This window comes from Streptococcus pseudopneumoniae, assembly GCF_001074565.1.
In the GTDB taxonomy this organism is placed as follows: domain Bacteria; phylum Bacillota; class Bacilli; order Lactobacillales; family Streptococcaceae; genus Streptococcus; species Streptococcus pseudopneumoniae_J.
The window spans coordinates 1-57671 of the sequence record NZ_JUQX01000037.1 but is presented as its reverse complement, the minus strand read 5'-3'; the positions used below and the strand labels follow the sequence as shown (position 1 = coordinate 57671).

Here is a 57671-nt window from a genome sequence, read left to right as displayed (position 1 = left end):
CAGCAGATATCATCAACCAAGGGAATTCAAAATTAGAAGGCATTCGCCTAATTGGGAAAGAATATGGTTTCGACCTCAACCAAGTCATGGCCTTCGGAGATTCAGACAATGACCTGGAAATGTTGGCGGGTGTCGGCATGTCTGTGGCTATGGGAAATGGCAGTAACAGCGTTAAAGAGGTTGCCAAACATATCACTACAAGTAACCAACAAGATGGCATCCACAAGGCGCTCGAACATTTTGGTGTTTTGGCAGCAGAAAAGGTATTTGTCAGCCGGGACTATCACTTCAATAAGGTCAAAACCTTCCACCACATGATGGATGAACGAACCCAAGAAGAACCACGGGCCTGGGATGTTGAAGGAGCAACCCACCGTGCAGACTTTAAAATTGAAGAATTAGTAGAGTTTGTTCGCGCAGCAAGTTCTTCGGAGGAAGAATTCCAGCAGTCGCTTGCAAGTATGCACGAGGCGATTGATAAGGCTGCAGAGAAAGTGGTGAAAAAGACACCGGCCCAAAAAGATTTGATTGGACAAGTTGATGCCTTAATCGATACCCTCTACTTTACCTATGGTAGCTTTGTCTTGATGGGAGTAGATCCGGAACGTATCTTTGATATTGTTCACGAGGCAAATATGGGGAAAGTGTTCCCTGATGGAAAAGCACATTTTGATCCAGTTACACATAAAATTTTAAAACCAGATGACTGGGAAGAGCATTATGCCCCAGAAGCTACGATTCGAAAAGAGATCCAACGCCAGATGAAGGCCTATGAGCGCCACAAAGAAAAACAGAAATAAGTCATGAAGCCTTTCTTGGGATAAAAACCAGGAAAGGTTTTTCTTGAATCTATAGTAACAGAAAACGAACATTTGTAAATATATCACTAATTATTATAAGCATTTTTATACTAGAAAATGAAATGAAAATATTTGTATTGTTTTCGGAAGAATAATGATAGTATACTGAAATTACACAAAATAGCTAAAAGCAATATATTTTAGTATAATATATCGCTTTTTGTAGATTTTTATCAAAAATATGTAAGTCAAATTATTTGATATTTAAAACTTAGTGTGTTAGAATGAATTCAGAAAGCGAATAAATATAAAATCCTCGTACTGCTATAATATGCTCTTTTTAAAGACAGTAGTCAACTTGTTTATTTCAAGCCTGTTAATAAGTTGATGTGAGGAATTCACTCTAGCTTTGAGGTTTAGTTATAAAATTGTGCACAATTGCTTTCCAAATTTTTATTATTTTAATTTTCAAGTTTAGAAATTCAAAAATTAAGAGGTTGAAATGAAGAAAAAATATACCTATTTGACAGCTTCTGTTTTAACAGCTGTAACAATGCTTCCAACTTTTGCACCAAGTGAAGCTCACGCTGCTTACAATTGGAATGGGAATAATAGCTACTATACAAGAACTAGCCGTCGTTCAAGCAATCGTACTTCTAACCGTACTACTGCAAATCGTGGCCGCACATCAAACTATACTGTAAGAAGTTATGGCTACAACAGTTATTACCCAAGCTATAACTATGGCTACAATAGCTACTACCCAAGTTATAACTATGGATATGGTAGCTATTACCCAAGTTACAACTACGGTTACAATAATTGGAATAACTACTATGGCTATGACAACAGTAGCAACTACTATGGTTATAACTATTGGAATGATTACAACAATCTTGCTAGCGATGAAAACTATATTTACTGGAATGGCAATCACTACTACCGTATTTATCGTGACGGTCAGTGGAAACCTTTGACAAACAATAGTAACAACAACTCATCTACTAACAACTTGGAAAACGATCCGCACTATCGTTACGAAAATGGGTACCATTACTATGTATTGGACAATGGTGATTATTACTACTACCAAAATGGTAAGTGGGTATTGGTGAAAGATTCTGCTGATACAACAACACCAGCACAACCGGCAACACCTGCTGAACCAAAACCAGAACAACCAACAACTCCGGTTGAGCCAGCACACCCAAGTCAACCTGAAGTTCCTGCTCCAACACCAGCAGAACCAGAGACTCCAACACCAGCTCCTAGTGATAAACCTGAAGAGCCAACAACACCAGCTGAGTCAAAACCAGAACAACCAGCAACTCCAGCTACCCCAACAACACCAGGTTTGGTAACGACTGATGAACCAAGTGAAAACCAAATCCCTGATTATGTTGAAAAACCAGCTGAAGGATTGGAACACTTGGCTTGGGCACCAAATGGACAAACTCCAAAATTGGTTTACCCACCAGGTAAACTAGGTGATGCAGTCCTCAAGAATGATAACAACTACTACTTCGATGGTAGTGCACATTACTACTATGTATCATCTAACTCAGAGCGTACAGGTTACTCAGCATACTGGAAGTGGCTTGGAGGAAAATGGAAACTTCAAGGGATGACTGATCCAAACGATCCAGCTCGTGATCCAAAACTTCACGAAAACACTGCTGATGACGAGTACATGTACAGTGACAAGAACTCAAGCGTGAAACTTTACTCAACTAACTTGGTAACGACTGCTAAAGCAGGTCAAGCATTGCCATTCAAGAATGTTGAAGAGTTCAAAAACTATGTCATCGAAAAAATGAATCCTAAGTTCCTTGATAACTCTGGTTGGGATGCTAAAGTTGAGTGGGAAATAGAAGATCCAGAAATCTTTGAGAAGACTAAAGAAAACCCATACGCTAAGGACTATGTTTTGATTGCAAATCTCAAGAGTGGTGTCGAAGACAAGAAATACAGTGATGTAGAATTTGGTTATGTGAAGTTTGTTTACCGTGTTGAAGCAACAAACGATACAAACTATGACTATGTTTCAAAAGCGAAAGAAGCTTTTGCTAAAATCAATGAGACTCGTAAGGCTCAAGGATTGAAAGAATTGACTTGGTCTGAAGACATTTATCAAAATCAAGCACTTCCGAAAGCAAATGAAATTTCACGTCAGTACGATAGCACAGGCTTTGTAGGACGTCGTGATGAAGATGCTGCTGTTGTCATTAAAAAATGGGCAAACAGTGGTTTGAGAGACTTGCTTCTCGATCCGAATGTCACTGAAGGAGCTGTAGCAGCAGTAGTTGATGGAAACGGTGTATACTACTGGGCATACAGTTACAAATAATTCAATCTTTTGGGATTAACTACTTTCTAAATAAGATTGAGGCTTTAAACAATTGTTTAAAGCCTTTTTGTGACCCAATCAGGACAAATGAAAAGGAGTCCAAGACTCCCTTTTTTAATGATTACAATGTTTTCTCACTTTCTCTCACAACCAGCAAGTCGACTTTGGCATGGCGGAGAATGTACTCAGATGAAGAGCCAACCAAGAGGCGTTCAAAAGCATTGAGACCTGTTGCACCAACGAGAATCAGATCGACATTTTCTGCGTCTGGAATAGTACGAGCAAGGAGGGTTTTTGGATTTCCCATTTCGATGACGATGTGGATATCAGTCACACCAGCGTCTCTTGCACGTTTTTCGTACTCCTTCATCAGACTTTCAGCATCGACTTGGAGTTCTTCGTAAACTTCAGCATCAAAGGTAGACACGCTTTGAAGAGCGCGTGTGTCAATAACATGGGCAATGGTGAGCTTGGATTCGTTGCGTAGAGCAGTGTAAACACCTTTGACGAAAGCCAAGTCCGCTTCTTTAGAACCATCAATTGCGACCATAACATTTTGGTAACGTTGTGCCATAATGAAACCTCCTGAAATTTTCTTACTGTTATTGTAACCCTTTTCATTAAAGAAGTAAAGCAAAAATCATATTTAAATAAATATTATTGGAGATTCATTTTGGTGGAGATATGTTAAAATAAAAGAAAACGGGATAGTAGAAAACACAGCGAGGGGATGAGAAAGTATGAAAGATTTTGTTCAAGCTTCTAAAAAAATAAGTTTTCTTTATCATGGAGTTATCCTTGCGTCACTTGTAGGAGAAGTAGTGATGGTTTGGCAGCTAGAGAAGATTATTCCGATTCTTTATCCAGGATTTGTGGGATTTTTGCTTTTTCATTTGGTTTATCATCTAATCTTATTTTTAGTAGCCAAAAGAAGTGGCCACATGGACTATTTGGTCACGTGGGGGCTCTTTCTTATGTTTAATCTTTTGTATGATTCTTTTTTAGCTTTGGTCTTTCTTGGTCTGTCTTTTGGTATGTGATAGGACTTAGCTAAAGGATCAATCTTCTATGTCCGAAGGGTTTCGCATTTAGTGAGACTTTTCTTTTGCTTACTCATTTCTGAAAACTTGTCGCATGGCCTGTCTAGTGGTATAATGTTACTATCCTGATGAATTGAGGAAAAAAGATGAAAGAATTTAACAAGTCTAGTAAGTTAGAGCATGTGGCTTATGATATTCGTGGTCCGGTTTTGGAAGAAGCCATGCGGATGCGCGCAAATGGTGAAAAGATTTTGCGTCTAAATACAGGGAATCCTGCTGAATTTGGTTTTACAGCACCTGATGAGGTCATTCATGATTTGATTATGAATGCGCGTGATAGTGAAGGTTACTCTGATTCCAAGGGTATTTTTTCGGCGCGTAAGGCTATTATGCAGTATTGTCAACTGAAAAAATTTCCAAACGTAGGCATCGACGACATCTATCTAGGTAACGGTGTCAGTGAGTTGATTGTTATGTCTATGCAAGGGCTTTTGGATAACGGTGATGAAGTCTTGGTACCTATGCCAGACTATCCTCTCTGGACGGCTGCTGTCAGCTTGGCTGGAGGAAATGCTGTTCACTATATCTGTGATGAAGAAGCAGAATGGTACCCTGATTTGGACGATATTAAATCTAAGATTAGCTCTAATACCAAGGCTATTGTCCTTATCAATCCAAATAACCCAACTGGAGCTCTTTATCCTAAGGAACTCTTGTTGGATATTATTGAGATTGCTCGTCAAAACGATTTGATCATCTTTGCGGACGAAATCTATGATCGCATGGTGATGGACGGACATGTGCATACACCGGTAGCAAGTTTGGCTCCAGATGTCTTCTGCGTCAGCATGAATGGTCTGTCAAAATCTCACCGTATCGCAGGTTTTCGTGTAGGCTGGATGGTCTTATCTGGACCTAAGACTCATGTTAAGGGCTATATCGAAGGGCTCAATATGCTGTCAAATATGCGCCTTTGCTCCAACGTTTTGGCCCAGCAAGTTGTACAAACCTCGCTAGGAGGTCACCAGTCAGTGGATGAATTGCTCCTTCCTGGTGGACGGATTTACGAGCAAAGAAACTTCATTTACAATGCTATCCAAGATATCCCAGGTTTGTCTGCGGTCAAGCCTAAGGCGGGTCTTTATATCTTCCCTAAAATTGACCGTAATATGTACCGCATCGATGATGATGAGCAGTTTGTTCTCAATTTCTTGAAACAAGAAAAGGTTCTCTTGGTTCATGGTCGCGGTTTTAACTGGAAGGAACCAGATCATTTCCGTATCGTTTACCTTCCTCGTGTAGATGAATTGGCACAAATCCAAGAAAAGATGACACGTTTCTTGAGTCAGTATCGTAGATAGGGCTTTCATAGGAAAAGCTAGAAAACATTTGCTTGGAGCTATTGACAAAAGTGGCAGAATCAGATAGAATAGTAAAGTATGTTTAGTAACTGATCACTTTATAGCCGGCTAAACGAATACAAAATCTATGAGGAGGTATTCATCGTGAAACGTACTTATCAACCAAGTAAACTTCGTCGTGCGCGCAAACACGGATTCCGTAACCGTATGTCAACTAAAAACGGTCGTCGCGTATTGGCAGCTCGTCGTCGTAAAGGACGCAAAGTTTTGGCTGCTTAATCCAAACGAATTCAACAAAGAAGTCAGTAGGAACTCGAGTCTACTGGCTTTTCTTTTTTCCTATAATATCAGTCTGAAAATACTTTATATTTTTGCTGAAATAGTGTATAATATTTCATATACTATAAAAATGGAGAACAGATATGAAGAAATCACAAGCCCTTCTACTAGGGGCTGGAATTTTGAGTGCAAGCTTTTTGATGGCAGCTTGTGGCTCAACGCAGTCAAATGCTGCAGATAAAACCTACTCATATGTATTTGCAAGTAACCCAGATACATTAGACTATATCACTTCAACACGTGGATCGACCTCTAGTATTACGACAAACTTGATCGATGGTTTGTTGGAAAATGATAAGTACGGGAACCTCGTTCCTTCTATGGCAGAGTCATGGACAGTATCAAAAGATGGTTTGACCTATACCTACAAAATCCGCCAAGGAGCTAAGTGGTATACCTCTGAGGGAGAAGAATATGCTGAAGTGACAGCTCATGACTTTGTGACCGGTCTGAAGTATGCAGCTGATAAAAAGGCTGAAAACTTGTACTTGGTCCAAGACTCAATCAAAGGTTTGGCAGACTATGTTGAGGGGAAAACATCTGACTTTGAGACTGTTGGAGTCAAGGCTGTGGATGATTATACTCTTCAATACACCTTGAACAAGCCGGAGTCTTATTGGAATTCGAAGACAACCGGGGGGATTTTGAGCCCTGTGAGTGAAGCCTTTTTGAAATCCAAGGGAGATGACTTTGGAAGTGTAACGCCTTCTAGCATCCTGTCCAATGGACCATACTTGTTCAAGTCTTTCACATCAAAATCTTTAATTGAGTTTGAAAAGAACCCTAATTACTGGGATAAGGACAATGTGAAGATTGAGAAGATAAAACTTTCCTTCTATGATGGTTCAGACCAAGATAGTTTGGCTCGAGGATTCTTAGAAGGTAACTACACAGACGGACGTATCTTCCCGACAAGTTCTGTCTTTGACCAGCTGAAAAAAGGGAATGAGGATAAGATTACTTATACTCCTCAAAACGCTGTGACCTTCTATTATCTTTTCAATGTCAACCGTCAAAGTTACAATCAAACCATGAAACAGACGGATAAAGAAAAGACGGATTCACGTCTAGCTATGCAAAATAAAGATTTCCGTCAGGCGATTAACTTTGCCTTTGACCGTCATGCCTACGCTGCGCAGACAAATGGAGAAGATGGAGCTGACCGTATTCTTCGAAACACAGTCACACCGAGCAACTTTGTTCAAATCGGAGGCAAAAACTTCGGGGATGCTGTCAATGAAAAGATAGTCAACTATGGTACAGAGTGGTCAAATATCAATCTGAACGACGCGCAACCTGCCTTCTTGAATGCTGATAAAGCCAAGGCAGAATTCGCTAAAGCCAAAGAAAGTTTGCAGGCAGAAGGTGTTGCCTTCCCTATCCATTTAGATATGTTGGTTGACCAGACTGCTAAGTTAGACGTACAGCAAGCAAGTTCTTTCAAGCAGACAGTTGAAGAAACACTTGGATCAGACAATATTGTTATCGATGTGATTCAATTGTCTCCAGACGAGAAAGACAATGCAACCTTCTTTGCTGATACAGCTGAACAAAAGGACTATGACATCGACATTTCAGGCTGGAGCGGAGATTACTCTGATCCTAAGACCTATCTTGACCTCTTGGATCCAGAATCTGGTTCTCAGTTAAAAAATCTTGGTTTAACCCCAGGAAAAGACAATGATGTCAAGGAAAAAATTGATCTATCTACCTATAAGAAGTTGTTGGATGCGGCAGAGAATGAGGTTGAAAATACTCAGGCTCGCTATGAAAAATTTGCTGAAGTTCAAGCTTGGCTAACAGATAGTGCTCTTTTCCTACCCGTTCAAAGTGGTGGAGCCAATCCAATCTTCCGTAAGACTGTGCCGTTCACAGGAGCCTTCTCATTTGTCGGACACAAAGGGGATGCGGACAACTACAAGTATGTTGAGTTGCAAAAGGATCCTGTAACTGCGAAACAGTATCAAGAGCTTTATGAAAAATGGCAAAAAGAAAAAGCCGAATCCAACAAAAAAGCCCAAGAAGATCTAGCGAAACATGTAGAATAAAGAAAAAATGGAGAAAGAAGGCTTAACCTCTCTTTCTCTTTTTTGGTATAATAGAGGGAAGAAAACGAGGTTAGAAGAGATGATATTTGATACGCATACACATTTAAATATAGAAGAATTTGCAGGAAGGGAAGATGAAGAACTTGCCTTGGCTGCTGAGATGGGTGTGACTCGGATGAATATTGTTGGCTTTGACAAGCCGACTATAGAGCGCGCCTTGGAGTTAGTAGATGAGTATGAGCAACTCTACGCAACTATTGGCTGGCATCCGACTGAAGCAGGGACATACACAGACGAGGTCGAAGCTTACTTGCTTGAAAAGTTAAAACATCCCAAAGTTGTTGCCTTGGGTGAGATTGGATTGGACTATCACTGGATGACAGCATCTAAGGAGGTGCAGGAGCAGGTTTTTCGCCGTCAGATTCAGTTATCCAAGGATTTGAATTTACCTTTTGTGGTTCATACCCGTGATGCGTTAGAAGATACTTATGAGATTATCAAGAGCGAGGGAGTTGGTCCTCGTGGTGGGATTATGCATTCATTTTCAGGTTCTCTTGAGTGGGCTGAGAAGTTTGTCGAGCTTGGTATGACTATTTCTTTCTCAGGAGTGGTGACTTTTAAGAAAGCAACGGATATCCAAGAGGCTGCTAGGGAACTTCCTTTGGACAAGATTTTGGTAGAAACGGATGCGCCTTACTTGGCACCAGTTCCTAAACGTGGTCGCGAAAACAAGACAGCTTATACTCGCTATGTGGTGGACTTTATCGCTGACTTGCGTGGCATGACGACAGAAGAATTAGCTGCTGTGACAAGTGCCAATGCAGAGCGTATCTTTGGATTGGACAGCAAGTGATGAAAGAAAAAATTTCCCAAGTCATCGTAGTCGAAGGACGGGATGATACAGCCAATCTCAAACGTTACTTTGATGTAGAGACCTATGAAACACGAGGTTCTGCCATCAATGACCAGGATATAGAACGCATTCAGCGCCTGCATGAATTGCATGGAGTCATTGTCTTTACAGATCCAGATTTTAATGGGGAGCGGATTCGTCGCATGATTATGACGGCCCTTCCGACAGTTCAGCATGCCTTTCTCAAACGAGATGAAGCGGTTCCTAAGTCCAAGACCAAGGGGCGTTCACTGGGAATCGAACACGCTAGCTATGAGGACCTGAAAACAGCGCTGGCTCAGGTGACAGAACAATTTGAAAATGAGAACGAGTTTGACATTAGTCGGAGTGATTTGATTCGCCTTGGTTTCCTAGCAGGAGCGGATAGCCGAAAACGCAGAGAATATCTAGGCGAACAGCTTCGCATCGGCTATTCCAACGGCAAGCAACTCCTCAAGCGCTTAGAGTTATTTGGGATAACCTTGGCAGAGGTAGAAGAAGTGATGGCTAAGTATTCAGTCCAAGGGAGTCAGAAATGAAAAGAGTGATTATTACGGGTGGCAATAGTGGTATTGGTTATCAGGTTGCTAAACAATTAGCTGAAAAGGGATGGTTGGTAACTCTCTTTTGTAGACGGGAAGAAGCTGTGGAGAAAGCTTGTGAGGAAATTCGTCAACAGACAGGAAATCGACATGTAGATTATATCTTGGTTGATCTATCTGATATGAAGAGTGTCAGGGAAGCAGCGGAACAGTATATTCAAAAAGAAGACTTTCTAGACGTTCTAATTAACAATGCAGCTGACTTTGATTTGTCAGTCAAAAAGCCCATCCTGACTAAGGATGGTTTAGAAAAGCAATTTGCGACCAATGTTGCCGCCCCTTTCTTGCTGTCTATCTTGTTGAAAGGTTTGTTGGAAAAGTCTGAGAGTGGTCGGATTATTAATATTTCTTCTCAAGGGCTGATACTCTATCCTTTCATGAAACTTGATTTTGAAAATTTATCTGGTCAAAAACATTACAGTCCTGCTAAGACCTATTATCAAAATAAACTGGCCTTGTTGATGCTGTCGCTTTATATGCGGAAACATTGGAAAGGTATCAAGGTTCAGGCAATCCGTGTGACCAATGTCAAAGTTGATATGCGTCGCTATGATCACCTCAGCACTTTTATGAAAAATCTGTATAAAATCAAGTCAAAATTTTCGATTAGTCCTGAAGAAATGACCAAAGTTTATACAGCTTTATCTACAGAAGATCGCTATGAAGGATTTTTATATGACGAGAAATGCAAGGAAGTAAAAGCAAATGCACCTGCTTTCAAAGAAGAGGAGCAAGAAAAACTCTATTCTTTGCTTGAGCACCTGACTTTCTCAAGAGACAATCCATAAAGGATGAGAAAAATAAATTCCATGGACTGCTTCAATAGTGAAAAGAAATTCAGATATCTAACTCTGTTTGGAGTGACCTTGGCAGAAGTGGAAGAGGTGATGAAATCTTATGATAATAGTTGAGCAGACCTCAAAATGCATGGAGAATGTGTTACAATAGAGGTACTTAGATTTATTTTGATAGCGTTCAAATAGAAACTTATAAGGAGAGAGCAAAATGAAAATCCGAGTTGATAGAGATTCTGTCTGTATGGGGGATGATGTGTTACCTCACAAGGTAGAATTTGAAGTTCCGGAAGACATGACGGTGAAAGATTTTTTTGATTTTCTAGAATTGGAACGTTACCTACCTTCTGTCCAAGGGAATAATGTTGTCTGGGAACTTCGTAATAGAAACGGGGAACACGGAGTTTATTTCACCAAAACACGAGAAATCATTCATCCAGATGCACTCCTAAAAGAGATGGTGGAAGGATTTGATGGAACACCCTTATTAGTTTTGCTTTATCATTATACTCCAGAAGCTTACTATATTAGAAAAGAGAATAGATGAGAATTGCAGATTATAGCGTGACCAAGGCAGTGCTGGAACGTCACGGTTTTACCTTTAAAAAGTCCTTCGGGCAAAATTTCCTGACGGATACCAATATTCTTCAAAAGATCGTGGATACAGCTGAAATTGACGATCAGGTCAATGTTATTGAAATTGGTCCAGGGATTGGTGCTTTGACTGAATTTTTGGCTGAGCGTGCAGCTCAAGTCATGGCCTTTGAGATTGACCACCGTTTGGTGCCAATTCTAGCGGATACCCTACGTGATTTTGACAATGTTACTGTAGTCAACGAGGACATTCTCAAGGTCGATTTGACGCAGCATATCCAGAATTTCAAAAATCCAGACCTGCCAATCAAAGTGGTAGCCAACTTGCCCTACTATATCACAACGCCTATTCTCATGCACTTGATCGAGAGTGGCATTCCTTTTAGTGAGTTTGTCGTCATGATGCAAAAAGAAGTGGCGGATCGCATCTCAGCACAGCCCAATACCAAAGCTTACGGTAGTTTGTCGATTGCTGTTCAATATTACATGACAGCCAAGGTTGCCTTCATCGTGCCTCGTACGGTCTTTGTGCCAGCCCCAAATGTGGACTCAACCATTTTAAAAATGGTGCGCCGTCCAGAGCCTGCTGTAGCAGTAAAAGATGAGAACTTTTTCTTTAAGGTTTCCAAGGCTAGCTTCACTCATCGTCGCAAGACCTTATGGAACAACTTAACAGGCTACTTTGGGAAAACTGATGAAGTCAAGGATAAGCTGACCAAGGCTTTGGACCAGGCAGGCTTATCTCCATCTGTGCGTGGTGAAGCTCTTAGCTTAGCAGAATTTGCTAGCCTTTCAGATGCACTTAAAGGACAAGGACTCTAAGATGCAGGGACAAATTATTAAAGCCTTGGCAGGATTCTACTATGTAGAGAGTGATGGCCAAGTCTATCAGACACGTGCGCGTGGGAATTTCCGTAAAAAAGGCCACACGCCTTATGTTGGGGATTGGGTAGATTTTTCTGCCGAGGAAAATTCCGAAGGTTATATTCTCAAGATTCATGAACGGAAAAACAGTCTGGTCCGTCCACCTATTGTCAATATTGACCAAGCTGTGGTGATCATGTCTGTCAAGGAACCGGACTTCAACAGCAACTTGTTGGATCGTTTCTTGGTTCTTTTGGAACACAAGGGCATCCATCCCATCGTCTATATTTCTAAAATGGACTTGCTGGAAGATAGAGGAGAACTGGATTTTTATCAGCAGACTTACGGTGCCATTGGTTACGACTTTGTGACTAGTAAAGAAGAACTTTTGCCTTTGTTGACAGGAAAAGTGACGGTCTTTATGGGACAGACAGGTGTTGGAAAATCAACCCTCCTCAATAAAATCGCACCGGACCTCAATCTTGAAACAGGAGAGATCTCAGACAGTCTAGGTCGTGGTCGCCATACCACTCGAGCTGTTAGTTTTTACAATCTCAATGGTGGTAAAATCGCGGACACGCCAGGATTTTCATCACTGGATTATGAAGTGTCAACAGCAGAAGACCTCAATCAGGCTTTTCCAGAGATTGCCACTGTCAGTCGAGACTGTAAATTCCGTACCTGTACCCATACCCATGAGCCGTCTTGTGCAGTCAAGCCAGCAGTAGAGGAGGGTATCATTGCCAGCTTCCGTTTTGACAATTACCTCCAATTCCTCAGTGAGATTGAAAATCGCAGAGAAACCTACAAAAAAGTCAGCAAAAAAATTCCATAATAAGGAGAAACCTATGTCTCAATACAAGATTGCTCCGTCAATTCTGGCAGCAGATTATGCCAACTTTGAACGTGAAATCAAACGCCTAGAAGCAACTGGTGCAGAATATGCCCATATCGATATCATGGATGGTCACTTTGTACCACAAATCAGCTTTGGCGCAGGTGTGGTCGAAAGTCTTCGTCCTCATAGCAAGATGGTCTTTGACTGCCACTTGATGGTAGCTAATCCAGAGCATCATTTAGAGGACTTTGCGCGTGCAGGTGCAGATATCATCAGCATTCATGTCGAAGCAACGCCTCATATCCATGGTGCTCTTCAAAAGATTCGTTCTCTAGGTGTCAAACCTTCTGTTGTCATTAACCCTGGAACACCTGTTGAGGCGATTAAACATGTGCTTCACTTAGTTGACCAAGTATTGGTCATGACCGTTAACCCAGGTTTCGGCGGACAAGCCTTTCTACCTGAGACCATGGATAAGATACGCGAGTTGGTTGCCCTTCGTGAGGAAAAAGGCTTGAACTTTGAGATTGAAGTCGATGGTGGGATTGATGATCAAACCATTGCTCAAGCCAAAGAAGCTGGTGCTACAGTTTTTGTAGCAGGATCTTATGTCTTTAAGGGAGATGTCAATGAACGAGTGCAAACGCTCAGAAAACAACTGGACTAAAGTTGCAGTTTTTGCTGGTGGAGACCGCGGTCATTATCGGACGGATTTTGATTGCTTTGTCGGTGTGGATCGCGGTTCGCTCTGGATCTTGGAAGAAGACCTGCCTCTGGCTCTAGCAGTTGGAGATTTTGATTCTGTCACTGCAGAAGAGCGACAGGTGATTCAAAAACGTGCCCAGCACTTTGTTCAAGCCCGACCAGAAAAGGATGATACGGATCTGGAATTGGCTCTCTTGACCATCTTTGAGCAAAATTCTCAGGCTCAGGTGACTATTTTCGGTGCTTTGGGTGGTCGTATTGACCATATGCTGGCCAATGTCTTTCTGCCTAGCAATCCCAAGTTGGCACCCTATATGCGCCAGATAGCGATTGAGGATGGGCAAAATTTGATTGCCTATTGTCCAGAAGGGACCAGTCAGCTAGAACCCCGCTCGGACTACGACTATCTTGCTTTTATGCCAGTTCGGGATAGTCAGTTGACCATTATCGGAGCTAAGTACGAATTGACTGAGGAAAATTTTTTCTTTAAAAAAGTGTACGCTTCTAACGAATATATAGATAGGGAAGTTTCGGTGACTTGCCCAGATGGCTATGTCGTCGTGCTGCATAGCAAGGACAGGAGGTAGGATGGAGACTGTATTACTACTATTATTAATTGCCAATCTAGCTGGTCTCTTTCTCATTTGGCAAAGGCAGGATAAGCAAGACAAGTACCTAGCCAAGAGCTTGGAGGATCAAGCAGACAATCTTTCAGATCAACTGGATTACCGCTTTGAACAAGCCAGACAAGCTAGCCAACTAGACCAAAAAGACTTGGAAGTGGCTGTCAGTGACCGCTTGCAGGAAGTGCGAATGGAATTGCATCAAGGCTTGACTCAAGTCCGTCAAGAAATGACAGATAATCTCCTCCAAACCAGAGACAAGATCGACCAACGTCTTCAAGCCTTGCAGGAATCAAATGAGCAACGCCTAGAACAAATGCGCCAAACAGTCGAGGAAAAACTAGAAAAGACCTTGCAGACGCGCTTGCAGGCTTCCTTCGAGACAGTTTCCAAGCAACTAGAGTCTGTCAATCGTGGCCTTGGAGAGATGCAGACAGTTGCCCGCGATGTTGGTGCTCTCAACAAGGTTCTCTCTGGGACCAAGACGCGAGGGATTCTGGGAGAATTGCAACTGGGGCAAATCATCGAAGACATCATGACACCAGCCCAGTACGAACGAGAATATGCAACGGATGAAAACTCCAGTGAACGTGTGGAATACGCCATCAAGTTGCCTGGGCAAGGCGACCAGGAATACGTCTATCTACCAATTGACTCTAAGTTTCCACTGGCAGATTATTACCGCTTAGAAGAAGCCTATGAAGCGGGTGACAAGGACGAAATTGAACGCTGTCGCAAGTCACTCTTGGCAAGTGTTAAGCGTTTCGCCAAGGATATCAAGAGCAAGTATATAGCGCCGCCTCGGACGACCAATTTTGGAGTCTTGTTTGTTCCGACAGAAGGTCTTTATTCAGAAATCGTCCGCAATCCGATCTTCTTTGATGATTTGAGACGGGAGGAGCAGATTATCGTTGCAGGACCAAGTACCCTATCGGCCCTGCTCAACTCCCTATCGGTTGGCTTCAAAACTCTCAATATCCAAAAGAGTGCCGACCATATCAGTAAGACCCTTGCTAGCGTTAAGACTGAGTTTGGCAAGTTCGGGGGGATTTTGGTTAAGGCACAAAAACATCTTCAACATGCCTCTGGCAATATTGATGAATTATTAAACCGTCGCACTACAGCTATTGAGCGGACGCTCCGTCACATTGAGTTATCAGAAGGTGAGCCTGCGCTTGATCTACTCCATTTCCAAGAAAATGAGGAAGAATATGAAGATTAGTCACATGAAAAAAGATGAGCTATTTGAAGGCTTTTACCTGATTAAATCAGCTGACCTGAGACAGACACGAGCTGGGAAAAACTACCTAGCCTTTACCTTCCAAGACGATAGTGGCGAGATTGAAGGAAAACTCTGGGATGCCCAGCCTCATAACGTTGAGGCCTTTACCGCAGGGAAAGTGGTCCACATGCAAGGGCGCAGAGAAGTTTACAACAATACTCCTCAAGTCAATCAAATCACCCTTCGCTTACCTCAGCCTGGCGAACCCAACGATCCAGCTAATTTCAAGGTCAAGTCACCAGTCGATATCAAGGAAATCCGTGACTATATGTCACAAATGATTTTCAAGATTGAAAATCCTGTCTGGCAACGTATCGTTCGTAGTCTCTACACCAAATATGATAAGGAATTCTACTCCTATCCAGCTGCAAAAACCAACCACCATGCCTTTGAAACGGGTTTGGCTTTTCACACGGCAACCATGGTGCGCTTGGCAGATGCCATTAGCGATATCTATCCTCAGCTTAATAAAAGCTTGCTCTATGCCGGGATTATGTTGCACGACTTGGCCAAGGTTCTAGAACTCAGCGGTCCTGATCAGACGGAGTACACAGTGCGAGGCAATCTCATCGGTCATATCGCCCTAATCGATAGTGAAATCACTAAGGCAGTCATGGAGCTTGGCATCGATGATACCAGAGAAGAAGTGGTGCTACTGCGCCATGTCATTCTCAGTCATCATGGTCTTCTAGAATATGGTAGTCCTGTCCGTCCACGCATTATGGAGGCAGAGATTATTCATATGATCGATAATCTCGATGCTAGTATGATGATGATGACAACAGCTCTTGCTTTGGTGGAAAAAGGAGAAATGACCAACAAAATCTTCGCCATGGACAATCGTTCCTTCTATAAACCAGATTTAGATTAATAAATTAAGAAAAACGAGCATTTTTTACACAATAATGTTCGTTTTTTTATGTGAATGTGGTATAATGGATAAAATATCAAAATTAAATGGAATGGTAAATAAAAATGAAATTAAGAAGAAGTGATCGAATGGTTGTCATTTCCAACTATTTGATTAATAATCCATACAAACTAACCAGTCTCAACACCTTTGCAGAAAAGTACGAATCAGCTAAATCATCCATCTCAGAGGACATCGTGATTATCAAGCGTGCCTTTGAGGAAATCGAAATCGGCCATATCCAGACAGTGACTGGGGCAGGTGGTGGCGTTATCTTTACACCATCCATCTCTAGCCATGAAGCTAAAGAAATGATCGCAGACTTGCGTGACAAACTTTCAGAAAGCGATCGTATCTTGCCAGGTGGCTATATCTACCTGTCTGATTTGCTCAGTACACCTACCATTTTGAAAAATATTGGTCGTATCATTGCCAAGAGCTTTATGGACCAAAAAATCGATGCCGTTATGACAGTAGCAACAAAAGGTGTTCCGCTTGCAAATGCAGTTGCCAATGTCCTCAATGTTCCATTTGTCATTGTGCGTCGTGACTTAAAAATTACCGAAGGTTCAACGGTCAGTGTCAACTATGTATCAGGTTCAAGTGGTGACCGTATTGAGAAAATGTTCCTTTCAAAACGCAGCCTCAAGGCAGGCAGTCGTGTCTTGATCGTGGATGACTTCTTGAAAGGTGGCGGAACTGTCAACGGGATGATTAGTCTCTTGCGTGAGTTTGATTCAGAGTTGGCTGGTGTTGCAGTCTTTGCAGACAATGCCCAAGAAGAACGTGAAAAGCAGTTTGATTACAAGTCACTCTTGAAAGTAACCAATATTGATGTCAAGAACCAATCCATCGATGTCGAGATTGGCAATATCTTTGACGAAGACAAATAAGAGATAGAACTAAAGGTTGGAACGATTGTCCCAGCCTTTCTTTGCAAACAGAATAGAAGGACGCTTATGAAAACACCATTTATCAGCCGTGAAGATTTGGAAACGATTGTTGCAGAGTTCCCGACTCCCTTTCACTTATATGACGAGAAGGGAATTCGCGAAAAAGCAAGAGCGGTCAACCAAGCTTTTTCCTGGAACGAGGGCTTTAAGGAATATTTTGCAGTCAAGGCCACCCCAACCCCAGCCATCTTGAAAATCCTCCAAGAGGAAGGTTGTGGTGTGGACTGTTCTAGTTATGTAGAGCTCCTGATGAGTCATAAACTTGGATTTGCAGGTCCTGAGATCATGTTCTCATCAAACAATACGCCAGACCAAGACTACGCTTATGCCCATGAATTAGGTGCGACCATTAACTTGGATGCCTTTGAAGACATTGAACATCTGGAGCGAGTGGCAGGCATTCCAGAAATCATCTCTTGCCGTTACAATCCTGGAGGCGTTTTTGAGCTAGGAACAGATATCATGGACAATCCTGGGGAGGCCAAGTTTGGGATGACCAAGGACCAGCTTTTTGAAGCCTTTACAGTTTTAAAGGAAAAAGGAGCCAAGACTTTTGGGATTCATTCCTTCCTAGCATCCAATACCGTGACCCATCTCTACTACCCAGAGTTGGCTCGTCAGCTCTTTGAATTAGCTGTGGAAATCAAAGAAAAATTGGGCATTTCACTGGACTTTATTAACCTTTCTGGCGGAATTGGTGTCAACTATCGCCCAGACCAGGAGCCAAATGATATTGCGATGATTGGTGAGGGTGTGCGTAAGGTTTATGAAGAAGTCCTTACGCCAGCAGGTCTTGGTCAGGTCAAAATTTTCACTGAATTGGGGCGCTTTATGTTGGCACCTCACGGAGTTCTGGTTACAAGAGTCACTCATAAGAAAAAAACTTACCGTACCTATCTGGGCGTGGACGCCTCAGCAGTCAACCTCATGCGTCCAGCCATGTATGGGGCCTACCACCATATCACTAATCTGACTCATCCAGACGGAGCTGTTGAGGTGGTAGACGTGGTCGGTTCACTCTGTGAAAACAATGATAAATTTGCGGTGAAGCGCGAACTGCCTCATACAGAAATCGGTGATTTGCTAGTGATTCATGATACAGGTGCACATGGATTCTCCATGGGTTACCAGTACAATGCCAAACTACGCTCGGCAGAAATCCTCTATACCGAAGAAGGCAAAGCCCGCCAAATCCGCCGTGCAGAGCGCCCTGAGGACTATTTTGCAACCTTATATGGTTTTGATTTTGAATCGGATCATTAAAAGAAATTGAAAATGAAAGTGAAAAACAGATTGCTTTCTAAAAAATAGACAAAAAAACCTTGTTTTTCCCCTTACTCGTGATATAATAAAACTATAAAACGGTTTCAAGGAAGGTGACGATATGTCTGAAGAAACAATTGACTATGGACAAGTGACAGGAATGGTGCATTCGACAGAGAGTTTTGGGGCGGTAGATGGCCCTGGGATTCGTTTTATTGTCTTTTTGCAGGGCTGTCAGATGCGTTGCCAATACTGCCATAACCCCGATACATGGGCTATGGAGACCAATAAATCCCGAAAACGGACTGTGGACGATGTCTTGACAGAAGCTCTTCGCTACCGTGGTTTCTGGGGGGACAAGGGAGGAATCACTGTTAGTGGAGGAGAAGCCCTCTTACAGATTGATTTCTTGATTGCCCTCTTTACCAAGGCCAAGGAAAAAGGAATCCACTGTACCTTGGATACCTGTGCCCTTCCATTCCGTAACAAGCCACGTTATCTCGAAAAGTTTAATAAACTCATGGCGGTGACAGACTTGGTTCTTCTGGATATTAAGGAAATCAACGAAGAACAGCACAAGATTGTCACAAGCCAAACCAATAAAAACATCTTGGCCTGTGCCCAGTACCTATCAGATATTGGAAAACCTGTTTGGATTCGCCACGTGCTAGTTCCAGGTTTGACGGATAGAGATGACGACTTGATCGAACTTGGTAAGTTTGTCAAGACCCTTAAAAATGTTGACAAGTTTGAAATCCTACCTTATCATACGATGGGTGAGTTCAAGTGGCGTGAACTTGGAATTCCTTATTCGCTCGAAGGGGTCAAACCTCCAACAGCAGACCGTGTCAAGAATGCCAAGGAATTGATGGATACAGAAAGTTACCAAGACTACATGAAACGTGTTCATGGATAAAAAGAAGTCTGATGGAGACATCGGGCTTTTGTGATGCAAAAAGACTTAGCCTCTCAGCTAAGCCTTTTTCTTATTTTCTAGAATGTTGTTTTCCAGAATTGCGTTTTTTATGTTTCTTATTGCTTATGATAGCAGTTGCTTGGTCAGGAGTGACATCTTTGCGTCCACCTCCAGTCGCAAACGAACTTGCTTTTGGTGGGTTTTTGGCAAATTCTTCACGAACTTTTTGACGGAGTTTTGGACGGACAACATAGTTAACGATGAACTGTTGAAGAATCATCATGAAACCACCGACAACCCAGTAAAGCGTCACACTAGCTGGTGAGAAGAAGGAGAAGACGACAATCATGAGTGGGCTCATGTAGATCATTTTCTTGAGCTGTTCTCTTTGCATCTCATCTTCTACGCCATGAAGCGAGAGGAGTGATTGGAGATAGTAGAGGACACCAGCAAAGGCTACGAGGATCATACTTGGTGAACCAAGATCAATACCCAAGAAGGTAGAGCTAGCTACCCCTTCAGTGAGCTGGGCTGCAAAGTAGATAGCAGAGAAGAAAGGCATTTGAATGAGGATAGGGAAACATCCTACACCACCTAACATGCTAATACCGTGTTCTTTCTGAGCAGCAAAGAGAGCTTGTTGAGCCTCAAGTTTTTCTTCCTGAGTTGTTGCTTCTTTGAGACGTGTTTGATGTGGTTCAAGCACGTGTTTGAGGGCATTCATCTTTTCAGAGTGAAGTGTCGCTTTCCATGATTGGTAGATACCGAGTGGCAAGATAATCAAACGTACAATAATGGTTACGATGATAATAGCGACACCAAAACCAAGACCCTGGTCGTTGGCAAAGTACTTGATGGCTTCAGCCATAGGTGCTCCGATGGTATCCCAAATCAATCCTGTAGGTTGTCCTGTTGCTTTGTCTACTTGGACACAGCCTGTCAAGACGAGTAGCATAGCCACTCCCATAGCAGAGAGGGCAAAACGTTTAATAGATTTCAATGTTTTCATTCCTTCTTTAAAAATTATACCTTTCTATTCTACTGTTTTTTTGTAAAATATACAATAGTTCTGGAGACCTAATTTGCGACTTTGAAGTCTGAATAGGATGAAAAGTTGCTCATTTGCACATCTAGATAGGTAACTTTTGAAAAAGGCGTTGGTCCTTTACGGATTTCTTGGATAAATTTTGCCATAGTGGCGGAGGACTCTGCCTGAGCGAGAATTTCTACTGTACCATCGTCGTTATTCCAGACACGACCAGTGATGCCACCGATTTCAAGCGCTAGAGTAACAACACCCCAACGGAAACCAACACCCTGCACCCTGCCTTGGGCAATCATTCTAACCTTTTGCATACTAACCCCCTTTGATTGTGTTATAATGTTTCTATGACTATTATAACCTCAAAAGCCAATTCAGTGGTAAAAAATGCCAAGAAATTGCATCAAAAAAAATATCGAAAGTCTGCCTATTTGATTGAAGGTTGGCATTTATTCGAAGAAGCTGTTCAAGCTGGGGTGACGATTGAAAAGATCTTTGCCCTAGAAAGTTACCGAGTTCAGCTAGCTGCCTTTCCTCAAACTGTCTGGGTTTCAGAGGAGATTTTGCGGGACTTAGCAGATACGCAAACTCCTCAAGGCATTGTCGCAGTTCTTCTAAAAGAAGAAGTGGGACCGCCTGATTTTAGTCAGGGTAAGTTTCTATTCTTAGAAGACGTCCAAGATCCTGGTAATGTGGGTACCATGATTCGGACTGCGGATGCTGCAGGTTTTACAGGGGTCATTGTTTCAGACAAGTCAGCAGATATCTACAGTCTTAAGACCCTGCGTTCCATGCAAGGAAGTCATTTTCACTTGCCCATCTATCGTATGTCTCTTGCTTCCTTTATAGAAGAGACTAAGAAGACTGCTATGCCCATTCTAGCAACGACCTTATCCAAAGAATCCAAGGACTATCGTGAGCTTTCTCCCTTAGAAAACTTTGCTTTAGTCATGGGAAATGAAGGACAGGGGATTAGTTCTGTTATGGCTGAGAGTGCTGATCAGCTGGTTCACATTGGCATGAAAGGTAAGGCAGAGAGTCTCAATGTTGCCATTGCCGCAGGCATATTGATGTTTTATTTCAGCTAATTTATAAAATCTTTGTTATAATCAAGACATATTTATAGAAAAAGGAGAATCGGAATGAATCAAACAATTATTCAAGAACGTTCAGGTCTCAATCAATTTTACGCTAAGGTTTATGCCTTTGTAGGACTTGGAATTGGTCTATCAGCTCTAGTGTCAGCTTTGATGTTGACAGTCTTCCAAGCTCAATTGACTTACTTTTTAATGCATGGGCGTCTCTGGCTGATGATTGCAACTTTTGCAGAACTTGGTTTAGTCTTTGTTGCAAGTAGCATGGCTGCAAAAAATAGCCCAGCAGCTCTGCCAGTATTTCTAGTATACTCCCTACTGAATGGCTTCACCCTTAGCTTTGTCGTAGCCTTCTATACGCCGGGAACAGTTTTATCAGCCTTTGTATCTAGTGCTCTTCTTTTCTTTGTCATGGCGGCAATCGGGATTTTCACTAAGAAAGATTTGAGTGGGATGGGTCGAGCTTTGATGGCGGCGCTTGTCGGGTTAATTATTGCCATGGTTGTGAATCTATTTCTAGCCAATAGCTTCTTTGACTACATGATTAGTGTAGCCATGGTCTTGGTCTTCTCAGGATTGATTGCTTGGGATAACCAAAGAATTCGTCTTGCTTATGAAAGATCACGAGGAAAAGTAGCGACAGGCTGGGTTATTTCAATGGCACTCAGCATTTACCTAGACTTTATCAACCTCTTCCTTAGCATCTTACGAATTTTTGGTCGAAACGATTAAAAATCTATAGAGTCAGTGTTCCAAAGAGCACTGACTTTTTCTTATTTACCCTTTTCTTTTCTGAAAAATAGGAGTATAATGCTAGTAATTATGTTTTTAGGAGTATTTATGAAGAAAAGTTTTATTCATCAGCAAGAAGAAATTTCTTTTGTTAAAAATACCTTTACCCAGTATTTGAAAGATAAACTAGAAGTCGTTGAAGTTCAGGGACCTATCTTGAGTAAGGTCGGCGATGGGATGCAGGATAACCTTTCAGGTGTTGAAAATCCAGTATCTGTGAAGGTCTTGCAAATCCCGAATGAAACCTATGAGGTCGTTCATTCACTTGCTAAATGGAAACGCCACACCTTGGCTCGTTTTGGTTTCGGTGATGGGGAAGGTTTGTTTGTCCACATGAAGGCTCTTCGCCCAGATGAAGATTCGCTAGATGCGACCCACTCTGTTTATGTAGACCAGTGGGACTGGGAAAAAGTGATTCCAAATGGGAAACGCAATATCGCTTATCTTAAAGAAACAGTTGAAAAGATTTACAAGGCTATTCGTCTGACAGAGCTAGCCGTAGAAGCCCGCTATGATATCGAATCGATCTTGCCAAAACAAATCACCTTTATCCATACAGAAGAGTTGGTAGAACGTTACCCAGACTTGACACCAAAAGAGCGTGAAAATGCGATCTGTAAAGAGTTCGGTGCGGTCTTCTTGATTGGTATTGGTGGAGAGTTACCAGATGGAAAACCGCATGATGGCCGTGCGCCTGACTACGATGACTGGACCACAGAGTCTGAGAATGGCTACAAGGGGCTAAATGGAGATATTCTGGTTTGGAATGAATCTCTTGGTTGCGCTTTTGAACTTTCTTCAATGGGGATTCGGGTAGATGAGGACACGCTTCGTCGCCAAGTGGCTCTTACAGGGGACGAAGATCGTCTGGAGTTGGAATGGCATAAGGCCTTGCTAAACGGTCTTTTCCCACTGACAATCGGTGGAGGGATTGGACAGTCTCGGATGGCCATGTTCCTTCTTCGTAAGAAACACATCGGAGAGGTTCAGACTAGTGTTTGGCCGCAAGAAGTCCGCGACACTTATGAAAATATCTTGTAGGAAATCGAACCGAAAGGTTCGGTTTTCTTTCTCTTTTTGCCTATAATTTGGTATAATAAACGGTATGAAAATCGTATCAGGAATCTACGGAGGGCGTCCCCTCAAGACGCTAGAAGGCAAGACGACGAGGCCGACATCAGATAAGGTGCGTGGAGCTATCTTTAACATGATAGGTCCCTATTTTGAGGGCGGTCGTGTCTTGGATCTCTATGCTGGCAGTGGTGGTCTGTCTATTGAAGCTGTGTCAAGAGGGATGTCCCATGCTGTCTTAGTGGAACGGGATCGAAAGGCACAAGCTATCGTCGCTGCAAATATCCAAATGACCAAGGAAGTTTCCAAATTTCAGCTCTTAAAGATGGAGGCTGAACGGGCCTTGGAGCAAGTGAATGGTCCCTTTGACCTGGTCTTTTTAGACCCTCCCTATGCCAAGGAACAAATCGTTGCAGATATCGAAAAAATGGCAGAAAGAAACCTATTTTCCGAAGAAATCATGGTTGTCTGCGAAACCGATAAGTCTGTAGAACTTCCAGAAGAAATCGCCTGCTTAGGCATCTGGAAGGAAAAAATATATGGGATTAGTAAGGTGACAGTCTATGTCAGATAAAATTGGATTATTTACCGGTTCATTTGATCCGATGACAAATGGACATCTGGATATCATTGAACGTGCCAGCAAACTCTTTGATAAGCTCTATGTCGGGGTGTTCTACAATCCCCACAAACAAGGCTTTCTCCCCGTTGAAAATCGCAAACGAGCAGTTGAAAAAGCCGTAGCACATTTAGGTAATGTAAAGGTGCTGGCTTCTCATGATGAATTGGTAGTCGAAGTTGCAAGGAGACTGGGAGCCAAAACCCTTGTCCGTGGCTTGCGAAATGCTACAGACTTGCAATATGAGGCTAGTTTTGACTACTACAATCATCAACTGGCTCCAGAAATCGAAACCATTTACCTATATAGTCGCCCAGAGCATCTTTATATTAGCTCTTCGGCCGTGAGAGAACTTCTGAAGTTTGGTCAGGAAATTCAGCAATATGTCCCAAACAGTGTTGTGGAGGAATTAGAACATGAAGAAAAAAACTAGATGGCCCTTATATGTCATCCTAGCACTAGTATTGACTTTTTTAGCCTTTGTAGTACCTTTACCTTACTACATAGAAGTTCCAGGTGGAGCGGAAGATATTCGTCGCGTTTTGAAAGTCAATGAAACAGAAGACACAGAAGCAGGAGCTTACCAGTTTGTAACAGTCGGCATTCGACACGCAACCCTGTCGCATCTTGTCTATGCTTGGTTAACACCTTTCACGGATATTAGAAGTGCCAAGGAGACAACGGGTGGCTCTACGGATGCGGAGTTTATGCGGATCAATCAGTTCTACATGCAAACTTCTCAAAATATGGCCAAGTATCAAGGACTGAAGACGGCTGGTAAGGATATCGAACTCAAGTATCTGGGAGTTTATGTCTTAACCGTGACGGATAATTCAACTTTTAAGGGTATTCTGAACATTGCGGATACCGTGACAGCTGTTAATGACAAGACCTTTGATAGTTCAAAGGACTTGGTTGATTATGTCAACTCTCAAAAACTAGGAGATCCAGTCAAGGTAACCTACGAAGAAGACGGAAGAGTCAAGACTGCTGAAGGTAAAATTATCACTCTCGAAAACGGGAAAAACGGGATTGGGATTGGCTTGATTGACCGTACGGAAGTGACAAGTGATGTTCCCATTCGCTTCTCCACAGCTGGTATCGGCGGTCCAAGTGCAGGTCTCATGTTTAGTCTAGCTATCTACACCCAGATAGCAGATCCAGGTCTTCGTAATGGCCGCATCGTTGCGGGAACGGGAACTATTGATCGGGACGGAAATGTTGGCGACATTGGTGGAATTGACAAAAAAGTAGTTGCAGCCTCTCGTCAGGGAGCCAACGTCTTTTTTGCTCCTGATAATCCAGTCACCGAGGAAGCAAAAAAAGCAGATCCCAATGCGAAAAGCAACTATGGAACAGCCCTAGAAGCTGCCAAAACGATCAAGACAGAGATGAAAATCGTTCCCGTTAAAACCTTGCAGGATGCGATTAATTATCTTAAAAGCAACCCCTAATTCGTAGAAAAATCGAAAACTAGCGCGCAAGCGGATAAGATGGTATAATGGTCAAATGGTTCAATTATTATTCACTCTAAGTAGTCATATACTCTTTATTTATTTGAGTTTTTACCTTTTGAAGGATCTTGTGAGATGGGAAAAGGTTTTAAAAGCGACCGCTACTAACACAAAAAAGGTTCGTTTGTTGGTAGGCTTCTTTAGTATTGTAATGGGCTACATATTGAGTTCATTCTTTATCAGTTTATATCAATTGTGGCAAGAAGCACTTAGAGGATTATTATAAAATCAAAAGTAAAGGAAACAACTATGGAAAAAATTGTGGTTCAAGGCGGTGATAATCGTCTGGTCGGGAGTGTGACAATCGAGGGAGCAAAGAATGCCGTCTTGCCCTTGTTGGCAGCGACTATTCTAGCAAGCAAGGGTAAGACAGTCTTGCAGAACGTCCCGATCTTGTCAGATGTTTTCACCATGAATCAAGTAGTTCGTGGTCTGAATGCCAAGGTTGACTTTGATGAGGAAGCTCATCTTGTCGAAGTCGATGCGACTGGTGACATCACAGAGGAGGCTCCTTACAAGTATGTCAGTAAGATGCGTGCATCGATCGTTGTCTTGGGACCAATCCTTGCTCGTGTAGGACATGCCAAGGTATCCATGCCAGGTGGTTGCACCATTGGGAGTCGTCCAATCGATCTCCACCTCAAGGGCTTGGAAGCTATGGGAGCTAAGATTAGCCAGACAGCTGGTTACATCGAAGCCAAGGCAGAACGCTTGCATGGTGCTCATATCTATATGGACTTCCCTAGTGTTGGCGCGACACAAAACCTGATGATGGCAGCGACGTTAGCTGACGGTGTGACAGTGATTGAAAATGCTGCGCGTGAGCCGGAAATTGTTGACCTTGCTATCCTTCTTAATGAAATGGGAGCCAAGGTCAAGGGAGCTGGTACTGAAACAATTACAGTAACTGGTGTCGAGGAACTCCATGGAACAACTCATAATGTGGTACAGGACCGTATCGAAGCTGGAACCTTTATGGTGGCGGCAGCCATGACTGGCGGTGATGTCCTCATTCGAGATGCAGTCTGGGAGCATAATCGTCCCTTGATTGCTAAACTCCTTGAAATGGGAGTAGAGGTAACAGAGGAGTCGGAAGGCATTCGTGTCCGTTCTCAACTGGAAAATCTTAAAGCTGTTCATGTAAAAACCTTGCCACATCCAGGATTCCCGACAGATATGCAGGCTCAATTTACAGCCTTAATGACTGTCGCAAAAGGGGAATCCACCATGGTGGAAACGGTGTTTGAGAATCGGTTCCAACATCTGGAGGAAATGCGTCGGATGGGCTTGCATTCAGAGATTATCCGTGACACAGCTCGTATTGTTGGGGGACAGGCTTTGCAAGGGGCAGAAGTTTTATCAACGGACCTTCGCGCTAGTGCGGCTTTAATTTTGACAGGTTTGGTGGCGCAAGGAGAAACAGTTGTCGGTAAATTAGTCCACCTTGATAGAGGTTACTACCGCTTCCATGAGAAGTTGGCTCAGCTAGGAGCGAAGATTCAGCGAATCGAGGCAAATGATGAAGAAGAATAAAAACTTACGCTATGTACTCCGTCGTTTACTGTTGATTTTTATCGTACTATTGCTAGGCTTTCTGGCTTTAGGAATCGGCTTGATGATTGGCTACGGGATTCTAGGAAAGGGACAGGATCCATGGGCGATTTTGTCTCCAGCGAAATGGCAAGAATTGATTAGTAAATTTACAGGAAATTAGGCTGGGAGACCAGTCTTTTTCTAGAGATATAAGGAGAGATATGGACAAGAAAACAAGACAGGCTCTGATAGGGCTACTCATATTCTTACTATTATCTGCTGGTAGTTATTACATTAAGCAGATGCAGTCAGCGCCAAACACCCCTAAAACTAAGGTTAGCCAGAAAAGACAAGCTTCAGAAGCTCCTAGTCAGGAGTTGGCAGAAAGTGTCTTAACTGAGTCGATCAAGAATCAAATAAAAGGTGGTCTAGAATGGAATGGGGCAGGTGCCTTTGTCGTAAATGGCAATAAAACCAATCTAGATGCCAAAGTTTCTAGCAAACCCTACGCGGATAATAAAACAAAACCAGTCGGGAAAGAGACAGTTCCAACGGTTGCCAATGCTCTCTTATCCAAAGCGACTCGACAGTATAAAAATCGTGAAGAAACAGGCAATGGCTCAACCTCATGGACGCCACCAGGATGGCATCAGGTCAAGAATCTAAAGGGAGCCTATACACATGCAGTCGATAGGGGGCACCTGCTGGGCTATGCCTTGATAGGTGGTTTGGATGGTTTTGATGCCTCTACCAGCAATCCCAAGAACATTGCAGTTCAGACAGCTTGGGCCAACCAGGCTCAGGCTGAAGATTCGACAGGGCAGAACTACTATGAGAGTCTGGTTAGGAAAGCCTTAGACCAGAATAAGAGAGTCCGTTATCGGGTAACTCTCCACTATGCTACAAATGAGGATTTGGTTCCATCCGCTTCACAAATTGAAGCCAAGTCTTCGGATGGCGAATTGGAATTCAACGTCCTGATTCCAAATGTTCAAAAGGGTATCCAACTCGATTACCGAACAGGTCAGGTCACGGTGACAAACTAGAAAAAAAGGAATAAAAATTGCTCCCTTGTCCGTCATTGATAAGGGAGCGATTGTATAAATTAGAAAATAATGTGATTCCTAGACCGATTTATGATATAATGGAACACAAGATACTATTTTAGGAGAAAGACCATGGAAGACCCGAGCAGTCAGGATTTGTTACTGCAATTTGTACTTTTAGTTGTATTGACCTTTTTAAATGCCTTTTTCTCAGCTACAGAAATGGCTATGGTGTCACTAAATCGTGCCCGAGTAGAGCAAAAAGCAGAAGAAGGCGATAAACGCTATATCCGTTTGCTAAAGGTACTTGAAAACCCTAATCACTTTTTATCAACCATTCAAGTCGGTATCACCTTGATCACAATCTTGTCAGGGGCAAAATTGGCAGCTACACTTGGACAAGTAATTGCCTCTTGGATGGGGAATGGAGAAACAGCTTATGCCATTGCAAGTTTCCTCTCTTTGGCATTCTTGACCTACATCTCTATTGTTTTTGGTGAACTCTATCCTAAACGGATTGCCCTCAATCTCAAAGATGCCTTAGCTATCCGCTCTGTTCCGATTATTATTGGACTTGGGAAGATTGTCAGTCCCTTTGTCTGGTTGTTATCTGCTTCAACCAACCTCTTGAGTCGTTTAACACCAATGACCTTTGATGATGCGGATGAAAAAATGACTCGAGATGAAATTGAGTACATGTTGACCAAGAGTGAGGAAACCTTGGATGCAGACGAAATCGAGATGTTACAAGGGATTTTCTCTCTAGATGAACTGATGGCAAGAGAAGTCATGGTTCCTCGGACAGATGCCTTTATGGTGGATATTCAGGATGATAGTCAAACCATTATCCAAAGTATTTTAAAACAAAACTTTTCCCGTATCCCAGTTTATGATGGGGATAAGGACAATGTGATTGGAATTATTCACACCAAGAGTCTTCTTAAGGCGGCTTTTGTGGATGGTTTTGACAATATTGTTTGGAAGAGGATCTTACAAGATCCACTCTTTGTCCCGGAAACCATTTTTGTGGATGACTTGCTAAAAGAACTGCGAAACACCCAGAGACAGATGGCTATTTTGCTCGATGAATATGGTGGTATGGCTGGTTTGGTCACACTGGAAGACCTGCTGGAGGAGATTGTCGGAGAAATCGACGACGAGACAGACCGAGCAGAAATTGAGGTTCACCCAATTGGGGACGATACCTATATCGTTCAAGGGACGATGACACTCAATGACTTCAATGCCTATTTTAATGTTGAATTGGAAAGTGATGACGTTGATACCATCGCAGGCTACTATCTAACTGGAGTAGGAACCATTCCAACAACTGAAAAAATCAGTTTTGAGTTGGTTAGCCAAAACAAACAAATCAAACTCACCAACGACAAGGTGAAAAACGGACGTGTCACTAAGGTAAAAGTTCAAATCACTGAAATAGAAAATGAAGAAGAAACAGAATAAAAGAGCTTGAGTCACCATCAGGTGATCAAGCTCCCATTTATAAGAAAAAAGACTCACGGGGAGTCTTTTGGTTTACTATAAGGCGGTAGACGGATTTGAACCGACGATCAAGCTTTTGCAGAGCCGTGCCTTACCACTTGGCTATACCGCCTCAACGTTTATTATTATACCTTGAAAATGATTCTACGTCAATAGTTTCTTAAACGAAAATCCAATTTAGGAAACTTTCCCTTTTTATGACAGGCTTTAAAACCAAGAGAGAAAGTCTGGGAATCAGTCTTCACAGGCTGTAAAATTGCCATCTAATCACCTAGATAGCAAACAAAGAATAGAAAAATTTGACAAATGAAAGTTTTTTGAGGGTATACGCCTAAATATTCTGAAAATTCGTTTACTTTTTAGATAATATATGATATAATTGACAATAAGCCTAAATTTTTCAAAGAGGAGTTAACAATATGAAAAAAAGTAGAGTATTTGTCGCAGCAGGAATTGCCCTATTAGCAACTGGCGTTTTAGCTGCTTGTGGTTCTTCAAAATCATCTGATTCAACAGCGCCAAAAAATTATGGTTATGTTTATTCAGCTGACCCAGAAACATTGGATTACCTCATTTCAGGGAAACAAAGTACCAAAATTGCCACTTCAAATGGTATCGATGGTCTCTTTACAAATGATAAATATGGGAATTTGACTCCTGCAGTTGCAGAAGACTGGTCAGTCTCAAAAGATGGGTTGACTTATACCTACAAGATTCGTAAAGGTGTCAAATGGATGACATCAGATGGCGAAGAGTATGCTGAAGTGAAAGCGAAAGACTTCGTAAATGGCTTGAAACACGCAGCTGATAACAAGTCAGAAGCACTTTATCTAGCAGAAAATTCTGTTAAAGGTTTGTCTGATTATTTGGCTGGAAATTCAAAAGACTTTTCTTCAGTAGGTGTGAAGGCAGTTGATGATTATACTCTTGAGTATACTTTGAACCAACCAGAACCATACTGGAACTCTAAGATGGCCTACGCAATCTTCTGGCCATTGAACGAAGAATTTGAAAAATCAAAAGGATCTGACTTTGCTAAAGCGACTGACCCTACATCATTGCTTTACAATGGACCATTCTTGCTGAAAGGTTTGACTGCTAAGTCATCTATCGAGTTCGCTAAGAATGAAAACTACTGGGACAAAGATAATGTTCATATTGATAAAGTAACACTTGCATACTATGATGGTTCAGACCAAGAGTCAATTGAACGTAACTTTACAAGTGGAGCTTATAGCTATGCCCGTCTTTACCCAACAAGTTCAAACTACTCTAAAGTAGAAGAAACCTACAAGGAAAATATCTTCTACACCCCATCAGGACCTGGTATTGGTGGTTTGGGTGTGAATATTGACCGCCAAGGTTACAAATACACTTCTAAGACAACTGACGAAGAGAAGACTTCTACTAAGAAAGCCCTCCTTAACAAGGATTTCCGTCAAGCCTTGAACTTTGCCTTTGACCGTACGTCTTACTCAGCTCAAGTAAATGGTAAAGAAGGTGCTCCTCGTGCCGTTCGTAACCTCTTTGTAAAACCTGACTTTGTCTCTGCAGGTGAAAAAACTTTCGGTGACTTGGTAACTGAAAAGATGGCTGCTTACGGTGATGAGTGGAAGAATGTAAACTTTGCGGATGGTCAAGATGGTCTTTTCAATGCTGATAAAGCCAAAGCCGAATTTGCCAAAGCCAAAACAGCATTGGAAGCAGAAGGTGTAAAATTCCCTATCCATTTGGATGTTCCAGTAGACCAAACAGCTAAAAACTATATCGCACGTATTCAATCCTTCAAACAATCCGTTGAAACAGTGCTTGGAGAAGACAATGTAGTCATCGATATCCAACAAGTTTCTAAAGATGAGTTTACTAATATTACCTACTATGCGGCGAATGCAGCAGCAGAAGACTGGGATCTCTCAGGTGCCGTTGGATGGAACCCTGACTATGAAGATCCATCAACTTACCTTGACATCTTGAAGACAACGAATGCTGAACAAACAAAAACATACATGGGTTACGAAGGTGCAGATAATGCTGCAGCAGCTCAAGTTGGTTTGAAAGAATACGATAAGCTAGTTGATGAAGCTGCTAAAGAAACAAGCGACTTGAATGTTCGTTATGAAAAATACGCTGCTGCTCAAGCTTGGTTGACAGATAGCTCACTCATCTTGCCAGCTATGTCATCAACTGGTGCTGCACCATCCATTTCTCGTGTTGTACCATTCTCCGCATCATACAGCCAATCTGGAGATAAGGGATCAGACGTATACTTCAAGTATGTAGAGTTGCAAGACAAGGTTGTAACTAAAGCTGACTATGAACAAGCTCGTGAGAAATGGCTCAAAGAGAAAAAAGAATCAAACGAAAAAGTTCAAAAAGAATTGGCTAATCACGTTAAATAAATAACTCTCAAGAGAACTTTCTCTCCATGAGGAGAAGGTTCTTTTGGGATTTTAAAAGGAAACGATATGAAAAAATATATTTTTATGCGTGTATTGCGTTCATTGTTGTCTATTTTCTTGGTGACAACCTTGACCTACACAATTATCTATACGATGGTTCCTCGGAAATTGATTTTCAAGCAGGATACCAACTATAACAAGATTGCAACGACGCCAGATAAACGAGACAATTATGAAAATACCGTTTATGAGCGGATGGGCTATATCGAGTACTACGATACCAAAGAGTTGCAAGAAAGAGCGAGCACAATGGACTCATCTGTAACAGTAGATGCCAATGATACCAATAAGGCAATCTACGAAAAATACATCAACCAACTAGGAAATGGTTGGACACTCGGTGTGTTCTCAGAAAGTGGTCAATTCTATGCTACGCGTGAAATTCCGATTTTTGAACGTGTTTTCAAATTCTATGCCAACTTGATTGATATTGATCATCCAAACAAGATTCAGGACCCTGAAAATCCAAACTTGGAACGCTATCTTCGTTTTGAAAACGATCCTGCTATCGGTTGGTCATTGGTTGGTTCAGGTACAAAACATAAGTATCTTTTGTATTTCAATAACCAATTCCCATTTGTACACCAAAACTTTGTGAACGTTAACTTAGGTGATTCTTACCCAACTTATGCAAACACACCAGTGCTTCAAGTTATCACACAAGGTCAGGGACAAACTAAGACAGCAGAAGTTCAATTCCCTACAGGTAAAAAGACTTCATCTGTAGATATCTACTCTCGTACCTACAAATCTCCAAGTCAAGCAGACGCACGTGAGGTGGCAAACTATGGTAAGGACGATCCTTACACGGCTACAGAAAGCAATTACCAATATCCATCTATGATTGCAAGTTCAGCTGTTGCTGGTTTGATTGGTTTGATTATCTCGTATGCTATCGCTATTCCACTTGGCTCTGCTATGGCTCGCCACAAGAATACTTGGATTGACAGCTTCTCGACAGGTGCTCTGACCTTCTTGCTTGCCCTCCCAACGATTGCCTTGGTATATATTGTGCGCTTGATTGGATCATCTATCGGTCTGCCAGACTCATTCCCTATCTTGGGGGCTGGAGATTGGCGTTCTTATGTTCTGCCAGCAGTTATTTTAGGTCTATTGGGTGCTCCAAGTACGGCTATCTGGATTCGTCGTTACATGATCGACTTGCAATCTCAAGACTTCGTACGTTTTGCTCGGGCCAAAGGTTTGTCTGAAAAAGAAATTTCAAATAAACACATCTTTAAAAATGCCATGGTTCCTTTGGTTTCAGGTATTCCTGGTGCCGTAATCGGAGTTATTGGTGGTGCAACATTGACAGAAACAGTCTTCGCCTTCCCAGGTATGGGTAAAATGTTGATTGACTCTGTTAAGGCATCCAACAACTCAATGGTAGTTGGTCTCGTCTTCATCTTCACATGTATTTCTATCTTCTCACTCTTTGTAGGAGATATCTGGATGACCATGCTTGACCCACGTATTAAATTGACAGAGAAAGGAGGCAAATAATGTCAACAATCGGAAAAGAAAAATTTCAGTTCGTAAAACGTGACGATTTTGCCTCTGAAACAATTGACGCCCCTGCCTATTCATACTGGGGTTCTGTATTTAGACAATTTCTAAAGAAAAAATCAACAGTCATTATGTTGGGGATTTTGGTTGCCATTATCTTGATGAGTTTTATTTACCCAATGTTCTCAAACTTTGACTTCAACGATGTAAGTAAGGTCAATGACTTTTCTGCTCGTTTTATCAAACCCAATGCTGAACATTGGTTTGGTACAGATAGTAATGGTAAATCCTTGTTTGACGGGGTTTGGTTTGGTGCGCGTAACTCTATCCTCATCTCTGTAATTGCAACTTTTATCAACCTTGTAATTGGGGTTATTGTTGGTGGAATCTGGGGAATTTCAAAATCTGTTGACCGCGTCATGATGGAAGTTTATAACATTATTTCAAACATTCCATCTCTCTTGATTGTCATTGTCTTGACTTACTCAATCGGTGCTGGTTTCTGGAATCTGATTTTTGCCATGAGTGTGACAACTTGGATTGGGATTGCTTATATGATTCGTATCCAAATCATGCGTTACCGTGACTTGGAATACAACCTTGCTTCCCAAACACTTGGAACACCAACCTTTAAAATCATCGTTAAAAATATCATGCCACAATTGGTATCCGTTATTGTTTCTACGATGACCTTGATGTTGCCAAGCTTCATCTCTTATGAAGCCTTCCTTTCCTTCTTTGGATTGGGATTGCCTGTAACAGTGCCAAGTCTGGGACGCTTGATCTCAGATTACTCACAAAACGTTACGACCAACGCTTACTTGTTCTGGATTCCATTGACAACCTTGATCTTGGTGTCTCTTTCTCTCTTCGTTGTTGGTCAAAATCTAGCGGATGCTAGTGATCCACGTACACATAGATAGGAGTAGACATGATAAAAGGAAAAGATGTAATTTTGACTGCTCGCGATATTGTCGTGGAATTTGACGTTCGTGACAAAGTTCTGACAGCTATCCGAGGAGTTTCTTTGGACCTGATTGAAGGGGAAGTTCTTGCCCTGGTAGGTGAATCAGGTTCTGGTAAATCTGTATTAACAAAAACCTTTACAGGGATGTTAGAAGACAATGGACGTATTGCCCAAGGAAGTATCGACTATCGTGGACAAGACTTGACAGCTCTTACTTCTAACAAGGAATGGGAGAAGATTCGTGGTGCTAAAATTGCGACCATCTTCCAAGACCCCATGACAAGTTTGGACCCAATTAATACAATCGGTAGCCAAATCACTGAAGTTATCGTTAAACACCAAGGGAAAACAGCTAAGGAAGCCAAAGAGATGGCAATCGACTATATGAACAAGGTCGGAATTCCAGATGCTGAAAAACGTTTTGAAGAGTATCCTTTCCAATATTCTGGAGGGATGCGCCAACGTATCGTTATTGCGATTGCCCTTGCCTGTCGTCCAGATATCTTGATCTGTGACGAGCCAACAACGGCTCTTGATGTAACCATTCAAGCGCAAATCATTGATTTGCTTAAAACCTTGCAAAATGAGTACCACTTTACCATTATCTTTATCACCCATGACCTTGGTGTGGTAGCAAGTATTGCGGATAAGGTAGCAGTTATGTATGCTGGTGAAATTGTAGAATACGGAACTGTTGAGGAAGTCTTCTATGATCCACGTCATCCATATACTTGGAGTCTCTTGTCTAGCTTGCCACAGCTTGCTGATGATAAAGGGGAATTGTACTCTATCCCAGGAACACCACCGTCTCTTTATTCTGAGTTGAAAGGTGATGCCTTTGCCCTTCGTTCAGATTATGCGATGCAAATTGACTTTGAACAGAAAGCACCTCAGTTTTCAGTCACTGATACTCACTGGGCTAAGACTTGGTTGCTCCATGAGAATGCTCCTAAAGTTGAAAAACCTGGGGTTATTGCAGATTTGCATGACAAGATTCGTGATAAAATGGGCTTTGCTCATCTAGAAGACTAGGAGGAAGGAAATGTCTGAAAAATTAGTAGAAATTAAAGATTTAGAAATTTCCTTCGGTGAAGGAAGTAAGAAGTTTGTCGCGGTTAAAAACGCCAACTTCTTTATCAACAAGGGAGAAACTTTCTCTCTTGTAGGTGAGTCTGGTAGTGGGAAAACAACGATTGGTCGTGCCATTATTGGTTTAAATAATACCAGTAAAGGAGAGATTATCTTTGATGGCCAGAAAATTAATGGGAAAAAATCTCATAAGGAATCCTCAGACTTGATTCGTCGTATCCAGATGATTTTCCAGGACCCTGCAGCCAGCTTGAATGAGCGTGCGACAGTTGACTATATCATCTCTGAAGGTCTTTACAACTACCACTTGTTCAAAGACGAAGAAGATCGAAAAGAAAAAGTTCAAAAGATGATTCATGAAGTTGGACTTTTGAAAGAACACTTGACCCGTTATCCACACGAGTTTTCTGGTGGTCAACGTCAGCGTATCGGGATTGCCCGTGCCCTTGTGATGGAGCCTGATTTCGTTATTGCGGATGAGCCAATCTCTGCCTTGGACGTATCTGTTCGTGCGCAAGTTTTGAACTTGCTCAAGAAGTTCCAAAAAGAGTTGGGCTTGACTTATCTCTTTATCGCGCATGACTTGTCAGTTGTTCGCTTTATCTCAGATCGTATCGCGGTTATCTATAAGGGAGTTATCGTCGAAGTGGCGGAGACAAAGGAGTTGTTTAACAATCCTGTCCACCCATATACTCAGGCGCTTCTATCTGCGGTACCGATTCCAGATCCAATCTTGGAACGCAAGAAAGTCTTGAAAGTTTACGATCCTGACCAACATGACTATGAGACAGACAAGCCATCTATGGTGGAAATCCGTCCAGGTCACTATGTTTGGGCCAATCAAGCAGAACTTGCTCGTTACAAGAAAGCTCTTAAAAAATAATTAGATTCGGAGAGGACCAAAAGGTCTTCTCATTTTTAATAGAAAAAATCCCCTTTTACTTGCTTGTAAAAGGGGGATTGTACTGTAATTAGCGTTTAGACCAGGTACGTTTCATAAAGAGTAGCAAAATCGGGTAAATCTCTAAGCGACCTGCAATCATTGCAAAAGAGAGCAGGATTTTAGAGATGGGACTGAAGATGGCAAAGCTAGATGTTGTACCTAGAATTGGTCCGATATTGTTAAAACAGCTGAAGACCGCACTGGTCACGACTAGAAAATCATTGCTGTCTAGGCTGATGATGAAGATGAGCGACAATAAAATCATAGCATAGATCACAAAATACTTAAGAATCTTGTGCTGGGTATCCTTATCAATCACTGTTTTATTGACATGCAGAGTCAAGACACGGTGAGGGGATAGGATAGACAAAATCTGATTTTTTGCGATTTTTGAGAGAATGAGTCCTCTGATCACTTTGAGCCCACCAGCAGTTGAGCCAGCTGAGCCACCGATTCCCATGAGGAAGAGGAGGATAAATTGGGAGAAGAGGGGCCAGTTGGTAATATCTCCGTAACCAAAACCTGTTGTCGTGATGATATTGGATACTTGGAAGAGAGCCATCTCAAAACTCTTAGAGACACCTTGGTAAAGGTGGAGGGTGTTGAGGGTAATCAAGCCTGTAGACACTAGGACAATAATCACATAAGCCCGCAGTTCTTCATCTCCAAAGAAGGCCTTGACCCGACGGAGCATGAGGTAGTAGTAGAGATTAAAGTTAACCCCAAAAACCAGAACTCCGATACTAACTAGATAGGTGATGAGTGAGCTACCATAGTGGGCAATTCCATCGTTGTAGACGGTGAATCCTCCTGTACCAGCTGTTCCCATAGCGATGACAAAACTATCATAGAGAGGCATGCCTGCTAGGTAGTAGATAACCACAAAAAGGGAGAAGAGAGCCAGATAAAGCAGATAGAGGATCTGAGCAGTGTTTTTTAGCTTGGATACGACCTTACCAAAGACAGGTCCAGGGACCTCAGCCTTCATCACCTCCAAGTGGCTATTCTTGGCATTGTCCATAATGGCAAGTGCAAAGACGAGTACTCCCATCCCTCCGATCAAGTGGGTGAAACTTCTCCAGAAGAGGAGGGAACGAGTGAGAACGGAAACATCTGTTAGGATAGTAGCACCAGTCGTTGTAAAACCAGAGCTAATCTCGAAAAATGCATCGATGATGCTGGGAATTTGTCCTGAAAAGACAAAGGGTAAGCCACCAAAGAAAGACCAGAGAATCCAACAGAGGGCAACGATTAAGACTCCCTCCTTGGCGTAAATCCGTTGATTTTTAGGTTTCCGTAAAACACCTAGACCACCAAGAAGGACTAAAATTCCAATCGTAGAAAAGAGAGCGATAAATACTTGACTGGATTCTTGGTAATAGATCGCTACACTAACAGGGACTAGGAGAAGAACAGCCTCAATCAAGAGAAGTTTTGAGAGGAGGTAACGAATCATACTTTTATTCATTTTTTACCTCTCAATCAAATCATAAATTTTGGTGATGTTTGGTAGCAGGGTGGTTACCAGTAATTGGTCTCCGACCTCCAGCGTATCCTCTCCGGTCGGGAAGATTGTTTTTCCTTTCCGAATAATGGCTGCGATGAGAATACCCTTCTTCAATTTCAGATGAGAAAGAGGCTTGGCAGTCATTTTATTAGCTTCCTTGATATGGAATTGTAGGGTTTCAATCTGGCCGTTTGCAAGATGGTGCATGGCTTGAAGGTCTGAGTATTGGGCATTAACACGACCTCGGATAAAGTGCATAATGGTATCCACTGCGATGATTTTTGGGGTGATGATACTTGAAAAATCAGGTGCATGGATAATTTCTAGGAGACTGGTCCGGTTGACTTTGGTGATGTTTTTCTGGACGCCAACACGGTCAAGGAACATGGAGGTGATAATGTTTTCTTCGTCCACCCCAGTTAAGGTTGCGACCGCATCGTAGTGAGGAGCACTTTCTTCTAGTAAGATATCTTTGGCTGTCCCATCTCCCTGAACGATATAGAGATTTGGGAATTTTTCACTAAAGAAACGGGCTCTTTCAGGATTGATTTCGATAACCTTGGTGTCAATTCGGCTGTCTTTCAAGATACCGACGAGATAGTAGGCAATTTTTCCTGCTCCGATAATCAGAAAGCTCTTAACAGTCCGAGCTTTAAAATGATTGTGCAGGCGCATCATATCGACCCGATTTCCTGTAACAAAGATGCGATCCTTATCTTGAAGGGTCATTTCACCACCTGGAATGATCAACTCATGATTGCGCTCCAAAGCACACACAATCACATCAAATTTTTTCCGAAATTCTGAAATGGGCATTTGGCAAAGACCGCTAGCATCTTTGACAACAAACTCCATCAAGCTAACTCGACCTCCAGCGAAACGTTCGACTGAAAGGGCACTTGGGAAGTCGACAATATTCCCAATAGCACGGGCAGCTAGAAGCTCAGGATTGACAATGAGAGAAAATCCAAGAATGTTTTTTTCCTTAAAATAGGAGTTGGAGTACTCTGGATTTCGAACCCGAACGATGGTTTCTTTAGCGCCCATTTTTTTGGCAAGAACTGCTGAAATCATGTTCACTTCATCGTGTTCGGTTAGTGCGATAAAGATATCACACTCTTGAACACCGGCTTGCTCTAAGATAGTAAAGTCGGCACCATTTCCAAGGAGGCCCATAATGTCAAAGCGACTGACAATATGGTTCAGTACAGCTTCATTTTGCTCGATGAGGACAACATCATGGTTTTCCGCAACTAGTGAACGACAGAGGGCAAAACCAACTTTCCCTCCACCAACAAGGACAATTTTCATATAAAAACCTACTTTTTCATGATGTAACTATCATACCCTTTTTTAACAAAAAATGCACTTGCCAAGCCGATTTTTGCGGGAAGAAAGAACTTTTTCACGTTTTTGAAGATAAATATGCTTATCTTCTATAAAAATGTCTCTCGGATGAAGTGATTTCACTCTCTTAATAAGGCTATTCTGAAAGTGAATGTCCGAGTATGAAAATATCATTAAAAAAAGTAAAAAATTCAAGTCGTTTCTATTGACATTGGTTCTGAAAGTGTTATACTAAGAAAGTAGTTTCGCTGATTTACTTCAAACCTGTTGTGAGGTAAGTTAACGACGCCTTAACCACGCTGTTTGCTGAGCTTGACTCCGGGCAGTGTGGCTATTTTTTTGCAATGATAAAAGGAAGCCAATTATGACAAATCACATTGTTTTATTTGAACCTCAGATTCCACAAAATACTGGCAATATTGCGCGTACTTGCGCCGCGACCAATTCTCCCCTCCACATCATCAAACCGATGGGTTTCCCCATTGATGACCGGAAGATGAAGCGAGCAGGTTTGGATTATTGGGATAAGTTAGAGATTCATTTTTATGATAACTTGGCAGACTTTATGTCTCAGATGAAAGGACAAGTCTATCTGATTTCGAAATTTGCTGAGAAAGTGTATTCTGAGGTGGATTTATCGACTGACGAAGACCAGTATTTTCTCTTCGGACGTGAGGATAAGGGATTGCCAGAGGACTTTATGCGTGAACATCCAGAGAAAGCTCTCCGTATTCCTATGAATGATGAGCATGTTCGTAGCCTCAATGTGTCTAATACCGTCTGTATGATTGTCTATGAAGCCCTTCGTCAACAACATTTTGCTGGTTTAGAACTCGTTCACACCTATGAAGCGGATAAATTGAAATAAACAAAATGCTTGCACTTGCAAGCGTTTTTTGTTATGATTAAAGGGTCTTCAGGGCTGGGTGTAATTCCCGACCGGCGGTGACTTTAATACTCTTCGAAAATCCAATTCAAACCACGTCAGCTTCGCCTTTCCGTACTCAAGTACAGCCTGCGGCTAGCTTCCTAGTTTGTTCTTTGATTTTCATTGAGTATCATTAGGAAAAATTTTTCCTTTAAAACTTTGTTGACAAGTTTTGCCTAACTGTAAGTTATGCCTACAGCTTGTCGCCTAGTCTAAAAGAAAAACATCTATTTCCTTCCCTTAAAGAAGTCCGCGAGCGCAAGCTGATGTGGTGCGATTCCACAACCGACAGTATAGTCTGGATGGGAGAAGACGAAAGAATAGCTTTGTCTGTTCGGATGAGTTTATAGATAAATTGCAACCGCTTGCTCAAAAGAGTGAGGGGGAACTTTTGGGATATAAAAAGTGAGAATAGATAGAGGGATCCTTTCCAACTTCTTCTGATTTTATAGAAAATTGGAGGAACCTGTTATGACAAACACACGTCGACTTTCGACCATTGCGATTTTATCAGCCATTTCATTTGTGCTGATGTACTTTGACTTTCCGCTCTTACCAGCGGCGACCTTCCTCAAGATCGAGTTTAGTATCTTGCCAGTCCTTGTGGGCTTGGTGGTCATGGACTTGCCTGCTGCTCTCGGGATTCTCTTGCTGCGATCACTCTTGAAGTTGCTTCTCAATAGCCAGGGAGTGAATACTTACATTGGCTTGCCAATGAATATCGTAGCCTTGGGAGTTTTTGTTATCGCTTTTGGTTTGATTTGGAAAAAGGAACGCAGCACCCTTCGTTTCCTACTAGCATCTCTAGCGGGAACTGTCGGCTTGACTGCCGCTATGTTGGTTCTCAACTATGTCTATGCTGTTCCTTTGTACGCGAAGTTTGCCAACTTTGATATTGGAAAAATTATGGGACTTTCCAACTACCTAATGACTATGGTATTACCTTTTAACTTGATTGAAGGTATCATCTTTGCCGTTTCATTCTGGTTGTTATACGTCCTCTTGAAACCAACCTTAAAACATTATGAGAGATAAACAAACATTTTTAATGAAGGGCAGTTTTGCCCTTTTACTTTTCGTCCTTCTTGGCTATATGGTCAAGTTTTACCCCGAAATGCTGGTCGGTTTTGATCAACCGATTCAGACTGCTCTTCGTGGGGACTTGCCAGATTATTTGACAGATTTGTTCCGTGCCCTTACGCATTTGATTGATATCCCAGTGATTATCACCTGGGTTGCCATCGCAACCTTGATCTTTTATCGTAAGCAGTGGAAGATAGAAAGCTACTTCATGGCGGGCAATCTAGCCTTAGCCGGTCTTTTGATTGTGACCTTTAAAAATATTTACCAGCGCCCACGACCAGCTATCTTACACTTGGTAGAGGAGAAGGGATTTTCCTTCCCAAGCGGGCATTCTCTGGCTGTAACCTTGATGGTAGGCACTCTGATTGTCATCCTCAGCCAACGAATGAAAGATTCAGTCTGGAGAAAAATCGTGCAAATCGTGCTAGGTCTCTACCTAGTAAGTGTACTGGTGTCAAGGGTCTATCTGGGAGTTCACTATCCATCAGACGTCCTTGCCAGTCTCTGTGTGGGCTTGGGAGTCTTGTTTATCGAATTTCCCTTCTATGACAAGCTTCGATTCCAATGGCGATTTAAAGGTAAACAGAAGTGAGATAGGTCTTGCAAGAATGGTAAAAATCTGATAAACTAAGTAGTAATTGAATAGGAATCCGCAAGACTAGTAACTCAAGGGAAGTATATCAGGGAGGAGAGCCGTGACTGCAAGCTCTCTATATGAAAGCTGGGTGAATTCACTTGCGCATGGATTTAGAAATGAAGGTCTGACTTGTCAGATGAAAACGGATGGTACCGCGTGTCAACGCTCCGAGTGGAGTTTTTGCATGTGGTTTTCTTTTTATCTTATGAGAGACTGATGGAGGAATTATGTCAACTATTGAAGAACAATTAAAAGCGCTTCGCGAAGAAACGCTGGCTAGCTTGAAGCAGATTACTGCTGAAAATGAAAAGGAGATGCAAGACTTGCGTGTCTCTGTCCTAGGTAAAAAAGGTTCGCTTACCGAAATTCTTAAAGGGATGAAGGATGTCTCTGCTGAGATGCGTCCAATCATCGGAAAACACGTCAATGAAGCTCGTGATGTCTTGACAGCTGCCTTCGAAGAAACGGCAAAGCTCTTGGAAGAAAAGAAAGTTGAAGCACAACTTGCCAGTGAGAGTATCGATGTAACCCTTCCAGGTCGTCCAGTTGCGACTGGTCACCGTCACGTTCTCACACAAACCAGTGAGGAAATCGAAGATATTTTCATCGGTATGGGTTACCAAGTCGTGGATGGTTTTGAAGTTGAAAAAGACTACTACAACTTTGAGCGGATGAACCTTCCAAAAGACCACCCAGCCCGTGATATGCAGGACACTTTCTATATCACAGAAGAAATCTTACTCCGTACCCACACGTCTCCAGTTCAGGCGCGTGCTATGGATGCTCATGATTTTTCAAAAGGTCCTTTGAAAATGATCTCACCAGGGCGTGTTTTCCGTCGTGATACAGACGATGCGACCCACAGTCACCAATTCCACCAAATCGAAGGCTTGGTTGTTGGGAAAAACATTTCTATGGCGGATCTTCAAGGAACGCTTCAACTGATCGTTCAAAAAATGTTTGGGGAAGAGCGTCAGATCCGTCTGCGTCCATCTTACTTCCCATTCACAGAGCCATCTGTTGAGGTGGATGTTTCCTGCTTCAAGTGTGGCGGAGACGGCTGTAACGTATGTAAGAAAACAGGTTGGATCGAAATCATGGGTGCCGGTATGGTTCACCCACGTGTCCTTGAGATGAGTGGTATTGATGCAACGGTTTACTCTGGTTTTGCCTTTGGTCTTGGTCAAGAGCGTGTAGCAATGCTCCGTTACGGAATCAACGATATCCGTGGATTCTACCAAGGGGATGTCCGCTTCTCAGAACAGTTTAAATAAGATTGAAACCTGAAACACAGTCCTATACAGTCGCTCTCGTTTTTACATAGTTTAGAAATAGAAATGACTGACTCGAAGAAAAAGAAAGGAATTGAAAAGATCTTATTTGGTGGGATCTTAGAATCAGAATTATGTTAGTATCTTATAAATGGTTAAAAGAGTTGGTGGACATTGATGTGCCATCACAAGAGTTGGCTGAAAAAATGTCAACCACAGGGATAGAGGTAGAGGGTGTTGAATCACCAGCTGCCGGTCTCTCAAAAATTGTCGTCGGTGAGGTCTTGTCTTGCGAAGATGTGCCAGAAACTCACCTCCATGTTTGTCAGGTTAACGTTGGCGAAGAAGAAGCCCGTCAAATCGTCTGTGGTGCCCCAAATGTGCGTGCTGGTATCAAGGTCATGGTGGCTCTTCCAGGAGCTCGCATCGCTGACAACTACAAGATTAAAAAAGGAAAAATTCGTGGTCTTGAGTCTCTCGGAATGATTTGTTCACTGGGTGAGTTGGGCATTTCTGACTCCGTTGTACCAAAGGAATTCGCAGATGGCATCCAAATCTTGCCAGAAGATGCTGTTCCAGGTGAGGAAGTCTTTTCTTACCTAGACTTGGATGATGAAATCATCGAACTTTCTATCACACCAAACCGTGCGGATGCCCTTTCTATGCGTGGGGTTGCTCACGAAGTGGCAGCCATCTATGACAAGGCAGTTAACTTTAAAGAATTTACTCTAACAGAAACAAACGAAGTAGCAGCAGATGCTCTTTCTGTCAATATTGACACAGACAAGGCTCCTTACTATGCAGCTCGTATCTTGGACAATGTGACCATCGCACCAAGTCCACAATGGTTGCAAAACCTTCTTATGAACGAAGGTATCCGTCCCATCAATAACGTAGTAGACGTAACCAACTACATCCTGCTCTACTTTGGTCAACCGATGCATGCCTTTGACTTGGATACCTTTGAAGGGACTGACATCCGTGTGCGTGAAGCGCGTGCTGGTGAAAAATTGGTGACCTTGGACGGTGAAGAACGTGACTTGGAAACAAATGACTTAGTCATCACTGTGGCTGACAAACCAGTAGCTCTTGCAGGTGTCATGGGCGGTCAAGCAACAGAAATCTCTGAAAATTCTAGTCGTGTCGTCCTTGAAGCTGCTGTTTTCAATGGCAAATCTATCCGTAAGACTAGCGGTCGCTTGAATCTTCGTTCTGAGTCATCTTCTCGCTTTGAAAAAGGCATCAATGTGGCAACAGTCAATGAAGCCCTTGATGCAGCAGCAAGTATGATTGCGGAACTTGCAGGTGCGACGGTGCGTAAGGGCATCGTTTCAGCTGGGGAACTTGACACATCAGACGTAGAAGTTTCTTCTACTCTTGCTGACGTTAACCGTGTCCTTGGTACAGAACTTTCCTATGCTGATATAGAAGATGTCTTCCGTCGTCTTGGCTTTGGTCTTTCTGGAAATGCAGAAGCCTTCACAGTTAGCGTTCCACGTCGTCGTTGGGATATCACTATCGAGGCAGACCTCTTTGAAGAAATTGCTCGTATCTATGGTTATGACCGCTTGCCAACCAGTCTTCCAAAAGATGATGGGACAGCCGGTGAATTAACAGTTACACAAAAGCTTCGTCGCCAAGTTCGTACCATCGCTGAAGGAGCGGGTTTGACAGAAATCATCACCTACGCTTTGACTACTCCTGAAAAAGCAGTTGAGTTTACAGCTCAACCAACTAACCTTACAGAACTCATGTGGTCAATGACTGTGGAACGTTCAGTTCTCCGCCAAAATATGATCTCAGGTATTTTGGATACGGTAGCCTACAACGTAGCTCGTAAGAACAAAAACTTGGCTCTTTACGAGATTGGAAAAGTTTTTGAACAAACAGGCAATCCCAAAGAAGACCTACCAAACGAGATCAACAGCTTTGCCCTTGCTTTGACAGGCTTGGTTGCAGAAAAAGACTTCCAAACAACAGCAGTTCCAGTTGATTTCTTCTATGCTAAGGGAATCCTTGAAGCCCTCTTTGCTCGTTTGGGACTCCAAGTGACCTACACAGCAACAGCTGAAATCGCTAGTCTTCACCCGGGACGTACAGCCGTAATCTCACTCGGTGACCAAGTTCTTGGTTTCCTTGGCCAAGTGCATCCAGTCACTGCCAAGGCTTACGATATCCCAGAAACTTATGTAGCTGAACTTAACCTTTCAGCCATCGAAGCTGCCCTCCAACCGGCTACTCCATTTGTGGAAATCACGAAATTCCCAGCAGTTAGCCGTGATATTGCCCTTCTTCTCAAGGCAGAAATTAGCCATCAAGAAGTTGTAGATGCAATCCAAGCTGCCGGCGTGAAACGATTGACAGATATCAAACTCTTTGACGTCTTCTCAGGTGAGAAACTGGGAGTTGGTATGAAGTCAATGGCTTATAGCCTAACCTTCCAAAATCCAGAAGATAGCTTAACGGACGAAGAAGTCGCACGTTACATGGAAAAAATCCAAACTTCTCTCGAAGAAAAAGTCCATGCAGAAGTGCGTTAAATTTTCAATCCATCCTTCGGGGTGGGTTTTTAAATTCTTAAAATGCCCATTCAGGAATAAAAAGCGACAGTTGAGGAAAAAATCCTCCTGGATAGTCTTTAATGGGTTAAACTAAAGCTATCACTGGAGCGCTTAAAAAACCTTAAATTTGGCAGGTTTTTACTATAAAAATCTCGATAAAAATGGATACGAATTATTGTAAAGGCTGTCAAAAAGGAGTATAATAAGTGCAACATATTTCGGAGGTGGAAGATGCTAGAAGTAAGAAATCTAGAGAAAAGTTTCGGTTCCAAGCAAGTCTTGTTTGGTGTCGATTTTCAGGCAAGTCCAGGACGAATTCTAGGGCTGGTCGGAAAAAATGGTGCTGGGAAAACAACGATTTTCCACAGTATGTTGAAATTTTTAGAGTATCAAGGAGAGATCAGTCTGGATGGGCAGGAGATTCGTCAGGAAACCTATGCTCGGATTGGCTATCTGCCTGAGGAACGCAGCCTCATGCCCAAGCTGACAGTCCTTGAACAAGTTCGCTACTTGGCGACTCTGAAAGGCATGGATGCCAAGGAGGTCAAGGAAAAACTCCCTCAATGGATGGAAAAATTGGAAGTGAAGGGCAAGTTGACCGACAAAATCAAGAGTCTCTCAAAAGGGAATCAGCAGAAAATCCAACTGATTATTACTCTAATCCATGAACCAGACTTGATTATCCTGGATGAGCCTTTTAGTGGACTGGATCCAGTCAATACTGAACTGCTCAAGCAGGTCATCTTAAAAGAAAAAGAGCGTGGTGCGACCATTATCTTTTCAGACCATGTCATGACCAATGTCGAGGAGCTTTGCGATGATATTCTCATGATTCGAGATGGGCGTGTAGTCTTGCATGGACCGGTCCAAGAAGTTCGCAATCAATACGGGAAAACGCGTCTCTTTGTTTCAAGTGAACGAAGCAAGGAAGAATTGGAAAATCTTCCTCATGTCAAACAGGTGAGCTTGACCAAGCAAGGCAGTTGGAAATTGATCCTAGATGATGAGAGCGCTGGAAGGGAACTCTTCCCAATCCTCACTCAAGGTCAATACATCGCGACCTTTGACCAACAAGCTCCAACAATCGATGAAATCTTTAAACTAGAATCAGGGGTGGAAGTATGAGAAATATGTGGGTTGTAATGAAGGAAACCTATCTTCGACATGTTAAGTCATGGAGTTTCTTCTTTATGGTGATTTCGCCGTTCCTCTTTTTAGCCTTATCTGTAGGAATCGGCTTTCTCCAAGGGTCTTCTATGGCCAAGAATAGCAAGATAGCAGTAGTAACAACTGTACCATCTGTGGAAGAAGGGCTCAAGGGTACCAATGGTATCAACTTTGATTATAAGGATGAAGCTAGTGCCCAAGCTGCTATCAAGGATGAAAAAATCAAGGGTTACCTATCCATTGATCAAGAGGATAGTGTCATCAAAGCCGTTTACCATGGTGAAACTTCACTTGAAACAGGCATCAAGCTAGCAGTAACCAATAAGCTCAACGAACTGCAATACCAACTCAATCGCTCGGCGGCTAATTTGTCCCAAGAGCAGGAAAAACGCCTGGCTCAAACTGTTGACTTTACTGAGAAGATTGACGAATCTAAGGAAAACAAAAAGATGGTCCAAACCATTGCGGCCGCAGGGCTTGGTTTCTTCCTTTATATGATTTTGATTACCTATGCTAGTGTCACTGCTCAGGAAGTAGCTAGCGAGAAAGGAACCAAAATCATGGAGGTGGTCTTCTCTAGTATCCGAGCAAGTCATTATTTCTACGCTCGTATGCTGGCTCTACTTCTTGTGATTTTGACTCATATTGGCATTTACGTCGTGGGTGGACTGGCTGCCATTCTGCTCTTTAAAGACCTACCAATCTTGGCACAATCTGGTATTTTAAACCATATAGGAGAGGCCTTCTCGCTCAATACCTTATTGTTTGTCTTGGTTAGCCTCTTTATGTACGTTGTTTTAGCAGCCTTTCTAGGCTCTATGGTTTCTCGCCCTGAGGATTCAGGAAAGGCCTTGTCGCCATTGATGATCTTGATTATCGCAGGATTTGTCGGTGTGACTTCTCTAGGTGCTGCAGGAGACAATTTGGTTTTGAAAATTGGGTCTTATATTCCCTTTATTTCAACCTTCTTTATGCCATTTAGAGCCATCAATGGTTATGCAAGTGATTTAGAAGCTTGGATTTCACTAGGGATTACAGTCGTTTTTGCAGTGACTGCAACAGCCTTTATCGGACGCATGTATGCCAGCCTAGTCCTTCAGACAGATGACTTAGGTCTATGGAAAAGCTTCAAACGTGCCTTAGCTTACAAATAGCAATAGAAACCTCGTTTTTACGAGGTTTTTGTGATATTTTAAAGGTCAAACCGGGAAAATTATTTTTCATATCTATTGACTTTTAGTAGTAAAATTTGGTATGATAGTAGACGGTATTGTTTACCCCATTTGTAAGGCCCCGGAACCTTTCAAATACCCCGCGGACCGGAACATCCGCCCTGTAAACAAAAACGATATTCATATAGGAGAAATCATGAACAAAACTACATTCATGGCTAAACCAGGCCAAGTAGAACGCAAATGGTACGTTGTTGACGCAACTGATGTACCTCTTGGACGCCTTTCAGCAGTTGTTGCTAGAGTACTTCGCGGAAAAAACAAACCAACATTCACACCACACACTGATACAGGTGACTTCGTAATCGTTATCAATGCTGAAAAAGTTAAATTGACTGGTAAAAAAGCAACTGATAAGATCTACTACACTCACTCAAACCACCCAGGTGGATTGAAACAAATCTCTGCAGGTGAACTTCGTTCTAAAAATGCAGTACGTTTGATTGAAAAATCAGTTAAAGGTATGCTTCCACACAATACTCTTGGCCGTGCTCAAGGTATGAAATTGAAAGTATTCGTTGGAGCTGAGCACACTCACGCTGCACAACAACCAGAAGTTCTTGATATTTCAGGACTTATCTAAGGAAAGGAACAATAAAGTATGTCACAAGCACAATATGCAGGTACTGGACGTCGTAAAAACGCTGTTGCACGCGTTCGCCTTGTTCCAGGAACTGGTAAAATCACTGTTAACAAAAAAGATGTTGAAGAGTACATCCCACACGCTGACCTTCGTCTCGTTATCAACCAACCATTCGCAGTTACTTCAACTGTAGGTTCATACGACGTTTTCGTTAACGTTGTAGGTGGTGGATACGCTGGTCAATCAGGAGCTATCCGTCACGGTATCGCTCGTGCCCTTCTTCAAGTAGACCCAGACTTCCGCGATTCATTGAAACGCGCAGGACTTCTTACACGTGACTCACGTAAAGTTGAGCGTAAGAAGCCAGGTCTTAAGAAAGCTCGTAAAGCATCACAATTCTCAAAACGTTAATCAATACGATTATATCAACGTTTCGAAACACTTCATGGTTCACACCATGGGGTGTTTTTTTGATGATTTTTAGCAAAATTCACACCACCTTTCACACCAAATTCACACCATTATTTTTTAAGATTACGAAAGGCAATTTCTCCAACAGCCATTGGGATTACATTTATATTTATGAAATATATCATTTCGAAAGATTTCATGGAATCATATAAATATGTAGCGAAATAAGGGGAAGGAATCGCACATTGTGACTATCTAGATCATGAAATATCTAGGGATTCTTCTCAATTAAAAACGATTTTAGAACTCGATTTTTCTATAGAAAATGTAAGAATTGGAGCTTTACAGGTTCAAGGAGTCTTCTATCACAAGAGAGTTTAGGAAAAAATTAGAGTCAGCTCAAACAGTCATTAAAAGAGGAACCCACTCTCATTTGGAGAGGGCTCCTCTTTTCTGTTAAAAAGTAGCAATCAAACAGGTAAAGAAGCGGTATACATGTATATGATTATCAAAATATTTTAATAAAAGTATAATTTAAAGGGACAATGTATTTACAAGGGTTATAGGGGTCTGATATAACGATAGTATGGGAGCGATTACATGAAAATTTTAAGGTTTAGTTTATCATTAATTGCAATGGTTGCAGTTTTATTTTTAGGTCTAAAGATCTTGGATGGATTCGAACAGAAAGCTGTAGAGAAGCATTCTCAAAATGCAATAGAGACGAGGTTTCATCAGAATCCAGATGTCTTTGCTTGGCTAACAGTCGAAGGGACTCGAATTGACTATCCAGTCGCTCAACATTCAAGGGATGATACCTATTACCTATCTCACGATATAGATGGTGAAGAGACCTATTATGGAGCCATATTCACAGAGCTGGTTAACAAAAAAACATTTGAAGATCCTGTCACTATTATTTATGGTCATGCTATGCTAGATGATTCTATGTTCGGGTCTTTAGATTATTTTGCGAAACCAGCTTTTTTTAACAAGCATGAGAGCATCAAAATTGACACGTTGACTCAACATTTTGAATATGAGGTGCTGGCAGCCCATTCTTATACAGATGATCATCTTTTTCATACATTTAAATTAGGAAGTCGAGAAGGTCTCCGATATTATTTAGATACATTACAGATAAGAACGTCAGACTATGGGGGATTCTATCGCCAGATAGTTACTGACCCTCAAAAAGATTGATTTTTAATCTTGTCAACCTGTGATGTTGCTGGAAATGATCAACGATTTGTGGTTACTGCTCGTTTAAAAAGTGTTAAAGAAAGGACAAGTAAATAATGAAAATATTAAGACTCTCAAGGTTTTGGAGACTAGCTACTGGTTTACTGTTTTTAGGAGTGGGGCAACGCCTTCTATTTACAGGTGCGATTTCCCCTGTGGTAGTCGAGGAAGGTTTATCACTCATTCTGACCTTACTCAGCCTACTATTTTTAATGATAGGAACAGTTCTTATTTTTCCAATAACAATCTGGTTTTATAGGCAGTATCGATCAGATAAACGTTTAAATCACACTATTCTGATTTACTTGTTTAGTGCGATTTTATGTGGCATCCTCATCGGAGGCTTGGGTCAAATTTTATACGATAATACGAGTTTGGAGTATGATCATGTCAAGATTGCGATCTGGGCTTTTACTAGCATTATACAAACTTTTCTTAAAGTAATCTTATCCTATAGTCTGGTTAGTATTTACAAAGCTTTACCAATTAAAAGTAGGGTAGATCAATTGCGACTACCTGTTCTGGTATCCATGCTTCTTGTTGCCTTTTGTTTAGCTATCGCTGTTTGGTTCCCAATACTAGGTTCTTTCGTTTTATCCATCGGTGATGCTCTTATTTTAATTTTTACACTTTATTATTTTATTTATCTTACAAAGGAGAATGATGATGAAAAGACTTCGTAAGACCATACAGTGGTTATTATTGCTGAGTTTATTTATTTCTAATACCCCGCTTATTTATGCAGAAGAAATAAGCCATGCAATCAAACAAGGTCAGGCGGAGGCCGCTTATAAAAAAGCTGTTACAGAGGCGAGTAGCCAGACTGTAGGTTCTGAGAATGCGAATACGGAACATTCGACGAGTGCTGACGCCTCAAAACCAGCAAAAGATGGTGGAGATGCCCTACAACAACCAAAGGTGGTCAACGAAGAGAGTAAGGCAGAGGCAGAACTAAAGAAACAATATGGAGAACCAGTAGCGGTTAGTGGGCAAGAACAACTGTTTCGAGTGGATGAAACTCACTTTGGGACGCATATTGGAAGTGATATTAAAACCTATATTGATCAAGAAGGGGTAGAAGTTCCTGTTGACTTATCTCTCTATTCTTATCATGCCAATGGGAAACACTATTATCTACCTAAAGAATCTCCAGTAGGCGTAGTTCTTCCGAGCGAAGTCAAAGAAGAAACCCCTATTGATATTACACACAAGGATGACAAAATTTCCCTGTATCCGCTTGATAAAACGTATGATCAGGCAACTGTCGAAAAGAATGCCATCTTATACAATAACGTTGATGGCAAAACAGATGTGCAATATACGGTACAATCTAATGGGGTCAAAGAAGAGATTATCTTAGCAGAGTGGGGTGGGAAGAACTCTTTTACTTATGGTTTAGATGCATCTAAGTATGATGTTTCTTTGAAAGACAATCAAATCCTTGTTCGTGAAAAGGGCAAAACGAAGCTCCTCTTTGTACTAACTGCCCCAATGATGGTGGATAGTGCCGGTGCTACTAGTAATGTCATAACCCTTGGCTTGAAAAAAGGGAATGGGCGACATGAAGTTACCGTCACAGCTAGTAAAGAGTGGCTGTCTGCTTCAGACCGTAAGTATCCTGTTCGGATCGACCCGACTGTAACGGTTCCAAGAGAAAAAATCCTTGATGTTGTGACTTCATCTGTACATGGGCAGTACCAAGGATATGCCTATGGATATGTTGGGTATATGACAGCTGAGATGATGGGGATGGCTGGTATTCCAGGTGTTCGTGATATCGGTCGCGCGAGAATGTACTTTAAGATTAACTACGATTTTCAAAAGAGTATCCCTAAGGAAGCACGTATCGATAGTGCAAGTCTAAATATCTATGAATATACGGCTCCAGATTCTCAATCAACCCAGTTTGCAGCATATCGCTTGAAGCAAGATTTTGATATCAATACCCTTACATGGGATACTTCTGTGGGGCTTGATATGGAAATCGCAGGAAAGAATGCGACCAGTGGTAAAAAGATTGGGATGCATAACTTTGATATCCGCGAGACTGTAAATGCATGGGTTCAAGGTTTGGAACCAAACTATGGTCTAGTTGTAGCTGCAACCGACGAAGGTTCAGATGGTGGTGCCTTCTATACAACTGAAGCTACTGCAGATAATGCAGGACAGATTGGGTTTACCCCAGATAAGGCTCCGAGTTTGACGATTAATTGGTCTGTTCCAGATCCGGTTGATGTCAATTATCCAATCGGGAACACTACCATCAATCTTCGGACCATGGTGAAGACAGATAAGAAAGGGAAACTGCAATTTCAGGGAGTCTTTGCGGATGGTCTGACAACACCAGGTGCTCAGGTTGATTATAACCTTAGTGACACTGCTAAAGACTACAAGGGGCAAAGTTCTGCAAGTTTTTCTTACAAATACCCTGATAGTAGTTCCTTTGATGCAGCCTTTGAAAAAGGAACAACTAAATATAAAGACAAGCTCTCAAACTGGCAGACTCAGGTGCCTTTCACAGAACCTGAACTAAACAAGGTTTATACGATTGACGCAGAGAGTAAAAAAGATGGTCAGACCAGTGGTAAAAAATCAAGTGATACTTTCTTGATTTACAAAGTTACTCAGTTTGATACCCTTCCAAAGATTGCGGCTTACTATGGAGTACCACTGAATCAACTTGCTTACGATAATCGTATCCAAGATATGATGGTTGTAAAAAATAATACCCTTTTTATTCGCAATCCAAGAAAGAATGCTGATAAACCTTATAATCCACCAGCATTAACATCTAATACAAAGGCAGAAATAGACAGGCTTTTAATGGGTCGAGGTCTTCACTGTGAGTTTGGATTTGAACCTATCAATCTAAACACGGGGAATTTCTACCTAGATCGAACAGATGTTTCTATCACAGATGTTGACGGGAAGTTTGAAATTACTCGCGCCTATAACTCTAAAGCAGCAGGCATCAATAGTCTCTTTGGTCGTGGTTGGTCATTTGCCTTTAATGAGCAGTTATCGAGCGATGAAGACCAAAATCTTTACTATACTCGTACAGATGGTTCGATTCTTAAGTTTACGAAGGATGGTGATAACTATCGTGCTCCAAGCGGTTATGACCTCACTCTCGAAGTAAAAACAGTTGAAACGAAGAAAGGTGACTTTGGCGGAGACGAAAAAGAGGACTATGATGTTAAGGAATACCGAATTGTTGATCACAATCATCAAGAGAAAATCTTTAACTATCACGGCCTCTTAACGAGTCAGACGGATGAAAAAGGTAACAAAACAAGCTTTGATTATAATGAAAATTACCAGCTAACCAAGATTACATCCCCTACAGGCTTGATTTATAGTATCACCTATAATTCAGAGGGCTATATAGGTGCGATTCAAATCCCAAATGGTTCAACTTTGACCTATGAATACGACACGAATGGTCATTTGATTACCTATACGGATGCGACGGGAGTTCCTACTCGTTATGAATATGACGATAAGGGACGTATGACAGCCTGGTACGATGGAAATGGCACCAAGGTTATCCAAAACGAGTACGATGAGGAAAATCGTGTTACCAAGCAAACAGATGGTGCAGGTGCTGTTTCAACTCTCTCTTATAGTGAAGGTCAGACTATCACTACTGATGGAAATGGCAATCAAACCGTATATACTTACGATGAGCAATATCGTACAACGGGCATTCGCTATGCCGATGGAACTAGTATCTCAAAAACGTATGATGACAACAACCGTCTGTCAAGTGTGACGAATGAAGCAGGTCAAACGACTCGCTACACCTATGACAGCAATGGTAATACCTTGACAGAAACGCGTTTTGACGGTGCAGTAAAAACTTCTAGCTATGATGAGAAGAACCATCTTCTGTCTCTTACTGACTTTAGTGGTGCATCAACAGCCCATAGTTATGATGCAAATGGAAATCTAATTCAGACGACATTGCCAGATGGGTCTAAGATTGCCTATACTGTCGATCAGCAAGGGCGTATCTTATCTACGACAGATGCGGCTGGTCACACAACTTCCTTTGCCTATCAAGGTGCGAATCTAGTAAGCATTACCAATCCTTTGGGAGGTGTATCAACCTTTACCTACAATGCACACAATCAAGTCACTAGCATTACGAATCCTCTCGGTGGGGCAAAGACCTTTACCTATGATGCAGAAGGTCGCAAGCTGAGCGAAAAAGATGCTGATGGTATTGGGACGAGTCATACTTTTGACAAGGCAGGTCAAGTGACAGCTGTGACAGAAGGAAATGGTAATACGACTACCTTCACCTATGATAGTTTCGGTCGTAAAATCGGTGCTTCGAATGGAGAAGGAGGGAACTATAGCTACACTTATGATGGTGTTGGGAATCAGCTTTCCGTTACCGATGCAGAAGGTCGCACCACAAGCTATACCTATGATAGCAAGGGTCGTTTCCTAACAGAAACCAATGCTTCAGGTCAAACGACTACCGTTACTCGAGATACACTGGGTCGCATTGTTACTCGAACCAATGAAGCAGGCAATAGCAGTAGCTTGACTTATGATGATAGAAACAATGCCGTTAAAACCATCACAGATGCTCTGGGGCAAGTTACTCAAAACACTTATGACGCTGCAGATAAGTTAACGTCAGTATCTTACCCAATCGGCACAAAAGCAGAAACTACTTATGATATCATGGGTCGTGTGCTATCCTACACCGATGAAGCAGGCCAAACAGTATCCTACACTTATGACAGTGTTGGTAATAAACTCAGTGAAACCAAAGGGAAAAAGACTACTAGCTATACCTATGATGCAGCGGGAAATGTGACAGGTGTTACCTACCCAGATGGTAGCAGTGTTTCCTATGTGTTGGACGCGATGGGGAATATCCTGTCCATGACAGATGCCCTTGGAAAAGAAACAACTTATGAATACAGCAAGGCAGGGCGCCTGATCGCAACGACCAATGCCTTGGGGCACCGTACTAGTATGACCTATGATGCCAATGGCAATCAAAATAGCTTAACAGATGCGGCAGGCTATACTGCTAGTACGACTTATACAGGTCAAAATCAAGTTTCCAGTATTACAGATGGTTTAGGCAATAAAACTACGATGGCCTACAACCAGATGGAACAGTTAACAGAGTTGACAGATGCCTTGGGTGGCAAGACTCAGTACACCTATAATGAACTGGGCTATCCGATTCAGGTCACCGATGCCAATGGCAATGTCACTAAGATGACCTATACCTCAACGGCTCAACTGGAGGAAGTGACTCTTCCAGACGGAACTACTGTAAAGCAAGAATACGATGCCCTTGATCGTCTCATCAAGCAGACGCATTCTAGTGGCTTGGTGACGGAGTATAGCTACGATGCCGCCAACCGTGTAGTGAACAAAAAAGACAATCAGGATCTCAATGAGACCTACACCTACGATAAGGCAGGAAATCGCCTCACTTTAACAAACAGCTTGGGTGAGGTTACCCAATACAGCTATAATAGTGACAATCAACTGACTAAGGTGGTCTACGCAGATAAGACCAGTGAAACATTCACCTATGATGTCATGGGCAATGTCGCAAGTTCAACTGACCAAGAAGGTAAGACCAAGACCTATCACTATGATCAAAATGGCAATCTGCTCAAGACTGTCGATCATCTGAAACGTGAAACCAAGTATAGCTACGATGCTCTCAACAGAGTGGTGACAGAGTCGGATGCCGATGGCAATACCTCTACTTACGAATATGATGTCCTTGGCAACCTATCTAAAATGATCGATGCCAATGGCCATTCAAGTAGCTATGGTTATGATGCCAATAAGAAATTGGTACTCTATACGGATCCAAATGGTCATGCGACAGCCTTTAAGTACGACCCATTAGGACGAATCATCGAAACAGTAGCTCCTACAGGAAGCAAGCAAAGTTTCAGCTATGATGCTTTGGGCAATCGCTTGAGCGAAACAAGTGGCGAAGGACATACAACGACCTATAGCTATGACAGTATGAACCGTGTCAGCAGCAAGAAACGTCCAACAGGTGGAGAGACTCAGTATGCCTATGACGCTACAGGTAGCTTGGCAAAAGAAACCGATGCCAACGGTCATAGCACCAACTATGTCAATGACCTTTATGGTCGTGTGACCAAACGCACCTTACCAAATGAGGCGGCTTACACCTACGCCTATGATGCCTTGGGACGTCTCACCAAGCAAACAGGTCCACAGGGACTATCGAAAACCTATAGCTATGATGTGTCTGGGAACTTGGTACAGGAGACAGACCAATCTGATCGAAGCAATCACTATAGCTATGACAAGGTTGGCCGTCTCTTAACGGCTAAGAACGCCCTTGACCTTGAAACCAAGTATAGCTACGATGAAGCGGGGAATCTAGCCAAACTGACTAAGCCATCCGGTGCTACAACCACCTTTGACTATACGACCCTTGATCAACTAAAAACGGTCAAAACGCCAACTGGTCGAACAGTGGAGTCAAGCTATGACCCAGTAGGTCAGGTGACCAAACGCACCATCAATGACAAACGCGAAACGACCTATACCTATGACCCGAATGGCAATCTCCTTGAGGAGACGAATCCCCTCGGTCAGGTAACCAAACGAACCTATGATAGCCTCAATCGCCTCACCTCAGAAAGTGATACGGCAGACCAGTGGACTAAGTATGGCTATGACCACGATAACCATCTCACGAAGATCACAGATGAGGCTGGTGGCGTCGCAAGCATGACCTATGATGCCAATGGCAACCTCACTAGTGTCACATCCGGAAGCAAGCGTGTCAAGACCTACACCTATGACCTAAAGGATCAGTTGCTTACAGCGACACAAGGAAGTGGAGAAAAGGCTTCTACCTCTAGCTATACCTACGACAGTGTGGGCAATGTCACTTCGGTCACGAATGGAAATGGCAAGGTCACAAGCTACAGCTACGACCAGCTGTCCAATCTAGTGGAACGTATGACCAGCCTCGGAGACAAGGAGACCTATACCTACAATGTCAATAACCAGCTCGAAAAAGTAACCAAGTCCGATGGGAAAACCATCAGCTACGACTACAACAAGCTGGATCAACTGCTCAAGGTGGAGTACTCTGAAAAGCAAGAGGGTCAAGTCCTCTACACCTATGATGCGGACGGTCGTCGGGTGTCAATGAGTGACCTGACAGGAACTAGTCAGTACGCGACTAATGAAGAGGGCGAGATTACTGGTGTTCGTCAGGGAGATGGTAGCCTGATCCAGTACGAGTATGATGCCTATGGCAATATCTCGAAGATGATTTACCCAGATGGTAGCACAGTTTCCTACACTTACGATGAACTG

The 57671-nt window shown here is 42.3% G+C and carries 52 protein-coding genes and 1 tRNA gene (1 of these 53 running past the window's edge); 47 read left to right on the top strand and 6 right to left on the bottom strand.

Features of this window, described 5'->3' with window-relative positions; all coding sequences use genetic code 11:
- Both ADI74_RS06150 and ADI74_RS06145 read left to right on the top strand, forming a co-directional pair.
- Positions 1-800, top strand: partial view of a Cof-type HAD-IIB family hydrolase gene (locus tag ADI74_RS06150; protein ID WP_049537786.1) — the 3' portion only. The gene continues 586 nt to the left of window position 1, outside the view; the window shows 800 of its 1386 coding nt (coding positions 587-1386); its start codon lies beyond the left edge, outside the window; the stop codon is at positions 798-800.
- A 502-nt stretch (positions 801-1302) separates the two neighbouring features.
- Entirely contained in the window at positions 1303-3147 is a 1845-nt protein-coding gene (locus ADI74_RS06145) for a CAP domain-containing protein (protein WP_049537783.1), read from the top strand.
- Between the two features lie 121 nt (positions 3148-3268).
- Here the strand turns inward: ADI74_RS06145 and ADI74_RS06140 are convergent, their stop codons facing one another.
- Complete coding sequence (locus ADI74_RS06140) at positions 3269-3721, bottom strand: universal stress protein (RefSeq protein WP_000079162.1); 453 nt, start codon at positions 3719-3721, stop codon at positions 3269-3271.
- A gap of 166 nt (positions 3722-3887) precedes the next feature.
- Between ADI74_RS06140 and ADI74_RS06135 the strand changes: the two genes are divergently transcribed.
- The 17 genes from ADI74_RS06135 to pflA all read left to right on the top strand — a co-directional run bounded on the left by ADI74_RS06135 (position 3888) and on the right by pflA (position 19171).
- Entirely contained in the window at positions 3888-4187 is a 300-nt protein-coding gene (locus ADI74_RS06135; RefSeq protein WP_049537781.1) for a hypothetical protein, read from the top strand.
- A 146-nt stretch (positions 4188-4333) separates the two neighbouring features.
- Positions 4334-5548: a pyridoxal phosphate-dependent aminotransferase gene (locus ADI74_RS06130; RefSeq protein ID WP_049537780.1), complete on the top strand. Its 1215-nt coding sequence runs from the start codon at positions 4334-4336 to the stop codon at positions 5546-5548.
- Positions 5549-5692: 144 nt separating this feature from the next.
- Complete coding sequence (gene rpmH / locus ADI74_RS06125; RefSeq protein WP_000831905.1) at positions 5693-5827, top strand: 50S ribosomal protein L34; 135 nt, start codon at positions 5693-5695, stop codon at positions 5825-5827.
- Between the two features lie 143 nt (positions 5828-5970).
- Entirely contained in the window at positions 5971-7935 is a 1965-nt protein-coding gene (locus ADI74_RS06120; protein WP_049537778.1) for a peptide ABC transporter substrate-binding protein, read from the top strand.
- A 79-nt stretch (positions 7936-8014) separates the two neighbouring features.
- A complete protein-coding gene (locus ADI74_RS06115; RefSeq protein WP_049537806.1) occupies positions 8015-8788 on the top strand; it encodes a TatD family hydrolase in 774 nt (257 codons plus the stop codon).
- The gene (rnmV, locus tag ADI74_RS06110; protein WP_049537777.1) at positions 8788-9366 is read left to right on the top strand and encodes a ribonuclease M5; all 579 of its coding nucleotides are present in this window, start codon (positions 8788-8790) and stop codon (positions 9364-9366) included. Before ADI74_RS06115 ends, rnmV begins: the two co-directional genes overlap by 1 nt.
- Positions 9363-10217 (top strand): SDR family NAD(P)-dependent oxidoreductase, encoded by an 855-nt coding sequence (locus tag ADI74_RS06105; protein ID WP_049537775.1) that lies wholly within the window; start codon positions 9363-9365, stop codon positions 10215-10217. Before rnmV ends, ADI74_RS06105 begins: the two co-directional genes overlap by 4 nt.
- Before the next feature lie 217 nt (positions 10218-10434).
- Positions 10435-10770 (top strand): hypothetical protein, encoded by a 336-nt coding sequence (locus ADI74_RS06100; RefSeq protein WP_049537773.1) that lies wholly within the window; start codon positions 10435-10437, stop codon positions 10768-10770.
- Positions 10767-11639, top strand: coding sequence for a 16S rRNA (adenine(1518)-N(6)/adenine(1519)-N(6))-dimethyltransferase RsmA (gene rsmA / locus ADI74_RS06095; RefSeq protein WP_049537772.1), 873 nt, complete (start codon positions 10767-10769; stop codon positions 11637-11639). The genes ADI74_RS06100 and rsmA overlap by 4 nt, the downstream gene beginning before the upstream one ends.
- Position 11640: 1 nt before the next feature.
- On the top strand, positions 11641-12516 hold the full coding sequence (gene rsgA / locus ADI74_RS06090) for a ribosome small subunit-dependent GTPase A (RefSeq protein WP_049537770.1): 876 nt from the start codon (positions 11641-11643) through the stop codon (positions 12514-12516).
- A gap of 13 nt (positions 12517-12529) precedes the next feature.
- Complete coding sequence (rpe, locus tag ADI74_RS06085) at positions 12530-13186, top strand: ribulose-phosphate 3-epimerase (RefSeq protein ID WP_049537769.1); 657 nt, start codon at positions 12530-12532, stop codon at positions 13184-13186.
- Positions 13149-13811: a thiamine diphosphokinase gene (locus ADI74_RS06080; RefSeq protein WP_049537768.1), complete on the top strand. Its 663-nt coding sequence runs from the start codon at positions 13149-13151 to the stop codon at positions 13809-13811. The genes rpe and ADI74_RS06080 overlap by 38 nt, the downstream gene beginning before the upstream one ends.
- A 1-nt stretch (position 13812) precedes the next feature.
- Positions 13813-15069, top strand: a complete 1257-nt coding sequence (rmuC, locus tag ADI74_RS06075) for a DNA recombination protein RmuC (protein WP_049537766.1) — start codon at positions 13813-13815, stop codon at positions 15067-15069.
- A complete protein-coding gene (locus tag ADI74_RS06070; RefSeq protein ID WP_049537764.1) occupies positions 15059-16000 on the top strand; it encodes a 3'-5' exoribonuclease YhaM family protein in 942 nt (313 codons plus the stop codon). The genes rmuC and ADI74_RS06070 overlap by 11 nt, the downstream gene beginning before the upstream one ends.
- A 104-nt stretch (positions 16001-16104) precedes the next feature.
- Positions 16105-16932, top strand: coding sequence for a pur operon repressor (gene purR / locus ADI74_RS06065; RefSeq protein ID WP_049537761.1), 828 nt, complete (start codon positions 16105-16107; stop codon positions 16930-16932).
- Between the two features lie 66 nt (positions 16933-16998).
- Positions 16999-18255 (top strand): diaminopimelate decarboxylase, encoded by a 1257-nt coding sequence (locus tag ADI74_RS06060; RefSeq protein WP_049537760.1) that lies wholly within the window; start codon positions 16999-17001, stop codon positions 18253-18255.
- Positions 18256-18376: 121 nt separating this feature from the next.
- Positions 18377-19171 carry a pyruvate formate-lyase-activating protein gene (gene pflA, locus ADI74_RS06055; protein ID WP_049537758.1) on the top strand — a complete coding sequence of 265 codons (795 nt, stop codon included), beginning with the start codon at positions 18377-18379 and terminating at the stop codon, positions 19169-19171.
- 70 nt (positions 19172-19241) lie between these two features.
- On the opposite strand, the gene yidC is transcribed toward pflA, so the two are convergent.
- Positions 19242-20171 (bottom strand): membrane protein insertase YidC, encoded by a 930-nt coding sequence (yidC, locus tag ADI74_RS06050; RefSeq protein WP_049537805.1) that lies wholly within the window; start codon positions 20169-20171, stop codon positions 19242-19244.
- Between the two features lie 77 nt (positions 20172-20248).
- Positions 20249-20527, bottom strand: a complete 279-nt coding sequence (locus tag ADI74_RS06045) for an acylphosphatase (RefSeq protein ID WP_001174610.1) — start codon at positions 20525-20527, stop codon at positions 20249-20251.
- Between the two features lie 33 nt (positions 20528-20560).
- Between ADI74_RS06045 and ADI74_RS06040 the strand changes: the two genes are divergently transcribed.
- The 11 genes from ADI74_RS06040 to ADI74_RS05995 all read left to right on the top strand — a co-directional run bounded on the left by ADI74_RS06040 (position 20561) and on the right by ADI74_RS05995 (position 29346).
- Positions 20561-21301, top strand: a complete 741-nt coding sequence (locus ADI74_RS06040) for a TrmH family RNA methyltransferase (protein ID WP_049537756.1) — start codon at positions 20561-20563, stop codon at positions 21299-21301.
- Positions 21302-21355: 54 nt separating this feature from the next.
- A complete protein-coding gene (locus ADI74_RS06035; protein WP_049537754.1) occupies positions 21356-22039 on the top strand; it encodes a Bax inhibitor-1/YccA family protein in 684 nt (227 codons plus the stop codon).
- Between the two features lie 108 nt (positions 22040-22147).
- Positions 22148-23140: an aspartate--ammonia ligase gene (gene asnA, locus ADI74_RS06030; protein WP_049537752.1), complete on the top strand. Its 993-nt coding sequence runs from the start codon at positions 22148-22150 to the stop codon at positions 23138-23140.
- A gap of 64 nt (positions 23141-23204) precedes the next feature.
- Positions 23205-23744: a 16S rRNA (guanine(966)-N(2))-methyltransferase RsmD gene (gene rsmD, locus ADI74_RS06025; RefSeq protein ID WP_049537749.1), complete on the top strand. Its 540-nt coding sequence runs from the start codon at positions 23205-23207 to the stop codon at positions 23742-23744.
- Positions 23734-24222, top strand: a complete 489-nt coding sequence (gene coaD, locus ADI74_RS06020; RefSeq protein WP_049537748.1) for a pantetheine-phosphate adenylyltransferase — start codon at positions 23734-23736, stop codon at positions 24220-24222. Before rsmD ends, coaD begins: the two co-directional genes overlap by 11 nt.
- Positions 24206-25243 carry a SepM family pheromone-processing serine protease gene (locus tag ADI74_RS06015; RefSeq protein ID WP_049537747.1) on the top strand — a complete coding sequence of 346 codons (1038 nt, stop codon included), beginning with the start codon at positions 24206-24208 and terminating at the stop codon, positions 25241-25243. Before coaD ends, ADI74_RS06015 begins: the two co-directional genes overlap by 17 nt.
- 55 nt (positions 25244-25298) lie before the next feature.
- On the top strand, positions 25299-25529 hold the full coding sequence (locus tag ADI74_RS10835; protein WP_080980365.1) for a DUF1146 family protein: 231 nt from the start codon (positions 25299-25301) through the stop codon (positions 25527-25529).
- 23 nt (positions 25530-25552) lie between these two features.
- Positions 25553-26836, top strand: a complete 1284-nt coding sequence (murA, locus tag ADI74_RS06010; protein WP_049537746.1) for a UDP-N-acetylglucosamine 1-carboxyvinyltransferase — start codon at positions 25553-25555, stop codon at positions 26834-26836.
- Positions 26823-27017, top strand: a complete 195-nt coding sequence (locus ADI74_RS06005; protein ID WP_049537744.1) for a DNA-directed RNA polymerase subunit beta — start codon at positions 26823-26825, stop codon at positions 27015-27017. The genes murA and ADI74_RS06005 overlap by 14 nt, the downstream gene beginning before the upstream one ends.
- Before the next feature lie 40 nt (positions 27018-27057).
- Complete coding sequence (locus ADI74_RS06000; protein WP_049537742.1) at positions 27058-27882, top strand: DNA/RNA non-specific endonuclease; 825 nt, start codon at positions 27058-27060, stop codon at positions 27880-27882.
- 132 nt (positions 27883-28014) lie between these two features.
- On the top strand, positions 28015-29346 hold the full coding sequence (locus tag ADI74_RS05995; protein ID WP_049537739.1) for a hemolysin family protein: 1332 nt from the start codon (positions 28015-28017) through the stop codon (positions 29344-29346).
- 80 nt (positions 29347-29426) lie between these two features.
- On the opposite strand, the gene ADI74_RS05990 is transcribed toward ADI74_RS05995, so the two are convergent.
- Positions 29427-29497: transfer RNA gene (locus ADI74_RS05990), tRNA-Cys, on the bottom strand.
- 307 nt (positions 29498-29804) lie between these two features.
- Between ADI74_RS05990 and ADI74_RS05985 the strand changes: the two genes are divergently transcribed.
- The 5 genes from ADI74_RS05985 to ADI74_RS05965 all read left to right on the top strand — a co-directional run bounded on the left by ADI74_RS05985 (position 29805) and on the right by ADI74_RS05965 (position 36289).
- Positions 29805-31784: a peptide ABC transporter substrate-binding protein gene (locus tag ADI74_RS05985; protein WP_049537738.1), complete on the top strand. Its 1980-nt coding sequence runs from the start codon at positions 29805-29807 to the stop codon at positions 31782-31784.
- A gap of 66 nt (positions 31785-31850) precedes the next feature.
- Complete coding sequence (locus ADI74_RS05980) at positions 31851-33347, top strand: ABC transporter permease (protein WP_049537735.1); 1497 nt, start codon at positions 31851-31853, stop codon at positions 33345-33347.
- Positions 33347-34273, top strand: a complete 927-nt coding sequence (oppC, locus tag ADI74_RS05975) for an oligopeptide ABC transporter permease OppC (RefSeq protein ID WP_033629311.1) — start codon at positions 33347-33349, stop codon at positions 34271-34273. Before ADI74_RS05980 ends, oppC begins: the two co-directional genes overlap by 1 nt.
- 8 nt (positions 34274-34281) lie before the next feature.
- Positions 34282-35349, top strand: a complete 1068-nt coding sequence (locus ADI74_RS05970) for an ABC transporter ATP-binding protein (protein WP_049537733.1) — start codon at positions 34282-34284, stop codon at positions 35347-35349.
- Positions 35350-35359: 10 nt separating this feature from the next.
- A complete protein-coding gene (locus ADI74_RS05965) occupies positions 35360-36289 on the top strand; it encodes an ATP-binding cassette domain-containing protein (RefSeq protein WP_049537731.1) in 930 nt (309 codons plus the stop codon).
- A gap of 88 nt (positions 36290-36377) precedes the next feature.
- On the opposite strand, the gene ADI74_RS05960 is transcribed toward ADI74_RS05965, so the two are convergent.
- Together ADI74_RS05960 and trkA are read right to left on the bottom strand one after the other, a co-directional pair.
- Entirely contained in the window at positions 36378-37817 is a 1440-nt protein-coding gene (locus ADI74_RS05960; RefSeq protein WP_049537730.1) for a TrkH family potassium uptake protein, read from the bottom strand.
- Between the two features lie 3 nt (positions 37818-37820).
- On the bottom strand, positions 37821-39167 hold the full coding sequence (gene trkA, locus ADI74_RS05955; protein ID WP_000706819.1) for a Trk system potassium transporter TrkA: 1347 nt from the start codon (positions 39165-39167) through the stop codon (positions 37821-37823).
- 400 nt (positions 39168-39567) lie between these two features.
- On the opposite strand from trkA, the gene ADI74_RS05950 reads away from it, so the two are divergent.
- The 12 genes from ADI74_RS05950 to ADI74_RS05895 all read left to right on the top strand — a co-directional run.
- Positions 39568-40071 (top strand): tRNA (cytidine(34)-2'-O)-methyltransferase, encoded by a 504-nt coding sequence (locus ADI74_RS05950; RefSeq protein WP_049537728.1) that lies wholly within the window; start codon positions 39568-39570, stop codon positions 40069-40071.
- A 531-nt stretch (positions 40072-40602) separates the two neighbouring features.
- Positions 40603-41166 carry an ECF transporter S component gene (locus ADI74_RS05945; protein WP_049537726.1) on the top strand — a complete coding sequence of 188 codons (564 nt, stop codon included), beginning with the start codon at positions 40603-40605 and terminating at the stop codon, positions 41164-41166.
- Positions 41156-41806: a phosphatase PAP2 family protein gene (locus tag ADI74_RS05940; RefSeq protein ID WP_049537724.1), complete on the top strand. Its 651-nt coding sequence runs from the start codon at positions 41156-41158 to the stop codon at positions 41804-41806. Before ADI74_RS05945 ends, ADI74_RS05940 begins: the two co-directional genes overlap by 11 nt.
- 272 nt (positions 41807-42078) lie before the next feature.
- On the top strand, positions 42079-43125 hold the full coding sequence (gene pheS, locus ADI74_RS05935; protein WP_049537723.1) for a phenylalanine--tRNA ligase subunit alpha: 1047 nt from the start codon (positions 42079-42081) through the stop codon (positions 43123-43125).
- Between the two features lie 131 nt (positions 43126-43256).
- Positions 43257-45662 (top strand): phenylalanine--tRNA ligase subunit beta, encoded by a 2406-nt coding sequence (gene pheT, locus ADI74_RS05930; RefSeq protein ID WP_049537721.1) that lies wholly within the window; start codon positions 43257-43259, stop codon positions 45660-45662.
- Positions 45663-45914: 252 nt separating this feature from the next.
- Positions 45915-46808: an ABC transporter ATP-binding protein gene (locus ADI74_RS05925; RefSeq protein WP_049537719.1), complete on the top strand. Its 894-nt coding sequence runs from the start codon at positions 45915-45917 to the stop codon at positions 46806-46808.
- Positions 46805-48004: an ABC transporter permease gene (locus ADI74_RS05920; protein WP_049537718.1), complete on the top strand. Its 1200-nt coding sequence runs from the start codon at positions 46805-46807 to the stop codon at positions 48002-48004. Before ADI74_RS05925 ends, ADI74_RS05920 begins: the two co-directional genes overlap by 4 nt.
- Positions 48005-48218: 214 nt before the next feature.
- Positions 48219-48665 (top strand): 50S ribosomal protein L13, encoded by a 447-nt coding sequence (gene rplM, locus ADI74_RS05915; RefSeq protein ID WP_049537716.1) that lies wholly within the window; start codon positions 48219-48221, stop codon positions 48663-48665.
- 18 nt (positions 48666-48683) lie between these two features.
- Positions 48684-49076: a 30S ribosomal protein S9 gene (gene rpsI / locus ADI74_RS05910; protein WP_000075973.1), complete on the top strand. Its 393-nt coding sequence runs from the start codon at positions 48684-48686 to the stop codon at positions 49074-49076.
- A 600-nt stretch (positions 49077-49676) separates the two neighbouring features.
- Positions 49677-50279, top strand: a complete 603-nt coding sequence (locus tag ADI74_RS05905; protein WP_239682811.1) for a class B sortase — start codon at positions 49677-49679, stop codon at positions 50277-50279.
- Positions 50280-50374: 95 nt separating this feature from the next.
- Positions 50375-51001, top strand: a complete 627-nt coding sequence (locus ADI74_RS05900; protein WP_080980364.1) for a hypothetical protein — start codon at positions 50375-50377, stop codon at positions 50999-51001.
- On the top strand, positions 50985-57671 hold a 6687-nt coding region (locus tag ADI74_RS05895), incomplete at its 3' end, for a DNRLRE domain-containing protein (RefSeq protein WP_049537713.1). The genes ADI74_RS05900 and ADI74_RS05895, both read left to right, overlap by 17 nt.

Coding starts and splice junctions, on each gene's coding strand:
- ADI74_RS06080 (WP_049537768.1), top strand. CDS start 13,149: ATGAACGAGTGCAAACGCTCAGAAAACAACTGGACTAAAGTTGCAGTT.
- ADI74_RS06100 (WP_049537773.1), top strand. CDS start 10,435: ATGAAAATCCGAGTTGATAGAGATTCTGTCTGTATGGGGGATGATGTG.
- ADI74_RS06035 (WP_049537754.1), top strand. CDS start 21,356: ATGAATCAAACAATTATTCAAGAACGTTCAGGTCTCAATCAATTTTAC.
- coaD (WP_049537748.1), top strand. CDS start 23,734: ATGTCAGATAAAATTGGATTATTTACCGGTTCATTTGATCCGATGACA.
- purR (WP_049537761.1), top strand. CDS start 16,105: ATGAAATTAAGAAGAAGTGATCGAATGGTTGTCATTTCCAACTATTTG.
- ADI74_RS10835 (WP_080980365.1), top strand. CDS start 25,299: ATGGTTCAATTATTATTCACTCTAAGTAGTCATATACTCTTTATTTAT.
- ADI74_RS05920 (WP_049537718.1), top strand. CDS start 46,805: ATGAGAAATATGTGGGTTGTAATGAAGGAAACCTATCTTCGACATGTT.
- ADI74_RS05950 (WP_049537728.1), top strand. CDS start 39,568: ATGACAAATCACATTGTTTTATTTGAACCTCAGATTCCACAAAATACT.
- rmuC (WP_049537766.1), top strand. CDS start 13,813: ATGGAGACTGTATTACTACTATTATTAATTGCCAATCTAGCTGGTCTC.
- ADI74_RS05965 (WP_049537731.1), top strand. CDS start 35,360: ATGTCTGAAAAATTAGTAGAAATTAAAGATTTAGAAATTTCCTTCGGT.
- ADI74_RS06005 (WP_049537744.1), top strand. CDS start 26,823: ATGAAGAAGAATAAAAACTTACGCTATGTACTCCGTCGTTTACTGTTG.
- rsmA (WP_049537772.1), top strand. CDS start 10,767: ATGAGAATTGCAGATTATAGCGTGACCAAGGCAGTGCTGGAACGTCAC.
- ADI74_RS05945 (WP_049537726.1), top strand. CDS start 40,603: ATGACAAACACACGTCGACTTTCGACCATTGCGATTTTATCAGCCATT.
- pheS (WP_049537723.1), top strand. CDS start 42,079: ATGTCAACTATTGAAGAACAATTAAAAGCGCTTCGCGAAGAAACGCTG.
- ADI74_RS06130 (WP_049537780.1), top strand. CDS start 4,334: ATGAAAGAATTTAACAAGTCTAGTAAGTTAGAGCATGTGGCTTATGAT.
- pheT (WP_049537721.1), top strand. CDS start 43,257: ATGTTAGTATCTTATAAATGGTTAAAAGAGTTGGTGGACATTGATGTG.
- ADI74_RS05925 (WP_049537719.1), top strand. CDS start 45,915: ATGCTAGAAGTAAGAAATCTAGAGAAAAGTTTCGGTTCCAAGCAAGTC.
- ADI74_RS05980 (WP_049537735.1), top strand. CDS start 31,851: ATGAAAAAATATATTTTTATGCGTGTATTGCGTTCATTGTTGTCTATT.
- oppC (WP_033629311.1), top strand. CDS start 33,347: ATGTCAACAATCGGAAAAGAAAAATTTCAGTTCGTAAAACGTGACGAT.
- ADI74_RS05905 (WP_239682811.1), top strand. CDS start 49,677: ATGAAAATTTTAAGGTTTAGTTTATCATTAATTGCAATGGTTGCAGTT.
- ADI74_RS05970 (WP_049537733.1), top strand. CDS start 34,282: ATGATAAAAGGAAAAGATGTAATTTTGACTGCTCGCGATATTGTCGTG.
- ADI74_RS06135 (WP_049537781.1), top strand. CDS start 3,888: ATGAAAGATTTTGTTCAAGCTTCTAAAAAAATAAGTTTTCTTTATCAT.
- ADI74_RS05900 (WP_080980364.1), top strand. CDS start 50,375: ATGAAAATATTAAGACTCTCAAGGTTTTGGAGACTAGCTACTGGTTTA.
- asnA (WP_049537752.1), top strand. CDS start 22,148: ATGAAGAAAAGTTTTATTCATCAGCAAGAAGAAATTTCTTTTGTTAAA.
- ADI74_RS05960 (WP_049537730.1), bottom strand. CDS start 37,817: ATGAATAAAAGTATGATTCGTTACCTCCTCTCAAAACTTCTCTTGATT.
- pflA (WP_049537758.1), top strand. CDS start 18,377: ATGTCTGAAGAAACAATTGACTATGGACAAGTGACAGGAATGGTGCAT.
- ADI74_RS06145 (WP_049537783.1), top strand. CDS start 1,303: ATGAAGAAAAAATATACCTATTTGACAGCTTCTGTTTTAACAGCTGTA.
- ADI74_RS06140 (WP_000079162.1), bottom strand. CDS start 3,721: ATGGCACAACGTTACCAAAATGTTATGGTCGCAATTGATGGTTCTAAA.
- murA (WP_049537746.1), top strand. CDS start 25,553: ATGGAAAAAATTGTGGTTCAAGGCGGTGATAATCGTCTGGTCGGGAGT.
- ADI74_RS06040 (WP_049537756.1), top strand. CDS start 20,561: ATGACTATTATAACCTCAAAAGCCAATTCAGTGGTAAAAAATGCCAAG.
- rsmD (WP_049537749.1), top strand. CDS start 23,205: ATGAAAATCGTATCAGGAATCTACGGAGGGCGTCCCCTCAAGACGCTA.
- ADI74_RS06120 (WP_049537778.1), top strand. CDS start 5,971: ATGAAGAAATCACAAGCCCTTCTACTAGGGGCTGGAATTTTGAGTGCA.
- trkA (WP_000706819.1), bottom strand. CDS start 39,167: ATGAAAATTGTCCTTGTTGGTGGAGGGAAAGTTGGTTTTGCCCTCTGT.
- ADI74_RS06060 (WP_049537760.1), top strand. CDS start 16,999: ATGAAAACACCATTTATCAGCCGTGAAGATTTGGAAACGATTGTTGCA.
- rplM (WP_049537716.1), top strand. CDS start 48,219: ATGAACAAAACTACATTCATGGCTAAACCAGGCCAAGTAGAACGCAAA.
- ADI74_RS06000 (WP_049537742.1), top strand. CDS start 27,058: ATGGACAAGAAAACAAGACAGGCTCTGATAGGGCTACTCATATTCTTA.
- rsgA (WP_049537770.1), top strand. CDS start 11,641: ATGCAGGGACAAATTATTAAAGCCTTGGCAGGATTCTACTATGTAGAG.
- rpe (WP_049537769.1), top strand. CDS start 12,530: ATGTCTCAATACAAGATTGCTCCGTCAATTCTGGCAGCAGATTATGCC.
- ADI74_RS05940 (WP_049537724.1), top strand. CDS start 41,156: ATGAGAGATAAACAAACATTTTTAATGAAGGGCAGTTTTGCCCTTTTA.
- rpsI (WP_000075973.1), top strand. CDS start 48,684: ATGTCACAAGCACAATATGCAGGTACTGGACGTCGTAAAAACGCTGTT.
- ADI74_RS06015 (WP_049537747.1), top strand. CDS start 24,206: ATGAAGAAAAAAACTAGATGGCCCTTATATGTCATCCTAGCACTAGTA.
- ADI74_RS06105 (WP_049537775.1), top strand. CDS start 9,363: ATGAAAAGAGTGATTATTACGGGTGGCAATAGTGGTATTGGTTATCAG.
- ADI74_RS06115 (WP_049537806.1), top strand. CDS start 8,015: ATGATATTTGATACGCATACACATTTAAATATAGAAGAATTTGCAGGA.
- rnmV (WP_049537777.1), top strand. CDS start 8,788: ATGAAAGAAAAAATTTCCCAAGTCATCGTAGTCGAAGGACGGGATGAT.
- ADI74_RS06045 (WP_001174610.1), bottom strand. CDS start 20,527: ATGCAAAAGGTTAGAATGATTGCCCAAGGCAGGGTGCAGGGTGTTGGT.
- ADI74_RS05985 (WP_049537738.1), top strand. CDS start 29,805: ATGAAAAAAAGTAGAGTATTTGTCGCAGCAGGAATTGCCCTATTAGCA.
- ADI74_RS05995 (WP_049537739.1), top strand. CDS start 28,015: ATGGAAGACCCGAGCAGTCAGGATTTGTTACTGCAATTTGTACTTTTA.
- ADI74_RS06070 (WP_049537764.1), top strand. CDS start 15,059: ATGAAGATTAGTCACATGAAAAAAGATGAGCTATTTGAAGGCTTTTAC.